Origin of the sequence: Bacillus sp. V33-4, assembly GCF_002860225.1 — a bacterium.
GTDB classification, from domain to species: domain Bacteria; phylum Bacillota; class Bacilli; order Bacillales; family Cytobacillaceae; genus Bacillus_BJ; species Bacillus_BJ canaveralius.
In genome coordinates this window covers 1-50922 of sequence record NZ_PGVC01000030.1, presented here as the reverse complement: position 1 = coordinate 50922, position 50922 = coordinate 1, and the positions used below count along the sequence as shown (strand labels likewise).

Below are 50922 nucleotides of genomic sequence, written 5' to 3'. Positions count from 1 at the left end.
GTGGAACACCCTGAAACCCGAGGACAAGAAGACAATATCTAATTCCTGTTTTCTACTCTACATCACCTAGTTTGTATCTAGTAGTCGATGTCTCATTTATAAATGCGATACAATAAACTCCGCATTTCCTTCTAATTTAAAAGATCCGAAGTCAAAAGGCAGCATGAAATGATCCCCTTTTTTAAATGAAACACGTGCGTTATTCGCTTCTAAAATCCCCTCGCCGGAAAGAACACTAACAAGTTGAAAAGACTTCGTTTGCTGTAGTGCAGTGTGCCCATTTAAATCCCACTTATGTACTGTAAAATATTCTCCTTCAATAAAGGTAGTGATTTTTAAATCGTCAACCATTGCTTTCTCAGGATTGATTTCAGGTTGATGCGAAGGAATCGTGGTGACTTCAATCGATTTTTCGATGTGAAGCTCTCTTAAGTTTCCATCGTTGTCTCTGCGATCATAGTCATAGACACGGTAGGTTGTATCCGAATTTTGCTGGGTTTCCAGTATAAGAGTTCCTTTGCCTATCGCGTGGATCGTTCCGCTTGGTACAAAATAAAATTCACCTGGTTTAATGGGAACTCTTCGTAATAACTTATCCCATTTTCCTTCCTCGATCTTTTCGATAAATTCTTGTTTGGTTTGTGCGTGGTGGCCAAAGATGATTTCAGCCCCTTCTTCACAATCAATGATGTACCAGCACTCTGTTTTACCGAGTTCTCCGTTTTCGTGTTTTTTGGCAAATTCATCATCAGGGTGGACTTGAACGGAAAGATCGTCATTTGCATCCAAAATCTTCGTTAATAATGGGAAGCGGTCGCCACCAACATTTCCGAACAGCTCTTGATGGTTGTCCCATAGCTCCCCTAATGTTAACCCCTTAAATGGACCATTCTTAACAATGCTTTGACCGTGCGGATGGGCAGCGAACGCCCAGCATTCGCCCGTCTGTTTGGATGGTATCTCATAACCAAATGAGGTAAGCTGTTCTCCACCCCAAATTCTTTCTTTAAAAACTGGCTTGAAAAATAATGGCTCTCTCAACGCAAGTCTCACTCCTTAATTTATCTTTTCCCTAGAACGTCCATCTCATAAATTATTATACTATGATAAATCGAAAAGGAGAGCTCCCGTTCTTTATTGTTATGAAATTATAAAAATCGACTTATGGATAACTGTACGATAAAGCGGTTCATATATTTATGCCGGAGAATTGGGATAAGTACAACGAAAAAGCGGGATCATTAAACCGATATTAAAGAAACCGTTGAGAAAGCGATTAGTGATGGGACGACTGATTTAGGTTATTCTCGATATCAATGTACAGTACAGGATAAGAAGGAGTTCCTAAGCCTGTTTTTGTTTGTTTTTTTTATAAGAGTCGTTTTTATCATAAGTGCGGGTAAGAACTACACGGACGACTGGTAACATAACCAACAGGAAATGATCTTTGATGTGCCGCATCGTCACATGTGTTTACATACCTAGGAAATTGCGAAAGGTCATTTTTGAAGCCGCAAAAAATTAAATGAATTAATCAAACAGGTCGTCGCTCAGGTTGGTTTCAGTACTCTATCAAAAGAGGAGCAAAAAGCGAAATCTAAACGTGGGAGTGATCACGGTGACCCCCACCTATGGTCGGAAGCTTAAATCCAATGCCCATATTCATGCCTTGGTAACGGAGGGAGCATTGGGCAGCCAGAATGAGTGGGTGAGACGCGAACTCATTCCTTAAAAGAAACGTTAAAAGTATTAGAATGTTTGTACAACTAAAGTGTGTACACTTCATTCAGGTATCGCTTTTTCAACGAGCACAAGAGTAAAATGAGGATAGAGTCTACTACAATTCACTATCTATTGAAAAAACGGGCTAGTTAAGTTGGAATACAAACAAGGTATAAGAGGAATTGCTATAATCGGTTATAATGAGTAAAAGATATTTTAATATTTATAGGAGATTCCAATGATTAGAAGAAAGCTTCCTATTGCTTTTTTACTGGCTTCAATATTTGTATTTACTTTGGGTGATTTAACTTCCTTTACAGAATTTTTGAGTGGATGGCTTTTCGTATTCCCGTTTTTATTTCTTTATGCTCTTCCTATTTCATTAGCGTCTGAAATCTTAACAAAGAGATTAAATACCAAAATGAAAAGAGCATTGTCTTCATTGTTCATCCATATGGGATTTGCCGGTATCTTTTATTTTGGAGATAGTGGATTTGCAACCATTGCTTGTTTCATTGCTTTTACCTTTTTTGTATTAGATGAAATAACAAGAATTTTTTGGGAAAATAGTTGGTTTCAACGAAGTTTGGTTATCGCTTCACCTTTTCTTTTATGTTTGTCACTTGTTTTGTGGATTACTGCTTTTATTCAAGCCATACAAATGAATTAATAACAGAATAAATAGATTGCACCCTGCACCATTAGTAATGAAGTGACGTGTCTTAATAAAGTAGAAAGATGATGGTTTCTTTAAATAATTGGTTCTTCATTAAAAAGCTTTGGCTGCGAAAAAGACCTTTTCTTTTTAGGGATAAATTAGTCAGTGTTATTTTAATTAAAAGTAGTGTTCTCTAGCTTGAGGAAACATCATCTATATTTTTTATGCGGTCTTCGACTTTTTTTGCTGCCGCATCAAGAATGAATCCTCTTTAATTAATTCTTAGATTAAGAGGATTTTTTTATTGATTTCTTCCAACAACCATCATAATCCTCATCAACAGATTTTCCATTAATTAGCGACGATCTGAACTGTTCGTTCATTAGCTTTCTAGCTATATATTTTGCAACATGTTTAAATGCTCATTGCCGGCACTTATCTACAGGAACAGTAATCATGAAAATGAGTTTAGTATCCTTGACGTCCATATTATTCCAGTTGAATACACCTGATGCCAAAAGTTACCTTTGGGGTTTTAAACGCAGGTAAGTAAAGTGAAACCTTGAGTAACTTAATAGACTATGCGACAGAGCAACTTAACATTTAAACTACCAGAGCATTTTTGTAAAAGGACGGTAGTATTTCAACTTTAACGAATATTTTGAGATAATAGGAGGAGAGAAACTAAGTCCAGAGGGGTATATATGAAAAAATACAATGTGTTGGATCAAATCCAGATTAATTACCCGCAATTTTCGGCGAAAGAAAAGGAAATTGCAGATTATATTTTGGAGAATAAAGGCTCGATCTTAAATATTAATATTAAGGATTTAGCCGTGAAGACAAATTCCTCTACTTCGACGGTTACCCGTTTTTGTAAAAAGATTGAATGCAGCAGCTTTATGGAATTTAAAGTGATGCTGAACAGGGAGATTGAAGGGGCTAAGGATCATAAGAACAGTTTTGGAAAGGTTGAGAGTTTTTATCAGCAGGTAGTCGATTCAACTGTATCTCTGATTGATAGAGACCAAGTCACGACTGTTGTACAAATGATCAAAGAAGCCGAAAAAATCCTCGTTTTTGGAATCGGAAGTTCGGGATTAACGGCGCTTGAACTGAAATACCGTCTCATGAGGATGGGTCTTATTGTAGACGCCGTCATTGATCCTCATATGATGTTGATGGGCAGTTCCCTTGCAGGTGAGAAAGATCTTGTTATTTGCATCTCCAACTCTGGAAATACAGAAGAAATTATTAAAGCTGCCGGAATCGCGAAACAGAATGGGGGCAAAATCATCAGCATCACAAATCATGATCACACCCCGTTAACGAATTTGTCAGAAGAAGTTCTTTTCACTTCAAGTACAAAAATCTTAAATGATGATCAATTTATTAATAGCCAGCTTTCGATTCTTTATGTGCTGGATGTCATTTCTTTGCTGCTTCTTGAGGATGAAGATCTGCGCGCAAAACGGGACAAAACGCTGAACGTTATTCATGCCATGCGAGAAGAAGGGCAATAAGAAAACTCCCGAAAAAATCCGGGAGTTTTCTTCGTCAACTCTTTTTCATATACTCGGTAAATCTCCGAGTGATTTGCTGTGGTCTTGTTATTGCCCCGCCTACAACAACTGAGTGCGCGCCAACTTCAAGGCAGCGTTTTGCCATTTCAGGAGTTAGAATGCTTCCTTCGGCGATAACCGGTATTTTCACTGATTTCACGATGTTTTTCAATATTTCAAAATCGTTCTCATAAACTTTCTGGCCTTCTGTTTCATTTGTATAGCCGATTAACGTGGTTGACACACAGTCGAACCCAAATTCTTCTGCTGTTACCGCCTCATCTACAGTTGAAATATCCGCCATTAATAGAAGGTGAGGATACTTTTCCCTAACCTCTTTTATTAAGTCAGAAAGCTTCACACCATTTGGCCGCCATCTATTAGTTGCATCAAGGGCAGCCATTTCGCTCCCGGAGGCAGCCACCTCATCAATTTCCGGCATTGTTGGTGTAATGAAAACCTCACTATCAGGATAGTTCCGTTTTACGATCCCGATAATCGGTAAGTTGATCGTTTTCTTAATTTCCTCGATGTCAGCTTTTGTATTGGCGCGGATTCCTGCTGCACCGCCTTGTTGTGCGGCTAAAGCCATTCTCCCCATAATCATCGAACTGTGCAGGGGTTCGTCTTGAAGTGCCTGGCATGACACAATTAAGTTGTTTTTCACTTGTTGTAATATAGTTGTCTGCATTGAGTTAGGCTCCTATCAATTCCTCTATTTCATTTTTAATAATGGTAACATGAGGGCCATAGATAACCTGAACCCCATTTCCTTTTACAATGACTCCCCTCGCACCGGTTTGCTTCAAAGTCTCCTCGGAAACAAGTGCAGGATCTAAGACGGTGACACGAAGCCTTGTAGCACAGCAATCAAGATCACTGATATTTTCTTTTCCACCAAGCGCACTCGTGATTATTGCTGCTCTTTCGCTTGAATCAATTAAACCCAGGTTTGAATCGTTTTCTTGCTCGCGGCCAGGGGTTTGCAGCTTAAACTTCAAGATCGCAAATCGGAAGGTGAAATAATAAAGTGCAAACCAGACAGCTCCAATCATAGGCACGTAAATCCAGTTTGTTTTTTCATTACCCTGTAAGATCCCGAATAAAATAAAATCGATAAAACCGCCTGAAAATGTTTGGCCGATTGTGATTTCGAATATATGGGCCATCATAAAAGCGAGACCATCAAAAAAGGCATGAATGACATACAGGATCGGCGCGATAAACAAGAACGAGAATTCGATCGGTTCAGTGATCCCGGTTAAGAAAGAAGTCAACGCAGCTGAAAGCATTAATCCAAAGACTTTTTTCTTATTTTCGGGTTTTGCAGTATGATAGATTGCTAGTGCTGCCCCAATGAGGCCAAACATCATCGTAATAAACCGGCCGGACATAAACCGTGAAGTTCCGATGAAAAATTGCTCTGTATTCGGATCACCGAGTTGGGCAAAGAAGATTTTTTGCGTGCCTTCTACCAGTGTTCCATCCACGACTAAGGAACCGCCAAGGCCTGTTGTCCAGAACGGCATATAAAAGATATGATGAAGACCGAATGGACCGAGCAGTCGTAAAATAAATCCGTAAATCAGCGTTCCGATATAGCCCGTTTGCTCAACCAATCCGCCGATGTTGAAAATTCCGGATTGAATAGGGGGCCAGATAATAAACATCAATACACCAAGAAAGATAGCTGCGAATGACGTAATAATCGGAATAAAGCGGGAACCAGCGAAAAACCCAAGGAATTGTGGAAGCTGTGCCTTGTTATAACGGGTATGAAGAAATGCAGTTAAAATCCCGACAACAGCTCCACCAAATACCCCGGTCTCAAGGGTTTGAATACCTAGAATAGTTCCCTGTCCGACAGCAGCTGGATTTTCAGTCACAAGCTTACCAGTTATAACAAGCATTGCGCCAGTGGAAGCATTCATAACCAGATACCCCAATACAGCCGCTAACCCTGCGGTACCTTTATCAGACTTTGCCAGTCCAACCGCAATACCGACTGCAAACAAAATGGCAAGATTGGCAAAAACAATCGAGCCGGCGGCACTCATAATTTGAAAGATAGCCTGAAGCCAGCCAACATCCAAAAATGGATACGCTTTCAAAGTGTTCGGATTTGATAACGCACCGCCAATTCCAAGTAAAAGACCGGCCGCAGGCAAAACAGCAATCGGCAGCATAAATGATTTACCAAACCGCTGCGCCTTCTCAAAGAAAACACTCATCAATTATCACCCTTTCCATGAAAACTATTTTCATAATCTATTTTAAAATTGATGAACAATTTCGTCAATAACTTTTTTGGGGCCTGACCCCACATGCGGTGAAGTGATAAAGTAAAACGTTAATAAAGTAAGTTTTTTTAAAAAAACTCGATAATTATTGACGTTTTGAATAGAGTATTTTATTATTTTATTTATAAGAACATTTGTTCTTAAAACTAAAAATCATGGAGGGATTGTATGCCGAGAAAACACCGTGTTTGGTATCCGGGTGCGATCTATCATATTATGGCCCGGGGAAATAAACGGTCAGCCATTTTTATCGACCACTTAGACTACTTAAAATATTTAGAGATTCTTGAAGAAGTCCGCAAGAAGTTTCCGTTTAAATTACACTCCTATTGTCTAATGACAAATCACCTCCATCTCCAACTTGAAACTACCCAGCATCACGTACAGCATGTTATGAAAGATTTGCATTCTCGCTATGCCATTTATTTCAATCAACGTTTAAAAATAGACGGTCATGTTTTTCAGGGCCGCTATGGTGCTAAATTGATTGAAAACGATGACTATTTTTTAGAAGTAAGCCGCTATATTCATCGCAATCCCCTACAAGCCAAGATGGTTGGAAATTTAGTTGATTATCAATGGAGCAGCTATCCCTCTTTTGTAAACCTCAATCAAAACCCTCATATCGATCAAACAAAAATTTATTCCTATTTTAGCGAACCAAAACCGTACTGTTACAGACTTTTTGTGGAGGAAAAGGAAATCAATGAAATGGAGGAGCAGCCATGTGTGCAAAAGTGACAAGTATTGGGTTAAAAGGAATGGAAGGTTATCGAGTTAATGTTGAAGTGAAAACTATTGTGGGGATTGATTCTATTGTAATTGTTGGGTTGCCGGATACATCCATAAAAGAATCGAAGAGCGGATTGTTGCTGCGCTCCACTCCTTGGGATACTCACTTTCCTGTCAAAAGGTAGTTATTAACCTTTCTCCTCCTGAACAAAAGAAAAACGGACCCATGTTTGATTTGCCAATGGCAATTAGTGTGTTATTGGGCTTAAAAGAGCTAGAGGTTCAAATTCCTGATCATACTGGTTTTCTTGGGGCCTTGTCGTTAGATGGGTCTATTCAGCCTGTTGAAGGGATGCTGCCAGCGGTTCTGGCTGCTAAAAGGGTGGGTTTAACAAAGCTATATATGCCATTTGATGAAAAGCTGCCGATACTGGAATTTGAAGGTTTGGAAATTATCTATGTTTCTTCACTGCAGGAAGTGATTAAGCATCTCTCAGGAGAAGAAATTATTCCGTTTTATCCCAGAACTAAAGAACAAGTTGCCGATATTGACTTTATAGACTTTCAACAAATATTAGGTCATAGTTATGCTAAAAGTGCATTAGAAGTGGCGGCTGCGGGCGAACATCACGTCTATATGACAGGACCGCCCGGCTGTGGAAAAAGTTTGCTGGCCGAAAGCTTTTCATCCATTTTACCTTCCTTAAGCAACGAAGCTCAACTCGAAATGATCAGTTTATACCAGCTAAGAGGTATCACCTATCCTCATACTCATGTTCCTCCTTATCGAAATCCGCATCATTCTGCGTCAGATGTTTCCATTATTGGAGGTGGACAAAATCCGAAGCCAGGTGAAATATCGTTAGCTCACCGTGGAGTTTTATTCCTGGATGAAATTGCAGAATTTCCGAAAAAAACATTGGATATGCTCCGTCAGCCTTTTGAGGATGGCTATATTACGATCAGCCGCACCCGCGCAACGATCACATATCCAACTTCATTTATATTAATTGGGGCTATGAATCCTTGTCCATGTGGCTATGCCGGTTCTAATACCCACTATTGTACCTGCACGTCCAGGCAAATTCTCTCTTATCAAAACAAGCTTTCAGGTCCTCTAAGAGATCGATTTGATATTAATCTTTCCCTGAAGCCTGTTGATTTTAAAGCAACTAAGGGAAGAGAAACAGAATCTTCAAAAACAGTGCAGAAAAGAGTTGAAGAAGCAAGGAACAGGCAATATGATCGTTATGGAAAAGAAATATGCAATAGCAGGGTTTCTTATGACCTACTTATAAAAACAAGTCCTCTGACAACAGAACAACAGCGTATTCTGCAACAGCTTTTCATAAAGAAAAATTGGAGCAACCGTAGACAAATTAAGATCATCCGACTTGCCCGGACTATCTCGGATCTTCAAGGAAGCATTCAAATTAATGATCAAAGTATTTGGGAAGCTATTAAATTGAACAGTCAACCTGCTCTTAAGGGGAAGAGCATTAGTGTTTAGGATTTATTTGATCAAGGTAACTTACAAAATCCCCAGATACGGAAAAAAAGTAATGGCTTCATAATTATAGAACCTCTTGATCACCTGGGAAACAAAAAATAATTTTAAATAAAGGAGCTGACCTAAAAATGAAATGCCCACTCTGCCACTCAGCTTTAGTAGATAATCAATTAGTGACTGTTAAAAGATTTATAAATGGTGAACCTGTTTATTTTCAAAATGTTCCGGCGCAGATTTGTTCAAATCCTTTATGCGGGGAGGAAATTTTACATGGAACAATAGTTAAAGAAATGAAGTCTATTATTAATAATGCGAAAGAAGCAAGTTTTCAATTTGAAAGAACCTTTGATTTTAAAACTGGTCAAAAATATAAATGAATCACCTGATTTAAAATTGTTGAAATAGTATAGCTTATCAATCGTTAAGTAAACGCTGTTGGTGTGAAACTGACAGCATTTTTTTTGCTAATCTCTTCTTTGCTTACAAGCCTATTTTTAATTGTTGTAGAAAAAACAATTCACACAGTTAAGGAGCACCTTCACATACGTCTCAAGCCCTAGAAAAGAATACAAACCTAGTCTGCTTAAATAGTCGACAGATTTCGGGTATAATTTAGACATACAAAGGTAAAGGTGTATTAAGTTTATCTTTTTTAGATTCGTTAACATTTGAAACCTTTGCATCATTGTCATCGTAATATATTTAAGGAAACTAGGTCAGGAGCGGTCCTTATGAATCCATTTTTGTCATTTATCCTTTATTGGATGTTGCTTTTTCCAATCACAGTTTTTGTATGGCTTATCAGCTTTTTTGCATTTGACCAGACGTTTGCACTTTCCGTTATGTATGCGCTCGCATGTGCTTTTCTGATTTTCATAGCAGTTAAAAGTTCTCTAAAGTCGCGATTTTTAAAAAAGCATCAGCTTGGAAGAAAAGAATATAAGTACATTAAGAAAAACTTGGATGAGGCGAAAACCAAAATCAAGCGATTGCGCAAGGCGTTTTTTCAAGTTAGAGATATCGCGTCCTTCAGGCAAACACTTGAAACAGTCCGTATCACGAAAAGGATTTATACGATCACAAAAAAAGAACCGAAGCGATTTTATCAGGCAGATCAATTTTATTATTCTCATTTGGATTCAATCGTCGAACTAGCTGAAAAGTACGCGTTCTTGTCAGCCCAGCCGAACAAAAATACAGAGCTTGCTATTACATTGCGTGATACACGGACAGCCTTAAAAGACTTATCCAGGACGATAGAAGAGGATTTGAACCACGTGCTGTCCAATGATATTGATTCTTTAAATTATGAATTGGATGTTGTGAAATATACAATAAAACCAAGACATGAAGATGGAAGGAGATTATGATGAACGAAAAATCCCCGCTTCATAAAGAACCAGGTACTGCCTTTAATGATTTGCTCTTAGATCCATTTGGTGATAATACATCCACAAGTCCTCAAGTCAAAATTGATGATACTAAACAGACGAGGCTCATTGATGTGATCCCGCAGGAAAGCAGGGAAAAGGCCTATCAGCTTGCCGATCAAATTGACCCAAAGAATCATCAGGCGATTATTTCGTACGGTACCCAAGCTCAGTCAAAGCTTTTAACGTTTTCCCATTCGATGCTTGAGCAGGTAAAAAAAGAGGATATTGGCGAGGTAGGCGAAATACTCGGCGATTTGATGAAAAGGTTAAGCGAAGTCAATCCGGACGAGCTATCCCCGGAAAAGCGATCGTTTTTTTCACGGATGTTCGGCAAGATTTCCAATTCAATTCAAGAGGTTCTTTCAAAATATCAAAAAACAGGTGCGCAAATCGATCGCGTTACCGTCAAGCTGGAGCGCAGTAAAAATACGTTATTTCAGGATATCCAATTCCTTGAAAAGCTTTATGAGCATAATAAAGAGTACTTTCATGCTTTAAATGTTTATATTGCTGCGGGGGAATTAAAGCTGGAGGAACTCTATGAAAAAACGATTCCCGAGCTGAAAAAAAAGGCGGAATCCACACAGGACCAGATGGCTTTTCAGGATGTCAACGATATGAGGCAGTTTGCCGATCGTTTGGACAAACGTTTGTATGATCTGAAGCTTAGCCGAGAAATTACCGTGCAAAGTGCTCCGCAAATTCGGCTTATTCAAAATACAAATCAATTATTAGTGGAAAAAATCCAATCTTCTATCTTAACGGCGATTCCTCTCTGGAAGAACCAGGTTGCGATTGCCTTGACGTTAATCAGGCAGCGTCATGCTGTCGAAGCGCAAAAGCAAGTATCGAAAACGACAAATGAACTGCTCTTAAAAAATGCTGAAATGCTGAAAACCAATACGATTGAAGCTGCCAAGGAAAATGAGCGCGGCCTGGTTGATATTGAAACTTTAAAGAAAACGCAGGAAAACCTCATTTCGACACTGGAAGAAACGATTCGCATCCAGGAAGACGGTCGAAACAAACGCCGCCAGGCAGAACAGGATCTTATCACCATGGAGAACGAGCTAAAGCAAAAGCTGCTTGAATGGGGAAAAACGGACAGTGCTTGACGTGAAAACTATATGTCTGAAGAGAGAGTCCTAGCTACCAGGGCTCTTTTCTAATTTTTATTATATTGTAACAAAAAAATTAACTTAACACTGTCGGAAAAATACTTTTTAAATATGCCCTTTCTTGTGCTAGTGCTTTACAAAATGATTAATTCATGCGGGATATGATCTACTCAGTTTTACTATATTACATAGTATTGTTGTATCTTGTAGTCTTAGCAGTCTCCTATTACAAAAATATTTTTTCATTTTATGGAAAATAGCAGGATTCGGAAATTTTCTGTCGAAAAAGTAAGAATAAAAAAAAAGAAGGAGGTTTGTTATGGATGGAAGGAAAGAGTGTTCTACAGATTGCTGACAATATACATGGAAGTATACAAATAAGTAAATTAGAAAAGCAGCTTATATCCACCCAAGCTTTTAATCGTTTACATAACATTCTGCAAAATTCCACTGTCTATCTTACGTATCCCTCGAACCAGACCAAGAGGTTTGCACACTCTCTTGGTGTGTTACATTTAGGTGGGGAAATGTTTAAACACAGTTTAATAAATGCAAATGACGACGTAAGATATGAGTTTCTAAACGCTATTAACGAAGAAATTCAACTTACAATTAATCATAAAGAATTTCAACGAATTCTGCGTGAAAGACTCAGTGCTTTTTTAGATCAAACTGACATCCACGATTTTAAGAAAATTGTTCCGAATGACCCTTTATTTGTTTCCAGTTTGCCGGCATCAATTGATAAGAACGAGCATTATTTTGCTTATTCTCTAATGTATCAATCTGTTCGTTGTGCGGCTCTGTTACACGATATCGGACATCCACCCTTTAGCCATATTGCTGAATACGCCTTAAAAGAAGTCATAGATCAAGTTAAAGAACAGCAAGAACTGACAATCAGGCAAAATAAATTTTTGGATATTACCGAAAAATATGCTTCTAACAAAGGGAAGATTGACCTTCACGAGAAAATAGGAAATCAGATTTCCGACAGATTATTGGAAAGTATTCTTCGAAACGATAGAGACAATATCAACAATAAGGAAGATGCAAAACAGCACTTGTTTTATTTGTTGGTGAATACTTTCACCACCTATATTCTTGAAGATAAAAGACAAGAAAATGGCGGTACTATATTTGAAAATGTACATAGAATAGTTGATGGCTCAATTGATTGTGATCGGCTTGATTATGTTACGAGAGATACCTGTAGTTCAAGCGCGAACAAGGGGAAAATTGAATATGATCGACTTATAAATTCTATGAAGTTAATGAAAGACGATCTGGGAAATTACATGTTTTGCTTCGACATGCGGACATTAAGTTCCATTGAAGATTTCTTTTCAAAGAGGTGGCATCTTTATAAATATATAATTTTTCATCATCGAGTAATAAAAACTGATGCTTTACTGGGAAAAGCGATTGTGAAACTAGCATGGGATTATTTAAATAAGGATGAGGCGGATACCCCACAACAAAATGAAAATACACTTCCTTTTGATATATCAGGGCTATGGAGGGCTGTTGAAGAGTTGTTTTCTGATTCAGATTATTTTAATGCTCTTATTCAATGGGATGATTCATGGTTGTTAACGGTACTTCGACAAAAGTACTTTTCTGAGTATCAATCAAGTGAAGAAGTCATAAAAGAACAGCTAGAGGAGTTGCTTTCTAATCGCAAAAATTATTACAGCCTTGTAAAAAGAATGGATGACTTTTGTGAAATTGACAATTCCATAATACAGACAATTAAAGACAACCGTGAACCAATTGAACAATTAAGAAACCAGATCAGGCTGCAAGGACTTCCCTCAATTAAACTTATTGATAAATTATGTGAACAAGTAGATAATTATAATAAAGAATCCGTAGCGAGCATTCTGAATGAGGGCTTCTTTTTATATAACCTAATGCTTTTAATGGAGGCTTTGACCGTCTCCAATATTCAAGATATTTTGAAGGAAACAATCGAGATTGCAGTGAAACAAGAAGGGATTAGAGATTTAATTGTTGCATTTAAACAACTTGGTACAGGTTTAGAAAAGAAAATTCCTTATCTGTATTATCATAATCGTATGGTTAATTTAAATAATTTTTCTAATATCCAGAATGAACTAAATCAAAATAAGTCACTCTTCCCAGTATTCTTTGCATATTTATGTGGTAAAGGAAAATTATCTAACAGCGAAATGCGAGAAATGATTGGGAAAGCTATTGGAGTTCGATTGTTGGAATTGTTTGAAGAACTTTATAATAACTTAAAACAAGAAAAATAATTTCTCAAGGAGGAAGAATTATGTCTATTGTAATGGAAAAATCAAATTTCGAGGTTGCAAATATTATTTTATCTCAGTCAAATATGTTCACTTTTGAGGAATTATTAATACAACTGCATGAAAAAGGTATCGAGATTGAAGAAGAACAAGTTAAAATGACAATTAAAAACTTAAAGAGTTCCGGTCTGGTATATGACTACGGTACAAAATATTCATTGTCTACTTTAATGATGCGTTAACAATTTTGATAATACACAAAACCCTGGAGAAAAGCTATTCCAGGGTTTTTGTTTTGTGAAGATAATTTTTCATATACTTCACGTAAATCCTATTGCCACCTATACGAAAAAGCTTCTATCATTTAAAATAATATTCAAACTATCTGAAAAGCCGGTGAAGTTACATGTTTACGGTTGTTGTCTTTCTTGGAGTATTGATGCCAATTGTCAGTCTTGTGATCTTATTTATGATGAGGCTGATTGATCAGGAGCTGGATGTTCTTGAGCTTGAAAATGTGAAGGTTAGATTGGAAAAAGAACTGCAGGAAAGTGAATATAAGCAGTTAAATGAACGTATTCAACCGCACTTTTTATTTAATACTTTGAATGCTTTTTTATCTTTGAGCAGGATTGGCCGGTATCGAGATATGACAGCGGGTATGGAGAAATTCGCACTTTTTTTGCGATATCGATACCACGACCATGAGGTGCTTGTTCCATTTAAAACGGAATTGGAACATACAAAAAACTACATATCCGTTCAACAGCTTCGATTTGGTCCCCGACTACATATTAAATATGATCTCGCTCCAGCGGCTATCGAATGTAAAATTCCTCCCTATACATTACAAACATTAGTAGAAAACTCTTTCAAACACGGATTAGAAAAAAGGCGTGGCGACAAAGTTTGTGTTATAAGACTTGCCCGTCAAGGGAACTGGGTAGTGCTGACTGTACTCGATAACGGTTTAGACGTAATTAAAAAGCAATCGTTTGTAAGCGGGACAGGTCTTGCCAATATACGGAGAAGATTTGAATTGATCTTTGATTTACCTACTTCAGTTACGCTTGGAAAAACAAAAGACGGCCATACCATTGCCGAGGCTAAATGGCCGTATATACCGGGGGATGAATCGGATGAATATCCTAATCGTGGATGATGAATATTTGGAAATTGAACAACTTCGTTTTTTGATTCAGCGCAAGTTTCCTTTTTGGAATCTATTTGAAGCAGAAGATGCCGTGATGGCCTGGAAAATAATCGAGAAGGAAAACATTCAACTGGCGTTTGTCGATATCCACCTGCCCGGAGAAGATGGTCTTCAATTATCCAAAAAGATTAAAGGGAAATTTGATCATTTAGAAGTAGTGATCGTGACGGCCCACCAGCATTTTCACTATGCGAAGGAAGCTATTAAAATAGAAGTGCTGGATTATCTTGTAAAACCCGTCATTGAAAATGAACTATATGGAGTCATTGATAAATATATAAGCGAACATCAATATGTGATCGCTAAATCGGCACATGTCCAATATGCTGTAAAACGGATCGAGAGGGATTATGCCAGGAAACTTAGCCTCCAAGAAATCGCCGAAGAAATACCTGTGCACCCTTCTTACTTAAGCCAGCGATTTTCTGAGGAAATAGGTTCTACCTTTCAAGAATATCTGTTAAGCTATCGAATTCATCAATCTAAGACATTATTATTGAAGCATCCAAACTGGAGCATGACAAGAATCGCTGAATCAGTCGGTTTTTCCAGTCAGCATCATTTTAGTAATGTTTTTAAAAAGAGAGAAGGAATCACACCTTCTAACTATAAGGAGCAAAGCAAATGATCGATTGGTATGTCATCTTGTTTTTGGCCATTACACTATTAATTTTTCATATGAAAGAATTCGGGGAACATACTAGTCCAGCTGATTATATGCAAACCCAGGGTAAGATTCCAGTGTCCAAGGGGACCATTTCTCTGCTTTTTCAACTAATCACCGGAACTTTTCTATTTATTCCTTTTTACTTTACGATGCACTATAGTTATCTGTCAGGATTAGCAATTGCCTTATCTGGAGGATTCATTCTGTTTCTGTTTAGCAGAAAGATTGAATCTTTAAATGTATTACTGTGTAAAGCAGGGGAAAGAAAAGATTATTTTAAAACTGTTTTTACGAAAAATGGCCGGTTTGCTTTTTATTTCATCTTGTTTATGGCAAGTTGTGAAGGGCTTATTGTTAGTATTTTGTTGGCTTGTTCCTTTATGGAATCAGTATTTTATATCTCCTCGTATTGGACAAGTGCTTTTCTATTATCTTTTGGTTTTGTGTTTGCGGGAATGGGAGGGGTACAGGGTATTCAAAAGGTAGGTGCCTGGTTAATGGCGTTTTTCTTTATTGGCGTCACCATGATCCCTCTCACTACTTACCTCATTCATGGTGTTCAATCTACCTATCTCAATTTTGTACGCAATAATAGCGTTGACTTCGGAGCAGGGTCATTCATTCTTGCCTGTTTCCTTTTCATGTTGTTTATGGCAGCACAATTGATGGTTTATTTTTTTATCAGTCCGGATCTTTCATCAATGAAAAAGAACAGACTGAAAATAACAGTGAGCTTAAGTGCGATCTGCTGGAGTGCGGTTCCCCTGTCGGTTACAGTCATCGTCGTGTATTTGCTGTCGGTTACAGAGCGGGCGGATCTACTAAGTGGCATTACGCAACAGCTTTCGCCTCCTTTGTTATATATATTGATTGTGAGCGTTTTATCAAGTTTTGCGCTTGGAATAGGTATCTCCCTTCATAAATTGACTAGCCTGATTTTCATGGTTTTTCCGGGGCGATTCACGGTGAGAAAAAGTTATTTCTTCAACCTTTTTTTGTGCTTATTGACGATGTTCACCATGCTGGTTTTTAAACCAACATTGTATGCGACTTTTATTTTTTACCTCAATTTTTTTGTATCCCTTGCTTTCGCTTTATGGCTGTTAGTAAAATCTAATGTTCAGTGGGGCATTGAATTTTCATTGATCCTTGTTTTGTTTGTTTTAATAGGGTGCTGGGTTTCTTTTGCATTCAAAGAAATGACTGGGCCTATTATAAGTTTTGCTTTATCCGGGATAACATTATTTGTTGTTTTTGTTAGAAAAGTCAGAAAAATATAAAAATAATACAAAAACAACTTATTATTTTGCAAAACAGGGGTTCTTCTCTTTTTTATAATTAGGAAAAAGGAAGGAGTCTGAAATATCGTGCAAACATTATCAAAAGAACAATTCTTTTATTTTTTCAGTAAACGTAATAAAACAGCTCTAACGGTTTCTTCGGGTACACAAGTTATCATTGACACATATGATTGCTTTCAAAACCAAATTCAATCTCAGGATACAGGCTTAAACGCCATTGACTGGAATCAGATTAATCCGGCAACAGGATCGGTTTATGTTGAAGGAGCGAAACCGGGTGATGTATTAAAGGTGAGGATTGACAACATTGAGCTGGGTGAACAAGGGGTAATGGCAGTCGGGCCTGGTTTGGGTGTTATGGGTCATCGCATTGATGAATTTCAGGTAAAGCTCATTCCGATTAAAGACAATAAAGCTATTTTTAATGAAAAAATATCAATAGCTTTAAATCCAATGATCGGTGTCATCGGGGTAGCTCCCGAGGGAGATGCTGTCTCCTGCGGAACACCCGGGGCACATGGCGGAAATATGGATACAACTCTTATCACCACGGGGGCAACCTTGTATTTTCCTGTTTTTCAGGAAGGTGCTCTATTCGGCCTGGGGGATTTGCATGCGGCGATGGGAGACGGGGAAATCGGTGTGTCGGGAATCGAAATCCCAGGGAAAGTAACGGTTACGTTAGAAGTCCTTATAGGGACATCTATTCCGTTTCCTTTTTTAGAAAATGAACAGGGCGTTGCTGTCATTGTTTCAAAGGAAACTTTAGACGAAGCAGCCAAAGCGTCAGTTGAGCTAATGATAGACACGTTACTTCCTCATACAGATTTAACCTTGGCTGAGTTGACTATGCTGATGAGTGCAGTCGGGCAAGTTCAAATTTCGCAAATTGTCGATCCGTTAATGACGGCAAGATTTGTTGTGCCAAGAAGTGTACTTGACGCTTATGGGGTAAAGCTGTTTGGATAAACTTCATCGTGAAAAAGTACGCGAGTATATAAAGGGGGGGAGATTGGATGGATCCGAATGTTCAACAAGCCAATCAGATAAATACAGAAATTGACGTTAACATTGAAGATTATGGCTATAAGCAAGAGTTAAAAAGGTCTTTATCGTTTTGGGATTTATTAATTTATGGTCTTATTTTTATGGTGCCAATTGCACCGTTCGGGATTTATGGATATGTCGCAGAAGGTTCGAATGGAATGGTCGCACTTGCATATTTAATTGGGATGATAGGAATGATTTTTACTGCATTAAGTTATGCAAGAATGTCTGAAGCCTTTCCTATCGCAGGTTCCGTTTATTCTTATGCACAGCGCGGGATTAACGAACATGTCGGTTTTTTTGCCGGTTGGGTGATCTTACTGGATTATATCTTAATCCCTTCGTTATTGTATTTAGTCAGCGCTGCGGCTTTAGGTGATATCGTGCCTGGGGTCCCAATGATTGTATGGCTTCTTATATTTATTGGAATTAATACTGTCATTAATGTATTTGGAATTGAAATAACGGCCAAAGCAAATAAGGTGATCGTTGTTCTTGAATTAATTGTGCTGGCGATATTTGTGATTGCCGCTATCATTGCCATCTCAAAGGGCGTAAATGGAGCAGAATTTAATTTTAAACCGCTCTATGACCGTGATAATTTTAGCATCGGAATGGTCATGGGTGCTGTGTCGATTGCTGTTTTAAGTTTCCTTGGTTTCGATGCCATATCGACGCTGTCCGAAGAAACAAGAGGAGGAAACAAAGTTGTTGGACGTGCAGTTATTTTCTCCTTATTGGTCGTCGGGGTATTATTCATTATTCAAACATGGGTTTCAGCCTTAATTTGGCCAGACTATACAACATTTGAGAATGCGGATGTAGCTTTTTACCAAATTGCTGAAATTGCAGGCGGTACCTGGTTGAAGTGGACAACTACCCTGGCTACAGCGCTTGCATGGGGAATTGCCAATGCATTAGTAGCACAGGCAGCTATCTCCAGGATTTTATATAGCATGGCACGTGACAAAAAGCTTCCTGGCGTTCTATCTAAAATTCATCCAAAGTTCCAAACTCCATACATCAGTACTCTTGCAGTAGCAGGAATCTCTTTAGTGGTGACAGTGTTCTTTGCTTCTAAAATCGATGGGTTGGCATCTCTTGTTAATTTCGGGGCATTAACCGCATTCCTGTTCTTGCATATCTCAGTCATCAATTATTTTATCCGCAAGAAAAAGAGCAAAGATTACTTAAATCACTTGCTATTCCCGGTAATCGGATTATTTATCATCGGTTTCGTATGGTATAGCCTTGATGCAACCAGCAAACAACTCGGTTTTATATGGATGGCAATCGGAATAGTTTATATGATTTATTTAAAGCTGGTGAAGAAGGATTCTTCTTTGAATGTGGAGTAAGAGACGGGGGAGGAATTATTCAAGAAGGGCTTACTCTCTATTACCTGGAATCTAAAGTGGAAAATGGGCAGAAGAATAAATTCATTTGGTTTTTGCTAGCTTGGCCCAAGTTGCTAAGCTAGCTTTTTATTTGACTAAAAATATGAATTGCACACTTAAAGCAAGTCGAGCCGAAGCCTTTGAAAGAATACATTTGATAAATTTGAGTTTTCTTTCATAGATCGGGGATTTCGAAAGCGGGACAAATAAAAAAGGCCTTGCCAATAATCATCAATGATCTCATAGCAAAGATCCTTATACTTTTCGTAGATATTGAAATATATTAACTAAAAATCCTTTTTCGAGGTTTATTCCAAATTTTTATATACTTATCGCCTTCTTTTGTTATGAAGAATTTAATTCCGATCAATTTTAAAGGAGTAAAGATTTCTTTCATATATAATAACGGCATTACCTTAACCTCCTGTTTGTCTAGTAATCCAATAATAACTTGATAAGTAATCTCTATAAACAAAAAGTTCTCGATAAAGAACGACAGGATTTTCGATAATGATCGTATGTTTGCATGAATAAAGGGTTTAATATTGTTTGTTAATAGGGTATTTTGAAGAATTTAACAGAAAAAGATCACAAAATAACACCTCTCTACTGGGCGTTTATTTAATGTCCACTATATCTTTTTCAGCTAAACTTGGTTTTTGTAGTTGACTTTAAGTTAGACTCTCCAGAAAAAGACAGTGCGCATAAACGAGACTGGGGGAAAAAGCTATCATGATCAAAATAAGAGTGGAAAATTTCAATCCACTCTTAAAACAAGCTCTTATCGTTTCCTGTTTGTCAAAACCTTTTTAAGAGATTGGTTGACTTGATCAATGTCAAACGCCTCCGGATCAATAGGTCCATACCATTCGCGCAGCTCCTCCATGTATTCCTTTTCCTCTTGATCAAGTTGCCGGTCCCCCTGATCTTGAAAAGCTTGTAACAGAGCTGAATAACCGTAAATACCTCCAACGTCTTCCGGTGGGCATGCGCGTTTTCCTTTTAGGCAGACAGGGTATTTAAGCTTTTCAGATACTTGCTCGATCTTTTCTACTGTCACCATATGCTCCCAGTCATCTCCGAAATCATAGGTGTAGAGGAATTCATCCTTTTCTGTTCGGATCCAGTCTCCCAGCTTTTCTTTCCGTGAATCAGTTGTTTCCCTCATTTTAGGAAGGAAAAACCCAGTCTCTAATTCATCTTCGGGAAGCTCAATCAAAACATCATTATATTCAAAACTGTATAAATGATAGTTTTCCCAGCCCATTAATACTTGAATCACTTCATGCAGCTGGTGGAAGGTTAACTCGCTATGCACTTCGATCCTTCTCCAAATAGGCGGCCGGATACCTTTTAGTGATACTTTCAATTGGTACGTCATTATAGGTTTTGCTTTTCGCACAGAACTTTTTGGTTTTTTTGTTCCTGTTCTTATATTTTTGATCTGATAATCCAACAATTCACCCACTTCTGCTTTAACGGTAGTTAATAAAAATTTTTTTATTTCGCCAATTTCCCCCTCAAATTTCGACATGGAATCGTATAGAATATTAGAAAAGTTGATAAAGGCAAAACCATTGAAAAATGGCGACGCAAAGCTAGAGGGACTAACGGGGTAAAACCTATGTCAGCCAGCTGCCAGACCAGTGCGGACGAAGATAATAGCTTTTTCATCTTTTCTTATTTTTTATAAGGAGAGAAGTTAAATGAACAGAAATATCAAGCGGCTCATTTCGGGCGGAGTTTTCATGGGAGGCCTATTGTTTAGTACTGCGGCTTATGCAGAGGGAGACACAGCGCCAGCTGATGATACAGTAAACGCACCATTTTCCCAAGTTGCAGCAGGTACCACACCGGACAATAGTTTTACTTATTTCTTTGATAAGCTGTCTGAAGATTTGCAGTTATTTTTTGCGTTTAATGATGTAAAGGAAACCGAATTATTGCTTCAATTTTCTCAGGAGCGGCTTTCGGAATTAGCTGAAATAGCCGAGACAGATCAAGATCAATATATTACGAACTTAATTGATGAATACTTAGTTTCCTTGCAGGAAGCGGGCGATAAGGTTGCGCAGATTGTATTGGATTCGGATCTGAACGGAGAGGTAAAGGATCAGTTAACAAGTGAGTTGGAGCAAACTGCTGCACTCGATATCCCTGGCGAAGACTTATTAGCAGACAATAAATTAGAGGAATTGAATTCTACTAAAAAAGAAGCTTTTATAGTAGCGAGCGTGGTTAAGGAATTAAATACAGAAAAGGTAAAAGCACTACGTGCAGAAGGCCTGGGATTTGGACAAATTGTAAAAGTTCTTGCTCTATCTGAGGAAAGCGAAAAAACAGAAGCAGAAATTGTTGATTTATTAAAGAATAAAAATATGGGCTTTGGGCAAATAGCAAAAGAGTTAAATATAGACCTGGGCAAACTGGTTGGTAAAGTGATTAATCAAAAAGAAGATCTAATCGAAGAGGCGATAGAACAAGCGAAAAAATCAAACGATACAGCCACGGTAGAAAGATTGGAAAAATCACTGAAAGATATTAAGAAACAGAAGGTTGAATTTGAAATAGTTAAGGAATATGCGGAAATAGAGCAGGAAGCATCAGAGAAGCTTGCCAAAATTCAAGAAAAGCTCGCAACGGGTGAAATCACCAAGGCGGAAGCTGATAAAAAAATTAAAAAAATTCAGGAAAAAGTTGCAAAGGAACTGAAAGAATTACAAGAAGACGCAGATGAAGAACTGGCAGAACAGAATGAAGAAGGAAATTCCAACGACAGGGAAGAAGAAGATAACGAAGGGCAATACGACGATGATGAAGAGCAAAATGATTCAAATAATATAGCTGAGAACACAGAAAATAATAAAAAACAAGCAGAGCAAACTGCTTCAAAACAAAAGGAATTAGAAAAGGGTAAAAAAGAACAGGAACAAGCGGCCAGGGAAGCAGCTGAACAGGAACGTGAAAGACAAGAAGAACTGGCAGAGCAGCAGCGGGAAAAAGAGGAACAAGCTCGCAAGCAACAAGCAGAGCAAGAAAAAAAGCAAAGAGAACAAGCAGAACAAACTCGCAAACAACAAGAAAAATTAGCAAAACAGCAAGTAGAACAAGCTCGTAAACAACAAGAACAATTAGCGAAAGAACAAGCTGAAAAGCAATATAAAGACCAACAAAACCAAAATAAAAACGAAAACGGGGAAGAAGGAGAACATTCAGAAGACGGAGAAAATTAAGGTCAAAGGAGCCACGCCGCTGGCTCCTTCTATTTGTATTTTCTTATGAATTCTTTTCGGGAAAATTAAAAGCACTTTTAAAAAGCTTCTTTACCCCTTTAAACTTTAAAAGTATGATTATCTAGTAGGCATTCGGGGGTGGTCAGTTGCAAGATTCAGAGCTTGGTATATTAATTTCAGCAGCGGTAAACGGGAACGAAATAGATAGAGAAACAATCATTCGCCATTACCGACCATATATCATTAATACGGCCGGCCATATTACCGGTCGTTATATTAACTGGAGCGAAGAAGAGGCGAGTGTCAGCTTACTGGCTTTTAATCGTGCAATTGATACATATAACAGCCAGCGAGGCAGAAGCTTCTTAAATTATGCCTATCTTCTTATCAAAAGAGATCTGATCGATTTTTTTCGAAAAGAACAAAAGGCAGATCGTCTCAATCAAGATGAAGAATGTGAGGAAAAGCAATCTCTTAAATCTTACCAGCAAACTTTACAGGAAAAAGAACTGATTGAGGAAATTTTGGAGTTTAAGAAGAGCTTAAACGAATTCGATATTCTTTTTGAAGAGCTGGAGCACTATGCTCCAAAACATAAAGATTCAAGGGATAAAATGATTTTAATGGCACACCAGTTTGTCGGCTTTCCTGAATTGGTGGAGGATTTTTTGAAGAAAAAACGCCTGCCTGCGACACTCTTTAGCAAAAAAACGGGCTATTCTATTAAAACGGTCGAAAGGCACCGAAAATATTTAATCACGTTAATCATACTAAGGCTGCATCCGGAATGGCGCCAGTTGACTCAATATATCAGCATTCCAGCGGGAGATGAACAATTATGCTGAACAATACAATCTATCAGGGAATTGTTATAGAGGTGAACCAGGAATATGTGGTGATAATGTGCGAGGGCGGTATTTTTAAAAATATTCCCTGGCCTGAAGATGGTGTGCCTCGGATTGGCCAGCTTTACACCTATTCTGAAAAAAGCACCAGTCGGTTCCGGCCAATTAAATATTTATCACTTGCTGCAATTTTGGTGCTCTCTGTAATCGGTTATTTTCTTTTCAATTCGCAGACTCAACAAGATTCGTATGTAGTCGCAATTGATATTAACCCTTCCGTTGAAGTTCATATCGATAAGCAGTTGAATATACTGAAAGTTATTCCTGTAAATGATGATGGACAGGAAGTAATTAAATCGATCTCAACAGAAGATGAAAATTTATATACATTTATTGATGAATTTATCCGCCATACTGTCAAAAAGAAATATTTGAAAACGGATAAAAAAGGGCTGGTAGCAGTTACGGTTGTGCCGCTTAGAGGAAATTTGGATGAACTGGATGATGATATCCAAAGTGCTTTGACGGTCTCACTTAATGATAATAAGGTCGATGCCGAGGTGTTTATCAAAAAAGAAAATAAAAACACTCTAGATAAAGCCCACAAAGCAAGTCTGTCAATAAATAAATATGTAAGCTATAAGGATCTAATAGACAAAGGCCACAACATCAGTAAAGAAACGATTCGCAGCCGATCAATTGCGGAATTAAAGGAGCTTGGGCAACAACCACGGCAATCCGTTCAGGGGAATAATCATTTAGAAAAGATTAAACCCAACGATAATAAAGCTAAGGTTGAGCACGATGATTTACCTAAAGAAGAATCTTCACCTACTGGAAGTCGTACTCCAGATGTTGGTTCAAACAATAAGTCGGTTCCGAAGGCTGTAAAAAAAGAAGAGATCAATAACAGCAACAATACTTCAAAGGTTGAAATAATTGATAAAGATCAAGAAAATAAACAACCAGCAGGAAACCAAAATCAAGATAATGAACAACAAAATGGGCGAAAACCAGTTCCTGATAACAGTAGTATAAAGGAAGAAGATCAGAATGAGATAGAAAGGGATGATCAAGCACCAGCAGAGAACGAAAATTTCAAGCCTCCTGCAAATGACGATCATCAAGAGCAGGAACAACAAGAAACAGTAGATGGGATGGAGGAAGATGATGCCGATCAAAATGACGAAGAACATGTTCGTGAGAGCAGATATTTAAATTCAGAGAATCCTGAAAAAGATTGGACACAATAAGCCAGAAAAGCACCCTCGCAGGTGCTTTTCTGATTTTAAAATAATAGTAGTGTAACTAACGCTTATTCCATAAAAACAAAATTCGTAAGTATATTCTGTCCGTATTCATTAGTATAATACTCTATTTCAGCATTAGTTCCTGCTGTAATAGTTTCGAAATTCACATTGGATTGGTAATCTTCAATTCTTAAAGCCAGTGGTGTGCCTTCAGGTGTTATTACTTCTATTGAAGCCTGATCAATTTGACCTGAAAACTCTACCTGGTGTTTGTTACTCTCAGTATTAACATTTTCCTCAGAGGTTTGATTATCCACAACTTTATTTTCTTCAGCTGTCTTTGTTTCTTCATTTGATTCTTCGACGACTTCATTTTCTTGATTAGGAGTTTCTGTTGATTCTGCTACACCATCATTATTACCTGATGTTGAATCGTTATTAACCGCTGTTCCACATGCTGCCATTAGGAGAACAACCATCAACAAAGTTAAGAAATTAAGTTTTTTCAATTTAATCACCACCCTATGAGTCGAAATATACATCATTATGTAGAAATTGTCGAGTCCCACAATAAAGGTAAAATTTAACATAATTAAATTAATTTTTTTGCATGTGAAAGTAGTTTTTTTATAATTTCATAATAATTTATTGTTCAAACAAAGTGATTCTAGTATTTATGGATTAAACTGCTTTAGTTAGTCCCCTTCAACCGTTCATATTTCTTCACAACAGAGCTGGGTGTCCGTTTCAGCTTCTCAGAAATGGTTTGCATACTCAGCCCAGCTTGGGCCCATTCTAAAAGCTGCTTTTCCTCTAAAATGGTCCATGGACAATAGTTCCGGGCCTTTTTGTATTTGCGTTCCTCCTTGACCCAATCGGGTTCAGGGGGAAGGGAATAAGGCTGCATCTTTGAAAAATCAATTTTTTCTTTATTATGGGCAGCCCATTTCCAAAATTCCTCGACGTCAATGAATGTGAATTTCTTTTTATATCGGGTAATCTTCTCTTTGTATGGCAGGCCATGCCGGGCAAGCCATCCTATAACTGTGTTTCTGTCTACCTGCAAAATTTTCGCCAGCTCACCGGCGGTAATGTTTCCGGTGCTCGTTTTTGTGTTGGATGTACCCATTTTCCGGATCAGCGTCATTTCCAATGACTTTGGTGACCGGCCCAATTGTTTCGCGATTTCTGATAATGGCCGTTTTCCCAGATTTTCTTTTATAAAAACCAATTCATCTTCTGTATAGATCATAAATTATTCAAAAAATCCTTTCTCCATAAAGTGGCAGGCACCGGAATCCGGCGCCTGCCATGTTGTCTGCTTGCAATTATATAACTGCTAAACTTTGAAACGGCTGATGAGCTCCTGTAAATTCACCGCCATATCTGACATTGAGCTTGCAGATGAAGAGATTTCCTCCATTGCCGCCAGCTGCTGCTCTGTTGCTGCTGCAACCGTTTGTGCATGCAGGGAAGAATCCCTTGAGACAGACGTTACACTCGTTACTGTAGCTGAAACTTCCTGTGCTCCGGCTGACATTTGCTCCGCGGATGCAGCCATTTCATCAATTTGCCCGCCCATGTCTTCCATCGAACCGATAATTTCTTTAAACGCATTTTCAGTTTTTTGGACTATACCCAGGCCTTCTTTTACTTCTGACTTGACTTGGGTGATCGATTCGTTTGAACGCGTCATATCTGTTTGGATTTCTTTAATCATTTCCGAAATTTGCGCTGAAGACTTCTGGGATTGTTCCGCAAGCTTACGAACTTCATCGGCAACAACTGCAAACCCTTTACCATGCTCTCCGGCGCGTGCTGCTTCAATCGCCGCATTCAATGCAAGCAAGTTAGTCTGATTGGCGATATCGGAAATGGTTTTTGTGATTTCACCGATTTCCTGTGATCGTTTATCCAGAAGTTGAATGACCTCGCCACTTTGATTAACGGAACGATCAATAGCATGGATTTGCTCGACGGTGTCGCCTACATATTCTCCGCCTTGTTTCGCCTGTTCTGAGGCCTTTAAGCCAGCTTCTGCGATCGATGAGGACGCTTCCGCAATCAACTGGATGGCGCCTGTAACCTCTTCCAAGGATTTTGACGTTTCTTCAAGGCTTGCCGTTGTATCTTCTGCACCGCTCGAAACCTGTTGAATTGCGGCTGTAATCTCTTTTGTCGCACGGCCTGTTTCCTCCGCTCCTGCTGTGAGCTCTTCGGAAGAAGCGGCAACCTGCTCGGATGTTTGCAGTACCTGGTTAATCATATGCCGTAAATTGTCTTTCATTTGATTGTAGCTGGCGGTCAGTTTGCTGATTTCGTCGCCTGCATCATCATCGACATTTGAAGTAAAATCTCCGCTGCCGGCTTGCTCCATCGCAATTGTGATTTTATCGAGCCTATTTCTTAGTCTTTTTGTAAATAAGACAACAATGAAAAATGCCAGAGGTAAAATAATTGCCAAAGCAATTGCGAATATTATGTAAAAACTGCGCAATGTTTCATCAATAACACTTTGCGAAGCTCCCACATAGAAGATACCGACAGCTTCTCCGCTGCCGTCTTTAATCGGCATATAAGCAGTTTGATAGAAGTTTCCGGCAACCTCAGCTTCACCGTAAAAATTCTTTCCATCTTTTATTACATTGTTGGCTACTTCAGATGATACAGCGGTTCCGACTGCCCGTTTTCCCTCATTCATGACATTTGTTGAAATTCTAGTGTCACCCTGGAAAATGGTGACCGTATCACCTGTGTACTCTCCAATTTCATCGACAATTTCAAAGTTGTCATTCAAGACGACTTTACCTTTTTGAAGCTTTCCGTTTTTAATTGTCCAGTCACCCGGGTATTTTTCATCTATATAGCTTGAGGCAAGGTTTAGGTCGCTTTTCGCTTTTTCAACAGCAACCTTTTTAATTCCTTCCGTTACCTCACGGGAAACAACTGTCCCGATCACGGCTGAAAACAGTACAACAATGCTTAGTACAATTAAATTAATCTTTGTTCCCAGCTTTAAATTCATTTTCATTAACTTCCCCTTGTTCATAAACTACCTCTCTCCCTAAGTCCACTTGTATTGTAATCGATTTCTAATCCATGCTCACTGAAATCTGTTCCTTAAAAGCATCCAATACCATAGGCTTTGCAATATAATACCCCTGCAGCAGTGGCACCCCCAGATTTCTGGCCACTAACAGGTCCTCTGCAGTCTCAACTCCTTCCAGAACCAACACGTTTTTTCTATTCATATATGTAAGCAAATATTGAATGCTTTGTTGTTTAACTAATGATTCTGATAGCTGAGTGGAATATGTATGATCCAACTTAACAAATTCCGGTTCATGGCGCTTAATCTTTTCCAGAGATAGATCAGTAATCGGCAAATCATCAAATGCAAGTTGAAATCCGCTTGATCTTAAAAACTCCAAACGATCTGAAAAAATCTCCTTGTTCCAGCAGTCTTCTTCAACAACAGCTTCATTGATCTCAAAAATGATCTCACCTTTAATATCGGGAAAATGATTAATTAAGCTCTTTATAAACTTCGGAAATTTAGGGTGGATTAATGTTGATGGGAAGACATTAACAAACAGGAAATACTTTTTGAAAAAAGGGTAATTCTTTATGGCGTTCCGGATTGATGCAGTATCAAGTTCATAAAGAAGGCCCGCTTTTCGTGCATCCCCGAAGATCACCAGAGGACTGGTGCCTGCGTCAATCCGAAAAAAAGCTTCATAAGCGAAAATCGAGTTTGTCTCTGTATTCCAAAGAGGCTGATATTCACTGAAGAAAGAACGTTTCTCTAATGTTGCTGAAATATAATTTAGATCACTCATTTAATTCTTCTCCTCTCCTCTGTAGATTCTTCTAGTTTTATAGATTTTGAAATACCAATTAAAGCTGGAATAATTTATAATGAGTAGATATGCCTATTACATTTTACTTAATATCTAGCTTTGTAAATTATATCAATATTCGTGAATTTTTCAACATATTTTTACAAAATAAAACAAAAAACTTCATTTTTCCCCATGAATCCAAATTTAGGGAGCTGTTCCGCATGTAACGGACACGGTTAACATTGCCAGGAATGATTATTTAAAAGGAATATTTAACAAGCAAATCCTGATGGATAACAATGCTTCCCTTGTCAGTTTCAAGAAAGCTCTTAAAATACTGGACAATGAATATAAAGGCTTATTAAAGGCAGATATTTTATATGAAATAAGTAAATATCGAAACTCGGTAAATGAGGAAATGAAAGCTCTTGAGGTGTACCATACTCATCTGAATCCAAACATTTTATTTAGCCACTTTCATGACTTGGTGCTGCCGGTGTTTAAATATTGAAATTAACCGACAAAAATCGCTACTATTAGTCTGAAAATAACTTGAGTTTTAAAAAAAAAGAGAAAATAGTCACATTTTGTTGGGGGTATTAAGGTTTCATTTATGTAAAAAGGCGGTATAAAGAAAGTAATAACTTTTAGAATAGTTTTACAAATCGATTTCATTGAGCGGACATTAAAAAATAGAAGGAGTGGCTGAAAATGAAAATCAAAGCAGGAAGCTGGAGAATGCTTACTTCCGAAGAGAAAATCTTTCTTTTAGAATCAATTAGCCAATGCTCCACTTTAAAGCTGGGCAAAAGGTGAAGATGATCATCTTCACCTTTTGCCATTTCTGTTTTATTAAAGATTACAAGCTGTTAAATGATCCTTAATTATCTCCTTTGCACCTTTTCGCCATGCCTTGACCGCTGACACAGATACAGATTCCTTTTCGGCAATTTCTTTAATTGTCAGACCGTCAAGGCAAGTGTAAAGAACCCATTTAGTTTGTTTCTCAGTCAGCGGCTCACAGTAGGAGAGTAATAGTTTCCTTTCTAACGGCCGATCGGAGCTGAGGTCCTCAATCAATTCCCAAAACTCTTCTTTCGGGTAAACGCTGCGCTCTTCATTCTTCACGTTTTTGGCCAGTTCTGATAAAAGCTTCCCTTTTATATACGTATACGCGTAGTTCAAGAATAACCCTTTCTCTGGATTAAACCTTTGTTTCGCCTCCCACAATCCGATTAATCCAATTTGGTAGAATTCCTCCTCATTCTTATAAATGTTCAGGGAGTGTATTACTTTATGGATCATCGGATTGTATTGCTCGACTAATTGCTCAAAGCTCTCCACTTGAAATTCCTTTCAGGAAAGCGCGCCTATCCTTTTTATTCCCGGGTAGCTAAAACATAAAGGGAACAAAAAAATATATCGAATCGAGAAAACGACGTTATTGGCCACCATAATGATGTTATTGTCGACCAAAATGACGTTATTGACGATGGAAAATGAAAAATAATAAAAATTTTTGAGGATACCGGGAAATTTGCATGGCTGAATCTCGGTTATACTTCCAACCTATTTATTTTGTGATCAAGCAAATTGTTTGTCCTATTAATAATCGTGAATGCCTGTACATATTGTTTTTAATAACAGATATTTTTTAAAGGAGCTTGGTTTATGTACAGAAAGAGAAACTTATGGTTAAAAAGAGGTTTTCTCATAGGGGCAGCAGCATTTGTTTTTTTGATTATTTTCATCGCTCGAATGATCCATCTTGGTCCAGACAATCAAGCTGAAGAAGCGATCGATCAATTTTATCAATATGAACAGGAAGGGGATTTCTCGGAATCATGGAGTCTGTTTCATTCTACAATGAAGGATCGTTTTGAAAGGGGCGATTATATCAAGGATCGAGCTCACGTCTTTATGAATCATTTTGGAGTAAAAACATTTTCTTACGAGATCGGCAAGGTGGAAGAAATAAAAGATTGGAAAATCACGGGGGAATCCGTTCCCATCGCACTTGCATACAAAGCAGAAGTTATCCAAACTTTCAAAGGCAAGTACGGGAATTTTGATATACATCAAGATGTATATGCGATTGAGGAGGAAGGGGAATGGAGAATTAGTTGGGATTATAATCAGTGACGCTTGTCTATGACATGGAAAAAGAGACAGTCCGCAAACGGTCTCTCTATTCTCCTAAATAGCCAAGTGACCTTTTAATTCGTTTTGAAGGCGTAATTTCTCATCATCTGAGACAAGTAAATACCAGACTTTACCGATGTATTGTCCGGTCCCTGTCACAGTCAACTGCTGAATATTTTGTCCTGCGTTCTTATAATGCTTTTGAATATCAACCATTTCGTTGAAAGTTAGATTGGTTTTAATATTATCACCGAGCGCCTCGAAGATACCGCCAAAGCGGGTTAAAGAAGAAAGGCTGGCTCCTTCACTGATTACACCTTGAATAATCTGGCGCTGCCTAAGCTGGCGTCCAAAATCTCCTCTTGGATCCTCATACCTAATTCTTGAATATGTTAAAGCTTTCGCTCCATTTAAAGTTATCTCACCTTTAGGAAAATGAGCACCTTCCACTTTTAAGTCCATATCATTATTTACCGTTATTCCACCAACTGCATCAACGATATCCTCAAAGCCTTCCATGTTGATTTGCATATAATAGTCAATCGGGATATCCAGGAAGTTTTCCACAGTATCCATTGACATTTCCGGTCCGCCAAAAGCATAAGCGTGGTTGATTTTATCATCAAACCCCTTGCCGATTATCTCAGTTCGCGTATCACGTGGAATACTGAGCATTTTAACAGAATTTTCGTTAGGATTAACGGTCAGGACAATCATCGTATCAGAACGCCCTTTGTCACCATCACGTTCATCTACACCGAGCATTAAAACAGAAAAAGGCTCCTGCTGTTCAAAAGTGACCTCTTCGATCCGTTTCTCCGATTTCTCCCGCTTAATCGGCTGATGCATCGTCGAAACAGCATCTGTCAAAGATTTATATACAGTAAAGCCGTATGCACCGGCACCAACAACTAATAGAAGCAATACAATTCCAGTAATGCGAAGCCATTTTCTTTTACTCTTTCCTTTGTTCTTTTCTGATATCATCTTATGAACCTCCAAAATTGGACCCCCGTGGTCTAAATATTAGAATAACAGAAAATTGAAGTATTATATACACAAATATTTACACCTCAACACCTTTTACATAGAACAAGTAGCTGCTATAGATTGTGGAGGGTGGGGGTAATAAAGTAAGAGTTCATTAAAATGTCTAGAGATCTAATATACCTTTAATTGCCGTGTAACGAAAAGCCGCAGGAAGAGAGGCGGGAGAAGCGTTAACTCACAAACAGATACATAGCGGTTACCAATGAAATTCCGGATAATATCAAAAGTACTATTAAACCTATGTTTTAATAATGCGGTTATAATACGAAATCATAGGTTTTATATCGTGAACTTAAGCAAAGAATGAGAATTTGAGAGTGGTAATGTTGCTTTTGAAACGCTTCAGGAAATAGTGTTTGAGTGATTATGATAGTTATACGAAAAATTTCTAGACAATTCGTTGTTAATGAGAAGAGATCACCTGTATAGATGTACATGCCCGAATGTGACAAAGAAAAAGTCTGTTTTTGTATTATTATTGTCCTTAGATACTTGTGGATTGCGCCAAACATCAAAAAGATATGCCATTAAACTATGGCTTACTGCACGATTCAGAAGTTTTTTTCTATTCCTTGTTGATATAATTAAACACTTAGCTCTGTAAATAAGTCAGATTTCCTCAACTAAAATTCATTAAAAAGCTGTGGAGAACAAACTGAACGAAGCATGTATCTAATTCATTTCTAGTCATGAAAGAAGATAGATAAGTTAGAATACCTTGTTTATGTAGAAAATTATGGTATTCAACAAAAAAACTGCAAAAAATGACAAATTAATTTATAATTTTAGGAAGCAGATAGCTAATATTCCAACGAATCTGTTAGGAGGGCTTCAATGACAAAATAGTATTTAGAAATTGTTTGGTATCTCTAACCCAATTCATATATGTTTCTGTGACTTTGTTTAGAGTATTTAAATATAATAAGATTTGCTATTTGCGGTTATGTAGTAAAGTGAACATTAGTCTATTAATTTAAGTTATATCAGAATAGGAGGAAAAAATGAGAAAGGATTCTACCATCTTCAAGTTATTAACATCTTTGTTGTTATGCATGAGTACAATAGGAGTCTCAAATATTACTGCTGAGGCAGGAACTGTAAAGATCTTCATTGATCCTGGCCATGGAGGAAATGATCCGGGAGCTGTGGGAAACGGTATTAGAGAAAGTGATATAAATTTACAGATTGCCTCAAGAATCCGAGATATTCTTTTGAGCGAATATACTAGAGTTTCTATTTTAATGAGCAGAGAAAACGATGTCACAGTAAGCTTATCTGATCGTTCAGGTGCTGCAAATGCATGGGGTGCGGATAGTTTGGTTTCAGTCCATATTAATGCAGGTGGTGGCACCGGGTATGAGGACTATATTCATCCGAGTGCGAATGCTGTTACCATTGCATACCGTGATGCGATGCATTCTGAAATAGCTAAACAAATCGAAATTATAAATCGTGGTAAAAAAACTGCAGATTTTCATATGGTGCGAGTTCCTAACATGCCTTCTATCTTGACTGAAAATGGGTACATCGATAACTCGGCAGACGCTGCCAAATTAAAACAAACTCGTTACATTGAAAAGATCGCCAGGGGACATGTCAATGGGCTGGAAAAAGCGTTAGGTCTTCAACCAAAACGCTTTGAAGTCAATTATATACCGAATAGCGAGTATGTCGGAAAGCGACTTTCAATAAAAACCAATGGTTTATGGTTTTACGATACTCCACGCTGGGATATCAAAGGTGGAGAAGGAGCTATAGGGCACTCCTTTATTATAACAGAAGAGTTACGTGTGAATGGTGCACGGATGTTTAGGTTACACAATAACAAATATATCGCTGGAGATAGTAGACATATTGATGTAAATCCGAAGCCCTCTGACTGGCCATATCAAGTATATGTAAATAATATTACATATTCAAATGCTGTAGAAATAGTTCGTTATTTAGGTACTCACTATCAAAATTCAGGGGTGTTTGGTGAATCTATTCGTATTCCTTTTCCTGTTTATAACACAGCAAAAACTGTTGAAGTCATAAGGAATAGTGAATATGTTGGCAAAAAGCTAATTATTAATACAAATGGTTTATGGTTTTACGACACTCCTCGTTGGGATTTAAAAAGTGGAGAAGGTGGAGCAGGACATACCTTTATAATAACTGAAGAGTTGAGAGTGAACGGTAGCCGAATGTTTAAACTGCATAATTCTAAATATGTTGCTGGTGATCCTCGACATGTAAGTGTTAGTCCAGTACCATTAGATTGGCCATATCAAGTAGTCATCCCTAATGTAACACATGCGCAAGCCAAGCAAATTGTAATTTTCATGGAACAACATTACCCTGATTCTAATGTATGGGGTGAAGCAAAGTAAGTTCACTAGAAAACCCTTCTCAGTTGAGAGGGGTTTTTGTTTAGTTATAAGAAGTATAACATGTTTTAATTATAGTTGGACGATGTCCTAGCAACAGCACGCAGCCTCGAGTAGCTCCGATGCCAAGGAAGTTTTTACAGCCAAAACTCTCCGTACAATAAAAATGTAAATTTTGTTTATCTTTATTTCGCTACGCTTTTTTTGTTGGCATTTTAGTAATTTTCGAATAACCAACTATCTTGTTTAATCCACGAAACATATCATCACATTTCGGTATTGATGATGAGTTGCTTACACTTCTTGCATTACTTGTTAAATGATTGTTGCTGTCTGAGTAGAATCCAATATAACAGTGTGGATATTCTGCATCCTTGAATAACTGCTGCTTTTTCTCCATCAACTGCAATTTGGCCCTTTGGAAACCTTTAATCCACCAATTCTAAAGTCCAAATCATTATTCACAGACCCGTCGACCGCATTAACAAAATTCTTGAATCCTTCCGTACCGAACTTTACATAATAACAATTGGGATATGTAAGAATTATCCACTAGTATTCATAGACTTTTCCACGCCGGCACGCATGTGCATGGTTGATGTTTATCGTATTTTCCCTTTGACAATTTATCGTCCGCTATCATGAGGAATACTTAACATCTTAAGAAGCATTTTGTAGGCTTACTTTAGGACTATGGTTACATCGAAAAGTCCTTTGATCCCCGGATCTTTCATCTATCCCTGAAATGAAAGAATTAGAAAGGATCTTGTTCTTAGAAGTGATTTCTTGTATCCTCTTTTGTAGATTACTCTGGAGTCAATAAGGAGTAAGCACCGGACCAGTTAATGATTTGTTAACGATAAACTACGTTAATTATTGTCGATCAATAGTAATGAATAGCCTATAACCATAATTCGCAGCTAGGTGCTCTTTTTCTTTTTAGCATTTTTTAAAAATATCTTCGTTCACTAGCATTGCACTAATTAAATCAGATGATTTGAAATACTGACAATCTTCAAAAATTACTTGTTCAGGCAATAAAAAAATCCTTTACAATGGAAGTACAGGTGGTTCCTGTCCAAATCCAATAGTAAAGGATAACCGCATGGACAAGAATACACTAATTTCATCATTTGGTAAATGGGTTTCACCTCTAAATATTCAAAAACTTACTGAACAAGTTGAAGAATATAAACAGGACTACTATACGAAAAAGCTGACGACGGAAGCTTACATCAAACTTTTGCTGGTGGCCCAGCTCCATGAATTCGAGAGCCTGGAAGAAATGAGTGATGCCCTCCTGAACGAAGACCTTCAGGAATCGCTCGGATTGGAATCGATCAGTGCTTCCCAGCTCTCCCGAAAGAATAACAGGATAAATCCCTATATCCTTTCCAATCTGTTCCTGGACCTGGTGTGTAAGATTCAGCGATACCACCTCAAGGGTGCGAATATAATGCCATTGAAAATCATTGATTCAAGCATGCTTCCATTGAATCTGACCAACTACAAATGGCGAAATTCCGTAAGACAAAAGCTGGTGTAAAACTTCATTTACGGCTTGTTTTTATGGATATGAACACCGTTTATCCCGAAAAAGCCGTGATTACACGGCGAAAGAACACGACAGAAACCAGCTGGAAGTTCTTGTGGATGACAAAGACGCCATGTATGTCTTCGACCGTGGATATGTGGATGATGAACGCTTTGACCGAATGACGGACGACGGATATTTCTTTTTGTCCAGGCTGAAGAAAAACGCCGTGATTCGCGAGATTGAATCCTTTTCGCTGTCGGAAGACAGCCCGGTTCTTTCCGATAAAGCGGTCTACATTGGCTCCACGCAAAAACGCGCTGAAAATGTCTTTCGCATTTTGGAAGTAAGTGATAGTAAAGGGAATTTGCTTCTTTTAATCACCAACCGGTTTGATATAAGTGCTGAAGAAATCAGCGAAATGTACCGATCCCGCTGGGCCATAGAGTTATTTTTCAAATGGCTCAAGCAGCACGTAGAGATTAAGCATTTTTATGGAATGAGTGAAACAGCTATCCAAAACCAAATCTTCCTGGCACTCATCGCCTATTGCTTACATGTTCTCGTCCAGCTGGAGATGGAAAGCAAGAAGCCTCTCCTTCGGATCACACGCTGGCTAAAGGCATTGCTCTGGAAACCATCTTATGTTTGGTTACGAAAGTTTGACGAACGCTCCAGTCCGTAAGAGTCCTATTGTCTTTGTCGCTCTAGTCTAAATGTATATTTTTACCAAATGGGCAGTGCCACCTTTCTTCAGGCTTTGTCTTTTTGGCTCAAAATCATGGAAATGTATTAACTGAATATTCTAACTACATTTATGCAACGCTAGTGATCTTCGTTATAAAATAAAGAAATGCATATTGACTCGAAAACATAATATATAAAGATTAAATGTAACCTGAATCCGTGACCTGAGACACTATAAGTTCCAAGTTTATCCAAGATGGAATCTTTAAATTAAAAACGTGTAAATGTTTATTAATTCCCCAAATATTCTTGATTTTCAGGCTTGCTTAATAGACCTGCAACTCCCTATTTTTTCCAAGATATTCTGTTCCATTGATTTAGGTTGAAAAAGAACTGTACACTCGCTTAAATGAGTCAAACCAGGGACTATGCTGCCCAAATTTCAAAAATACCTGCCTTGCGTGTTTCACCATTTTGGATGCCAACGTGATCAGGTTCTGAATGACCGTTTTGATCCTTCTGCGAAACACTTTATTCTTTAGTGGGGCATCATCGACCTTGAGTGTTTCTTGGCCAATTAAGCGGAGTAGATTGTACGTCAAACACCCTAAATGCAAGATGAACTCATTGGTTTTAAATTTTCCGGATGGAAAACGCTCCAAATCTAAATCTGTTTTAAGTTCACTATGAAATTGTTCACTTGTTCCATGGTCATGATACAGTTCAATGATTTCTTCTGGACTGTCGGGAAGGGAAGTCCAATAGCTTTCAAATTCGATTTCGGGAATGAGTAAAATTTGGCCATCCTTTCGGATGGTTCGCTCCACTACTTTATAAACTTGGCGAACTTTTATCTCCAATCCCTTTGGTTTGACCATAACGGACCCATAAAAAACGCGTTTTCCGTCTCGTTCATGGATGCAATCTCCCTGCTGTTCGGCAATGGCTAACCAAGCTTCGGGTTTTTCACGCCGGGGATTTCGCTTTATGATAAATCCGGCACTTTCGTCTAAACAAGTACCTAAATTATCTGCGGAGTCATTCCCGCCATCCATTCGAACCAAAAGGGGAAGATGCGTAATTTGTTTGGCGTAACGAATGCTTTCCTTAAGAAACGTGACCGTTCCATTTTGAACATGAGCGCTGCCTTCACGCAGATCTGTATTTACGACATACCCTTCTTGCCCAAGATAGGCAAAAATGGGCGCAAAGCCATCGCATCCCTTGTAGGTGCGGCTAACACCTTCCTTCTTGGTGTTCGAGTTATCGAAAGGCGAGACATCAATATCCAACGGAACGATTTGTACGTCTTCTTGCCCTTCATTGGATAAAGTGAGAGGGGTCACGGGAGATTCAAATTGTTGAAGCAGCCTCACAGATTCTTCAAGAATGATGGGCTTCCAGACATCCACTTTTCCGATTTGATCGAGTCTCTGTCGTAACGTTGCACTGGAAGGAACCTCTTGGATTCCCAGTGCCAGAGGGAAAAATGGGTCTTTCCGAAATGACTCAATGTATTCAAAATCATTTTTACTTTGGGCGAGCAATCCTATATATGAATGGATCACATCTCCATTCTGAATCCCAGGAGTAGAACGAATTCCTGGTACTTTTAAGGAAGTAAACCGTTGATGCAGCTTCGTTTTAGCCAGTAATAATCCAACTAATCCAAGACCGGAATGAGTCGTTAACGTTTCATCTGAATTGTCTAGTATAAATTTAATCATTGTAAGCACCTACTGGGTGAAGAAAAAATTTCAATCAAAATAGACTGATAACCTTATTATATCAAGGTTTCTGGTGTTTTTCAGAATGACTTTTTATTGTTTGGTCACGGATTCAGGTGTAAGTTAAAAAACCAAGTCTTGGATATTATTAATGCCAAAAAGGATACTGGCTACAAACATGATAACGGTAAATGCAGTTTGATATTTTTTATTTGTTACGTTTGTTATTAATGCGAAAGTCAGTAGTACAAAAGGGATATAATTCATATACAAATACCTTCCGTGCAATGAAAAAATTGGCGTAGTTAATGTTGCATATATTAGTGCGGATATATTTCCTGCAATTGAAAGTGTATAGAGAAAAAACACCCATTTCTTAAAAGAAAGCAATGGAGAAAAGAAAACCGTAACAATTAAGATTAGTGAAAAGAAAAGGAGAAACAACTGCGTTACTCGTCCAACTCGCACACCTTCATTGTCATGATCCCAAAACCAAAACTCCACAAAAAATTGCGGCAAAGCTTTAACTATGTCTATAACCGTATATTGGTAGTTTGTTGGATTTACAACCGGTTTTACGATTTCAATATGATTCAAAATACCAGTAAGGGACTGATACTGACTAAAGTTAAAATAAAGCCACGGAGATACCATCAGTATTATTATTCCTAAATATAGGGGGATAAACGCATATTTTTTTTTATAAGTTAGAAAGGCTGCACCAATTATTACTAAATAGGCAGCTGTTAATTTAGTTAATATAATTGCTCCCATTAATAAAGAAAGGGCTATGAGGTTATTAAAACCAAATTCTGTTCTATAGAAATACTTAGTAAGATTATAAAATAAAGTTGACACTAACAATAATAATAAATGTTCATTATTTAACGGTATCATGATAGAGATAAAATAAGGTGAAACAATGAAAATTAGAGAAGTTACAAAGAACAGTTGATCATTCGATACTAACGTCTTTTCCTTAACCAATATTTTATATGTTAAGTAATTTAAATAAAAACTTCCCAATAGTAATAGAACCCCAAACGACCTTAATACCATTAATCTACTAAAAATATCTGAGAAGAAACCCCCTATAATTGAAGCAATAACATAATACAATGGGGGTTGAACAGCTTCATGCTGATTATGGGTCGGGATACTCTCTGGATTTGCTTGTGGAATACTTAATTGTTGAAAATTTATTTTGGAAGATAAAACAGGTAGCTGATGAGATTCGATAATATGATTAATATAATCAAAATGAGCTGCTTCGTCCGCTCCTGAATATAGTTGATTGAAACGTACACCAATAAATCCAATAAACAACAATATAAGTATACAAATGATTATCCATTTTTTGTTTTTCATATCATTTCTCCAATCTCGTGAAAATGAACTCTAAGGAATATTGTCTTACAATAAAAATGCCACACACCTATACTATATTCTATGGCAGAAAGCCTTACGAGAGAATCAGCTCTAGTTTACTACACAATTTAAAATTATATCAGGAAAAGAGATGTGAAAAAACCAGAGTCTGTGTAAATTAAGAAGGAATAAGGTCAAAAATTAAAAAGAAAGGATTGAGGTTAGTGCAGCCAATTTATCTTGGCTGTTAGTAGAGTTTAAACATGGATATGTCCTTTTTACAGTTGGCTTGTATAATTATTTTTATTATGAAATAATGGCATTAAAACAGGCTTATTTAGATCAAAAGAAGTTAGGAAAGGGCGAACTTATTTTGAAGAAGGTAAAAAAGGCTATCATTCCCGCAGCTGGACTTGGAACGCGGTTCTTGCCCGCTACAAAAGCTATGCCAAAAGAAATGCTGCCTATAGTGGATAAACCAACGATCCAATACATAGTTGAAGAGGCTATTGAGTCAGGAATAGAAGATATTATAATAGTTACAGGAAAAGGGAAACGTGCGATTGAAGATCATTTTGACCACGCTTTTGAACTAGAACAGAACTTGCTGGAGAAAGAGAAATTTGAGTTGCTAGAAAAGGTACAGGCAACCTCTAATATGGTAGACATTCACTATATAAGACAAAAAGAGCCCAAAGGATTAGGACATGCAGTTTGGTGTGCCAGGAATTTCATTGGCAGTGAACCCTTTGCGGTTCTTTTGGGAGATGATATAGTTAGGGCAGAAACTCCCTGCCTGCGACAATTAATTAATGAGTACAATAGAACTCACTCTTCCATCATCGGTGTAAAGAGGGTTCCCGAACATGAGACGAATCGTTATGGAATAGTTGATCCAATCGACCAGATGGGTCGTTCTTTTCAAGTTAGAAACTTTGTGGAAAAACCCAAATTAGGTACAGCTCCTTCAAACCTTGCTATTATCGGCAGATATGTATTCACACCTGAAATTTTTTTATTTTTGGAGAAGCAGGAGACTGGAGCTGGTGGAGAAATCCAATTAACAGACGCTATTGAGAAATTGAATCAAATCCAACGTGTATTTGCATACGAATTTGAAGGGGAAAGATACGACGTTGGGGAAAAACTTGGCTTTATCGAGACAACTATTGAGTTTGCGCTTGAAAAAGAAGAGCTAAGGGAAGACTTATTAAGGTTTATGGCCATTAAATTAGGCTTAGACCAATAGAATAAGATAAAAATCTCACTCAAATGGGGGTGGGATTTTTTTATACAAGTATTACAAAATCCGCAACAAACAATCTGCTGGAAAAGACCCGATATTAATAAAGCTCTTATGCAGTAAACAATAGATTTGAATGGCATGTATTCTACCAGATCAAGTTAAATTAGGAGAGAGTTTACAGATGGTTTCAATAGAATTATTTCTTAAAATTTTTCGTCACAAAGAATACTCATTAAACAGCCTGGTAAGCCCCCAAAACAAGGTTTTTATAGTAGAATATAATTCGGTCGGGTTTCCCCTTGAAAATCAATTTTGTGACATAGTGTTAAAGAGGAGGGAATTTTTACAAATTCTTGATATTTATTTTAATTAGAGTAATTATACTATATAATGTTAGATGGAAATTTCGATGTAAAAATTTGTTATAAAGAGAGAATTATGTATGTGTTCATAATAGATTTTTCAATCTCACTTTTAAGTAAATCGTTTTTTATAAAAAGTATGGAAAGGTTTTATAAACTCATATACGAGGAGGATAAAAATGAAGAAAGACGGTTTTATTGTTTCGGTTGCTACCATTTTAAATAATGATGAAAAAATTCTTGATTCCTTTATAGAAGAAACTTCATCAATTTTGTCAGACCATTTTTCAAATTATGAAATAGTGTTAGTTGAAAATGGATCCAGAGATAATTCTCTAACAAAAATTAAAGAACTTCAAAATAAATTTCGGAATATACGGTTAACTGGGCTTTCTAAGCAATATGATGATGAAATTGCTCGTACAGCAGCCCTTGATAATTCAATTGGCGACTATGTTATTTTAATGGACATAAATTATGATCCCCCATCACTTATTCCGGACATGATAGATAAAGCATTATCCGGATATGATCTTGTAATTGGTGAAAGAAACAATAGAAAAGATGATAACCTTTTTGAGCGAATATCTGCGAAAATGTTTTATAGCCTTAGTAAAAGTCTAACAGGGTATAATATTAATCCTAATTACTCTGATTATGTATGTATTAGCAGAAAAATGGTTAATTCATTAGTACAAATTCGTGATAGAAGCCGATACTTGAAATATTTAAATTTGGAAGTTGGATTTAAACAAACCGCCATTAAGTACGATAGAATAAAAAGGTCTAACAATGGGAATAAAAAGAACTTCTTCAACAAACTGGGTTTTGCTCTAGAAGTCATAGTTACAAATTCAGATAAACTATTACGATGGTCAGCACTATTTGGCTTCTTTATCAGCTTTATTAATCTCTTTTATTTACTGTATATTGTTCTTGTGGCAGTATTTAAAAAAGATGTAGCTGCAGGATGGATTTCATCTTCACTAGTAAATACAACCATGTTTTTTTTCCTGTTCTTACTATTATCCATTATTAGCGTTTTTATTTCTTCAGTATTAAAAGAAACGAAAAAAGGGTCTCTATATTATGTATCTGAGGAGACGAATAGTTCGGTTATTTATAAAGATATTGACAAGAAAAATATTGTTTAAAGGGGATAAAAACCATGAGGGGATTAATTGGATATACAGGATTTGTTGGAAGCACCCTTTTAAGGCAAACAACCTTCGACAGATTATATAATTCAAAGAATATTAATGATATAAAAGGGGAGAAATTCAAATTTTTAATATGTGCGGGAGCATCAGCAGTTAAATGGAAAGCAAATAAGTTTCCTGAAGAAGATTTGGCATCCATTGAGCTTCTTATCTCTAATCTAAAAGAAGTGGAATGTGACGAGTTTGTATTGATCTCAACTGTGGATGTTTATAATGCTCCGAACGGGGTGAATGAAAGTACTGAAATCGATATCAACAGCCTTTCCCCATACGGAAAACATAGGTATATGTTGGAAAAATTCGCTAATCAACATTTCCCGAAAGTTACTATTCTGCGATTACCGGGTTTATTCGGTACAGGACTTAAGAAGAATGTGATTTATGATTTTATCCATGATAATTGTATCGATTTAATACACAGTGAAAACGTTTTTCAGTTCTATAACTTAGAAAGATTATACAAGGATTTGCAAATAGTGTTAAAGAGCAATATCTCATTGGTGAATCTAGCAACAGAACCGGTAAGCGTTAACGAAGTGTCAAAATACGCGTTCGATAAAGAATTCAACCAAATCACAGATAACAACCCGGTTTTTTACGATATGAGAACCTTGTATTCGGATTACTTTAATAGCAATAATAAGAATTATATTTCCTCGAAGAAAGAAGTTTTAGAAGACATTCGAAAATTTGTAGAAAATGAATTAAAGTTAAAAGGGGAATAAATATACTATGAAATTATCCATTTCAAATTTAACTTGGGAAAATGAAGAGGATAATGCAGTTAAAGACATTTTGACTGACCTATTTGTTAATCAAATAGAAATTGCCCCAACAAAGATATGGGGAAATCCCTTAGAAGCAACTGACGAGGCTGTACAGAACTATCGAAAATATTGGAATTCTGACGGAATAAGTATTGTCGCGCTTCAATCTCTCTTATTTGGTAGAACTGATTTGGACATTTTTTCGGAAGAAATCATCAGGCAAGCCACTCTTGAATATTTATATAAAATCATTGAAATCGGGGCAGGTCTGGGCGCAAAAGCTTTTGTGTTCGGCTCCCCGAAAAATCGTCAAATAGGAGACATGAAATACTCAAAAGCGTTGGATATTGCCTTTGAATTTTTCTATAAATTAGGTGAAAAAGCCGATCAATACTCTTCTGTATTTTGTATTGAACCAAACCCAAAGATATATGGGTGTGATTTTATTAATACAACAGCGGAAGGCATTATCTTGGTAAAAGAAGTGAACCATCCAGGCTTCGGTCTTCACTTGGATGCAGGTGGAATGACTCTTAGTAATGAAAACATTCAGGAATCGATCGATAGTGCTGCCCCATACCTAAAGCATTTTCATATAAGTGAACCGCAATTAAACATGGTGCAAAACGGACAGGTTGATCATCGAAGTTTTGCCAGGGCATTGAGAAATATTAATTATGAACATAATATATCAATTGAAATGAAACCGGGGCTAAACAATTCTAATCCTGAAACGGTGAAAAAGAGCGTGGAATTTGTTCGAGAAGCTTATTTTTGATGGATGGAATTAAATGGAGGTATTGTTTTGAGACAACATTGGCAAGTACCGAAAGCAGAGTATCATGAGTTGAAGTCAAAGAAAACAAATTATTGTGTTATCATACCTGTTATTAATGAAGGGGCACGGATAAAAGAACAACTGTTAAAAATGAAACCTTTTTCAGGTGATATTGATATAATCCTTGCAGATGGAGGAAGTACGGACGGCTCTACCAATCTAGACTTCCTGAAATCAGTGGGAGTAAGGACTCTTATCGTCAAAAAAGATAAGGGTAAATTAAGTGCCCAGCTCCGGATTGGTTTTGCTTATGCTTTAGACCAGGGATACCAAGGAATAATTACCGTAGATGGAAACAACAAAGATGGTGTAGAAGCTATACCAAACTTTATTGTAGAACTGGACGCCGGTTATGATTTTGTTCAGGGTTCAAGATATGTAAAAGGCGGTAAATCAATTAATACTCCTATGGTACGTGATTTTGCTATTAAACTTATTCATGCACCGATTATTAGTCTAGTAGCTAAACACCGATATACAGATACCACGAACGGGTTCAGGGCCTACAGCAGCCATTATTTATTGGATCCTCGTGTTCAACCATTTCGAAATGTATTTGATACTTATGAACTGCTGGCCTATCTGTCTGTACGTGCCTCTCAAATTGGCTTTAAAACAAAAGAAATTCCTGTTACGAGAAAGTACCCTGACGATGGTAAGGTCCCAACCAAGATAAGTGGCGTTAAAGGTAATTTTGCTCTTATTAAAATATTGGTTATGCTTATGTTTAAATTTTATGACCCTGAATATAACAGGGGAAAAAGGGAGTCATACTAATGTATAAACCCGAAGAGTTTGACGTTGTCATAGTGGGCGGTGGTTTTTATGGTTGCTCCTTAGCTTTACAAATGAAAAACTACTTTTCAAAAGTAGCTGTAATTGAAAAAGATAAAGACTTAATGTTAAGAGCATCCTTGATTAATCAGGCACGGGTGCACAATGGATATCACTATCCACGAAATATTATCACAGCTTACCGTTCTTATGTAAATTTTCCCCGGTTTACAGAAGAATTTAAGAGCTGCATAGTTGATGACTTTACCAAATTGTATGCTATAGCTCGTAATGGCTCAAAAGTGAATGCATTTCAATTTAAAGAAATGTTTCAGGGAATAGGAGCCCCAATAGAGAAAGCATCCCCGAAGCACCAAAAAATTTTTAATAAAGAATTAGTAGAAGAAGTATTTTTAGTGAAAGAGTTTGCTTTTGATGCCGTTATTCTAAAAAATACTATGAAGCAGAAGTTGGAAGATGCCAAGGTGGATGTCTTCTATAACACAGAAGTAAGCAGGGTAAACAAACTGGCTAATCCGGATGTAATTGAACTGGATTTGAAGAATACTGACTCTGTTTATTCAAAATATGTATTTAATTGTACTTATTCTCAAATAAACAAACTAATGAAAGATTCTAACCTTCCATTGCTGCCAATGAAACAAGAATTGACAGAAATGGCCTTAATACAGATGCCTGATGATCTAAGAGATATTGGAATCACCATGATGGATGGTCCATTTTTTTCAACTATGCCATACCCTTCGAAAAACTTACACTCTCTTAGTCATGTCCGTTATACACCACATTTCAGCTGGGTGGATAGGGAGAATTTTATGGATGGTCATGCATATATGGAAAACACTGAAATTCAGTCGAATTATTTGTATATGTTAAAAGATGCTCAGCGCTATATTCCTGGACTAAAAGAGGCAAAATTTATGGAATCAATTTATGAGATTAAAACAGTTTTATTACAAAATGAAGATGATGATGGGCGCCCGATTTTGTACCGGGAGAATTATGGGATGAGTAACTTATATAATATTATGGGTGGGAAAATCGATAATATTTATGATGTTTTGGAAAGAATCCAGGAGGATAAAGCATTCGTGACAAAGAAGGAACTTGCAGGGTGGAGTTAAGAGTGATTCAAAAAACAATTCAATATTTTTTTAGAAAATCATTCCTCATATATGGGCTAATTGGTGTTTTTATAACCATTATCCAAATTATTTGTTTGTATTTATTTCGGGATTATTTCAAAATTGATGATTTTGTAAGTTTAACTTTAGCATATATCATTGCACTCGTTTTACATTACTTTTTAAATAAACACTTAACTTTCTTAATTAAAGAAAAAAAAGTTTTTAATATGATGTCCCTCCGCTATATAATCGTTGTCATTCTTTCCTATTGCATCTATGTTTTGAACATGTTCATTTTTAATCAATTGCTGGGAATTAAGTTTGCGATTTCTCTAATTTTGACGCTTGGTGTTAATTATATCGTGAATTATTTTCTTTATGAAAATATTGTATTTAAACATGAACATAGTTAGTATAAATTTTATTGGATAATTTAGAAGCTCCGGCCACTGAATGCGGAGTAAGGACATTATTTTTTAGTTAGATTTTGGGGGATATTTATGTTCAAGGAAATCAAAATAAGACCTTTTATTAGTACGGGTAACTTCGTAACAGCTCTTTTCTATTCCTCTATACTGGTTGCTGTCATTTTAAAGCAAAACGGAGGGTTTTTACTTCAAACCTTTGACCGCAGAATCATTTCTGAAGCAACAATAGCCGGAATTGAGGTAGGTTCTAGAATTACACTGTTTTATCAAGCAGCGTTTGCGAGTGTAATAAGTTTTTTGTTTTTTTTCTTAATTCTTGCTTTTGTAAAAGATTTTTTTGAGAAAAAAGTATTGAAACAAGCGAAAGAATTTATATTCACCTTTGAATCGACTTTTTTTAATATCATGTCATTGTTTGGGATAATTACAGTTGTATTGGGTATGTCTTCACATACTACATCAACTTTATCCCTTTTAATTTGCCTCCATATAGTAATCGCCGGATTTTGTGTGCTGAAAGGTTTAGCTATCAGATACTCTTGGACAAGAATTATACTTTATCTATCTAATAAATATTTTGTAATTTGGCTTTTTATTAACTCTTTTGTCTGTATGTTCTATTTGGGGTATTTGGGTAAAAGTATTGCTGATCTTCAGAACATTCCTATTCCGCTATATTATATTATCGGATTTGCACTGAATTTTGTTGTTTTTTTTACTGTTTTTTCTTTTCTAATTAAAAACAATAAGTTTAATGAAGGCTACGCAATAAAATTAATCGTAATTAGTACCATTCCTGTTTTTATTAGTCCGATATATTTACCCTTATCAAACGAAATGTATTTAATCCTGAACCAAAGAGGGATATATTCGATTTCCCCTCGAAAAATACTATTGCTTTTATTATCCTTTTCTGCGATAGGATCAGGAATTATCTTCGTACTAAACAAACGAAAACTTCCAACTTTGCTAAGTAGTTCAACCTTAGCGAATTATTATTACCCAATCTTGCTTATTACATTGACTACTATTTTGTATCAACCACCCATCAAGATAGGGCCGCCAACTGAAATGTTTGAGTCGGGCAATCCCGGTATCGCTGTAGATCAATTCTTTCGGTATGGGAAAATTCCTCTCTTAGAAACATTTAATGCCCATGCTCTTTCAGAGATAATTGCTCCTGTTATCTATTCGGTTTTAAATGGTTATCAAGAGTGGGGAAGTTCTCTGTATAATACTTGGTTTGATAAGCTCGCTTATGTTGTGATAGGCTATTTCTTCTTGAGAAAGCTAATCTCCAATGAGCTCGCATTACTTACACTCATGTTTTTTCCATTAGGTGTTTTATCAGTTCAGCTATTACCCGAGTACTTTAGTGTGGGCTTAGTTGCTGTCTTTGCCCTGCACAGAGTAATGAAAGTACCAAGTTTAAGCAACTATTTGTTATTCTTTTTTGTGTTATTTTTTACTTTTTTATGGAGATTTGATCTTGGAGCATCTGTTATCCCTGCTGCGTTGATAACCCAGTTTTTCTACTGGATCATTTATAAAGGGAAATTGGAGATTAAAAATTTGGTATTTGCGGGCCTTGCTACAGGGGTTTTTTGGTTCCTGACATACATTGTGCTGGCCATTGTCAAAGATATACCGATTTTGTTTCGTTTGAAAGAATTAATGGCAGTTGTATCTTCTAATCAAATCTGGGGGTTCAGTACATTAGGCGATGTCAAAAAACTTAATTTTTATTTATTCTACATCATTGTGCCAGCCATAAATATTTTGCTAATAGGATATATCCTAGTTAAGTCTCGATTTTTTGAAAAATGGAAGGCCGAAATATTCACTTCTATTAGTTTTTTGCTGTTGTTTACACTTTTCAACTTCCCGAGGGGATTAGTAAGACATTCTTTAATGGAAAATACAGCATCATTTATAGTAGGATTTATGGCCTTACCCATTATGTATCTCCCTTTTCTGATCTCAAGTAACCGAACTGGAATAAATAACTATGTGAAGTTTTCTTTGATTGGAATAGTTTATTCTTTCATTGTTATTCTTGGAGTGTCAGGTATAAGAATTAATGATAACTCTTTAATAGGAGAAACGGTGGAAAGGTTTACTGCATTTAGCGATTATATAGCTACGGATGAAACAATAATGAGATATGATGAGCCCACAGAATATTCCAATCAGGTTTACACCGGTTTAAAAGACTTGTTTGATCAAACAATGGCTCCTAATGAGACATTTATAGACTTTAGTAACGCTCCGTATTTGTACGTCCATACTCAGAGAGAAACACCAATGTATATTAATCAAACGCCAGCTTTTTTATCTGATGAAGCATCGCAAATTGCATTTTTGGAGGAAATACAATCCTATTCCGTTCCATATGTGGTTTTTGCGGATAAAAGCGGTTTTTTGGGAATTGATGGGGTTCCAAACCATATTAGATCTTATCGGATTTCGGAGTATATTTATAAAAGCTACGTTCCTTTTGTTAAAGTTAATGGTTTTGATGTATGGGTAAGTAAACAAAAAAAACCGATAATCGAAAGTAAGTTAAACAGCTTATCCCGATCCTCTAAAGAAATAATAGTTTATAGTCCTGGCCAAAACGATCTCTCAAAGATTGAAAGGAATGATATTAAAGGTCTTCAAGAAACGAAAGACGGACTCGTTTTAGAAACTGGCACGGTTGATCCATATATTCACAACTTATTCAGCTCTCAAGAATTAAACGAGATAATGTTAGCAGACAATAGTGAGTATAACTTGGAAATAGAATATAGCACAAGAAAAGGAGGGGGAGCACAGACTTATTTCCTTTTAAATGGTCATACTTTTAAGGATGAAGAAAGTCTTACCACTGAGCTAGCAGAATCCAGTTCAGTTGGTATCCAAAAGGTGAATATTCCGTTTACGGGAACTTTACATGATATTCGGATAGATCCTCCATCCGCCGATATTTTTGTTGTGCATTCGATAAAATTACAGGAAAAACCAAATGTTTATAAACAACTGTTTGTTTCTTCAAATGAGGATGTTGAAATTGGGTGGGTGCCTTTTTATTGGGGTGAGCAAGATACCCTCAATGCGAAAGAAACGACAGCAGTACAGACGAAATTAGCTCAAAAGCAAAAACTTTATCCTGAAAATACAAAAAGATACATTATTAATGATTCGATTAATAAGGAAAATGGGAACTATGTTCACTTAAAGATTAGATCAAGCCAACGTGGTAAACCATATAAGGCCAGAATAGAATACGGAGATGTTAATAGTAATATTTCAGGAAGCTATACTTTTTATATAAAACCTGACGGGGAGTACCATGACTATATGATCCGTGTTAGTAGCCAGTATAATTGGTATAGAACCATCGTAAAATCCTTGAAGATTACTGCAGAAAAAGAGACAGAGGTTCAAGAGATAAATATTCGAAAAGGGGATTAGATTCCAATTTTACTCAAAAACAGTATATCCGTAAAATTTAGTGAAACCATTCATTAACATCTGTAAAAATCATAGCTTAATGCTCAGAGTATTAGGAACAGACTGAGTTAAAAGGGGACACTGCAATATACCAAAAAAATAAAGATTTAATAAAAAACTCCTAATTATTTTTAGAATAACTTAGGAGTTTTTTTGCTGCATTTCAAACGTTGATCAATCTAATTATAATTCTAGTTTCGGTCAGTTTGTTTTTGGGCAATATCTAAATATATGAACGGTTTGTAGAATGCTCTCCTGAATTTATTAAGGAAAATTGGAAGCTCCTGATATAAAATAGAGGGTATATAATACTAAAATGATAGATCCGGATGGAGGAGACTTCCATGAAAAGATTGTTAATGTGCTTTGTGTCTGGATTAATGATGATAGGATTAGAATTGAATATTATCAGTTTACATGCTTTTGCTGATAGGACCGATTCTAGTACACTACAGGATACAGATAAGGTTATCGTTAAATTTAAAGAAACCCCTGCAAAAGCAAGCATGAAAAAGTATACTGTCAGCGACCAGGCGGTAGGTACTGATAACAAAGTAAAAGTATTAGAAGTTCCGGAAGATAAGGAAATTGATCAGTTTGTTAAGGAAATGGAAAAAAGGGAGGATGTACTATATGCGGAGCCGGATTTTCCGGTAAAACTCAATTATATTCCTACAGACCCTGATTATACATCACAATGGCATCTAAAAAAAATAGAAGCCGAGAATGCTTGGAATTTCACAAAAGGATCATCGGAGATAGTGGTTGCCATTATAGATAATGGCATGGATGTGGATCATATGGACCTCAAACAATCTGTTTTTAAACCTTATGATATGGTCTACAAAACCAGTAATCTTACTACAAAGGGCAGTCATGGAACCCATGTAGCGGGGATTATTGCTGCATCAATGGATAATGGTTCTGGAGGAACAGGAATAGCACCAGGCGTGAAGGTAATGCCCATTAATGTTTTCTCAGGGGATATTGCCTATACATCCGATATTATTGATGCTATTTATTATGCCGTACAAAACGGCGCACATATTATTAATATGAGTCTTGGGGGCCCGGACTATTCCAAAAGTCTGGAGGATGCTGTTCGCTATGCATATGAAAGTGATTTGCTTATAGTAGCAGCAGCCGGAAATAGTTCGTCAGATCAAAAAAATTATCCTGCTGCTTTGCCTTATGTTATTTCGGTAAGTTCAACCGATTTAAATGATCGGCGTTCATCCCTTTCAAACTTTGGCGACGAAATAGATTTTGCAGCCCCTGGGCAAAGCATTTTTTCTTCTCTGCCCAATAATAATTATGGTTTGAATAGCGGAACATCTATGGCATCACCGCTAGTTGCTGGAGTCGCTGCATTGATATGGTCTGATAACCCTTCACTAACGAATGATCAGATTTATGAAAGGTTGAAATCGGGGGCGATTGATATAGGTGCTCCAGGAAAAGATAAATATTTTGGATATGGACGGATAAATGCGGAGAAACCATTAGGATATAACGTGAAGGTCCCTCCAAATACTGGAGTTCATTATGATTGGGGCTGGGGAAGCCCTGGCAACGGCATTCCTGCAGATTACTTTAGAGCCCTCTTTGACCAGTCAGGCAACTATTCAGGAGACTATTTTGTTCAAACGTTTGCCGATGAT

Annotated in this window: 42 protein-coding genes, 1 pseudogene and 1 riboswitch; of the genes and pseudogenes, 31 read left to right on the top strand and 12 right to left on the bottom strand. The window is 37.1% G+C overall.

The features are described from left to right. Nucleotides 1–96: 96 nt before the first annotated feature. Nucleotides 97–1041, bottom strand: a complete 945-nt coding sequence (gene manA / locus CVD23_RS12090; protein ID WP_101666162.1) for a mannose-6-phosphate isomerase, class I — start codon at nucleotides 1039–1041, stop codon at nucleotides 97–99. 562 nt (nucleotides 1042–1603) lie between these two features. Here manA and CVD23_RS22885 point away from each other — a divergent pair. The 3 genes from CVD23_RS22885 to CVD23_RS12075 all read left to right on the top strand — a co-directional run bounded on the left by CVD23_RS22885 (nucleotide 1604) and on the right by CVD23_RS12075 (nucleotide 3903). Further along, nucleotides 1604–1732: a transposase gene (locus CVD23_RS22885; protein WP_374702637.1), complete on the top strand. Its 129-nt coding sequence runs from the start codon at nucleotides 1604–1606 to the stop codon at nucleotides 1730–1732. Between the two features lie 228 nt (nucleotides 1733–1960). Beyond that, a complete protein-coding gene (locus CVD23_RS12080) occupies nucleotides 1961–2392 on the top strand; it encodes a hypothetical protein (protein WP_101666160.1) in 432 nt (143 codons plus the stop codon). 692 nt (nucleotides 2393–3084) lie between these two features. Next, the gene (locus CVD23_RS12075; protein WP_101666159.1) at nucleotides 3085–3903 is read left to right on the top strand and encodes a MurR/RpiR family transcriptional regulator; all 819 of its coding nucleotides are present in this window, start codon (nucleotides 3085–3087) and stop codon (nucleotides 3901–3903) included. A gap of 34 nt (nucleotides 3904–3937) precedes the next feature. Here CVD23_RS12075 and CVD23_RS12070 read toward each other — a convergent pair whose 3' ends face one another. After that, complete coding sequence (locus tag CVD23_RS12070; RefSeq protein WP_101666168.1) at nucleotides 3938–4621, bottom strand: N-acetylmannosamine-6-phosphate 2-epimerase; 684 nt, start codon at nucleotides 4619–4621, stop codon at nucleotides 3938–3940. Nucleotides 4622–4637: 16 nt separating this feature from the next. Further along, nucleotides 4638–6173: a maltose/glucose-specific PTS transporter subunit IIC gene (locus CVD23_RS12065; protein WP_101666158.1), complete on the bottom strand. Its 1536-nt coding sequence runs from the start codon at nucleotides 6171–6173 to the stop codon at nucleotides 4638–4640. Nucleotides 6174–6410: 237 nt separating this feature from the next. On the opposite strand from CVD23_RS12065, the gene CVD23_RS12060 reads away from it, so the two are divergent. From CVD23_RS12060 to CVD23_RS12005, 13 genes are all read left to right on the top strand, one after another. Next, nucleotides 6411–6983: a transposase gene (locus CVD23_RS12060; protein WP_101666157.1), complete on the top strand. Its 573-nt coding sequence runs from the start codon at nucleotides 6411–6413 to the stop codon at nucleotides 6981–6983. Then, the gene (locus CVD23_RS22710) at nucleotides 6968–7159 is read left to right on the top strand and encodes a hypothetical protein (RefSeq protein ID WP_308314937.1); all 192 of its coding nucleotides are present in this window, start codon (nucleotides 6968–6970) and stop codon (nucleotides 7157–7159) included. The genes CVD23_RS12060 and CVD23_RS22710 overlap by 16 nt, the downstream gene beginning before the upstream one ends. Next, on the top strand, nucleotides 7129–8484 hold the full coding sequence (locus CVD23_RS12055; RefSeq protein ID WP_308314936.1) for a YifB family Mg chelatase-like AAA ATPase: 1356 nt from the start codon (nucleotides 7129–7131) through the stop codon (nucleotides 8482–8484). The genes CVD23_RS22710 and CVD23_RS12055 overlap by 31 nt, the downstream gene beginning before the upstream one ends. Before the next feature lie 128 nt (nucleotides 8485–8612). Further along, nucleotides 8613–8861: a YgiT-type zinc finger protein gene (locus CVD23_RS12050; protein WP_101666156.1), complete on the top strand. Its 249-nt coding sequence runs from the start codon at nucleotides 8613–8615 to the stop codon at nucleotides 8859–8861. A gap of 354 nt (nucleotides 8862–9215) precedes the next feature. Continuing rightward, nucleotides 9216–9854 (top strand): 5-bromo-4-chloroindolyl phosphate hydrolysis family protein, encoded by a 639-nt coding sequence (locus CVD23_RS12045; RefSeq protein WP_101666155.1) that lies wholly within the window; start codon nucleotides 9216–9218, stop codon nucleotides 9852–9854. Continuing rightward, entirely contained in the window at nucleotides 9851–11032 is a 1182-nt protein-coding gene (locus CVD23_RS12040) for a toxic anion resistance protein (RefSeq protein WP_374702636.1), read from the top strand. The genes CVD23_RS12045 and CVD23_RS12040 overlap by 4 nt, the downstream gene beginning before the upstream one ends. A gap of 326 nt (nucleotides 11033–11358) precedes the next feature. Further along, nucleotides 11359–13314 carry an HD domain-containing protein gene (locus tag CVD23_RS12035; RefSeq protein WP_101666153.1) on the top strand — a complete coding sequence of 652 codons (1956 nt, stop codon included), beginning with the start codon at nucleotides 11359–11361 and terminating at the stop codon, nucleotides 13312–13314. Nucleotides 13315–13334: 20 nt separating this feature from the next. Continuing rightward, nucleotides 13335–13553: a hypothetical protein gene (locus tag CVD23_RS12030; RefSeq protein WP_101578708.1), complete on the top strand. Its 219-nt coding sequence runs from the start codon at nucleotides 13335–13337 to the stop codon at nucleotides 13551–13553. A gap of 164 nt (nucleotides 13554–13717) precedes the next feature. After that, nucleotides 13718–14473, top strand: coding sequence for a sensor histidine kinase (locus tag CVD23_RS12025; RefSeq protein WP_101666152.1), 756 nt, complete (start codon nucleotides 13718–13720; stop codon nucleotides 14471–14473). Then, on the top strand, nucleotides 14451–15152 hold the full coding sequence (locus CVD23_RS12020; protein WP_101666151.1) for a response regulator transcription factor: 702 nt from the start codon (nucleotides 14451–14453) through the stop codon (nucleotides 15150–15152). Before CVD23_RS12025 ends, CVD23_RS12020 begins: the two co-directional genes overlap by 23 nt. Before the next feature lie 419 nt (nucleotides 15153–15571). Further along, the gene (locus CVD23_RS12015) at nucleotides 15572–16471 is read left to right on the top strand and encodes a hypothetical protein (RefSeq protein WP_142382896.1); all 900 of its coding nucleotides are present in this window, start codon (nucleotides 15572–15574) and stop codon (nucleotides 16469–16471) included. Between the two features lie 87 nt (nucleotides 16472–16558). Then, entirely contained in the window at nucleotides 16559–17461 is a 903-nt protein-coding gene (locus tag CVD23_RS12010) for an acetamidase/formamidase family protein (RefSeq protein ID WP_374702635.1), read from the top strand. Between the two features lie 47 nt (nucleotides 17462–17508). Continuing rightward, nucleotides 17509–18897 (top strand): APC family permease, encoded by a 1389-nt coding sequence (locus CVD23_RS12005; protein ID WP_101666148.1) that lies wholly within the window; start codon nucleotides 17509–17511, stop codon nucleotides 18895–18897. Between the two features lie 820 nt (nucleotides 18898–19717). Here CVD23_RS12005 and CVD23_RS12000 read toward each other — a convergent pair. Then, nucleotides 19718–20317, bottom strand: a complete 600-nt coding sequence (locus CVD23_RS12000; RefSeq protein WP_101666167.1) for a plasmid pRiA4b ORF-3 family protein — start codon at nucleotides 20315–20317, stop codon at nucleotides 19718–19720. A 176-nt stretch (nucleotides 20318–20493) separates the two neighbouring features. Next, nucleotides 20494–20579: riboswitch (cyclic di-GMP riboswitch) on the top strand. 63 nt (nucleotides 20580–20642) lie between these two features. Here CVD23_RS12000 and CVD23_RS11995 point away from each other — a divergent pair. The 3 genes from CVD23_RS11995 (at nucleotide 20643) to CVD23_RS11985 (ending at nucleotide 24267) form a co-directional block, all read left to right on the top strand. Then, nucleotides 20643–22169, top strand: a complete 1527-nt coding sequence (locus CVD23_RS11995) for a DUF5667 domain-containing protein (RefSeq protein WP_101666147.1) — start codon at nucleotides 20643–20645, stop codon at nucleotides 22167–22169. A gap of 146 nt (nucleotides 22170–22315) precedes the next feature. Next, complete coding sequence (locus CVD23_RS11990; RefSeq protein WP_101578704.1) at nucleotides 22316–23014, top strand: sigma-70 family RNA polymerase sigma factor; 699 nt, start codon at nucleotides 22316–22318, stop codon at nucleotides 23012–23014. Further along, entirely contained in the window at nucleotides 23008–24267 is a 1260-nt protein-coding gene (locus tag CVD23_RS11985) for an anti-sigma-I factor RsgI family protein (RefSeq protein ID WP_101666146.1), read from the top strand. The genes CVD23_RS11990 and CVD23_RS11985 overlap by 7 nt, the downstream gene beginning before the upstream one ends. A gap of 62 nt (nucleotides 24268–24329) precedes the next feature. On the opposite strand, the gene CVD23_RS11980 is transcribed toward CVD23_RS11985, so the two are convergent. The 5 genes from CVD23_RS11980 to CVD23_RS11955 form a co-directional block, all read right to left on the bottom strand. After that, nucleotides 24330–24773, bottom strand: coding sequence for a hypothetical protein (locus tag CVD23_RS11980; RefSeq protein WP_101666145.1), 444 nt, complete (start codon nucleotides 24771–24773; stop codon nucleotides 24330–24332). A 182-nt stretch (nucleotides 24774–24955) separates the two neighbouring features. Next, nucleotides 24956–25516 carry a helix-turn-helix domain-containing protein gene (locus CVD23_RS11975; RefSeq protein WP_257988372.1) on the bottom strand — a complete coding sequence of 187 codons (561 nt, stop codon included), beginning with the start codon at nucleotides 25514–25516 and terminating at the stop codon, nucleotides 24956–24958. 87 nt (nucleotides 25517–25603) lie between these two features. Continuing rightward, nucleotides 25604–27313: a methyl-accepting chemotaxis protein gene (locus tag CVD23_RS22990; protein ID WP_257988371.1), complete on the bottom strand. Its 1710-nt coding sequence runs from the start codon at nucleotides 27311–27313 to the stop codon at nucleotides 25604–25606. 43 nt (nucleotides 27314–27356) lie between these two features. Beyond that, a complete protein-coding gene (locus tag CVD23_RS11965; RefSeq protein ID WP_101666144.1) occupies nucleotides 27357–28103 on the bottom strand; it encodes an EAL domain-containing protein in 747 nt (248 codons plus the stop codon). Between the two features lie 855 nt (nucleotides 28104–28958). Beyond that, on the bottom strand, nucleotides 28959–29450 hold the full coding sequence (locus tag CVD23_RS11955) for a sigma-70 family RNA polymerase sigma factor (RefSeq protein WP_101666142.1): 492 nt from the start codon (nucleotides 29448–29450) through the stop codon (nucleotides 28959–28961). A gap of 327 nt (nucleotides 29451–29777) precedes the next feature. Between CVD23_RS11955 and CVD23_RS11950 the strand changes: the two genes are divergently transcribed. After that, a complete protein-coding gene (locus tag CVD23_RS11950) occupies nucleotides 29778–30248 on the top strand; it encodes a hypothetical protein (protein ID WP_101666141.1) in 471 nt (156 codons plus the stop codon). Nucleotides 30249–30302: 54 nt separating this feature from the next. On the opposite strand, the gene tagU is transcribed toward CVD23_RS11950, so the two are convergent. Further along, entirely contained in the window at nucleotides 30303–31235 is a 933-nt protein-coding gene (tagU, locus tag CVD23_RS11945; protein ID WP_101666140.1) for a polyisoprenyl-teichoic acid--peptidoglycan teichoic acid transferase TagU, read from the bottom strand. Nucleotides 31236–32299: 1064 nt separating this feature from the next. Here tagU and CVD23_RS11940 point away from each other — a divergent pair. Beyond that, nucleotides 32300–33670, top strand: coding sequence for an N-acetylmuramoyl-L-alanine amidase (locus CVD23_RS11940; RefSeq protein WP_257988369.1), 1371 nt, complete (start codon nucleotides 32300–32302; stop codon nucleotides 33668–33670). Nucleotides 33671–34772: 1102 nt separating this feature from the next. Next, a pseudogene (locus CVD23_RS11930) lies at nucleotides 34773–35886 on the top strand (IS4 family transposase). Nucleotides 35887–36265: 379 nt separating this feature from the next. Here CVD23_RS11930 and CVD23_RS11925 read toward each other — a convergent pair. Both CVD23_RS11925 and CVD23_RS11920 read right to left on the bottom strand, forming a co-directional pair. Continuing rightward, nucleotides 36266–37615: an IS1380 family transposase gene (locus CVD23_RS11925; RefSeq protein ID WP_101666138.1), complete on the bottom strand. Its 1350-nt coding sequence runs from the start codon at nucleotides 37613–37615 to the stop codon at nucleotides 36266–36268. 123 nt (nucleotides 37616–37738) lie between these two features. Then, nucleotides 37739–38983, bottom strand: coding sequence for a hypothetical protein (locus tag CVD23_RS11920; RefSeq protein ID WP_101666137.1), 1245 nt, complete (start codon nucleotides 38981–38983; stop codon nucleotides 37739–37741). A gap of 373 nt (nucleotides 38984–39356) precedes the next feature. On the opposite strand from CVD23_RS11920, the gene galU reads away from it, so the two are divergent. From galU to CVD23_RS11870, 9 genes are all read left to right on the top strand, one after another. Then, on the top strand, nucleotides 39357–40232 hold the full coding sequence (gene galU / locus CVD23_RS11915; protein WP_101666163.1) for a UTP--glucose-1-phosphate uridylyltransferase GalU: 876 nt from the start codon (nucleotides 39357–39359) through the stop codon (nucleotides 40230–40232). A gap of 538 nt (nucleotides 40233–40770) precedes the next feature. After that, nucleotides 40771–41745 (top strand): glycosyltransferase family 2 protein, encoded by a 975-nt coding sequence (locus CVD23_RS11905; protein ID WP_101666135.1) that lies wholly within the window; start codon nucleotides 40771–40773, stop codon nucleotides 41743–41745. A gap of 14 nt (nucleotides 41746–41759) precedes the next feature. Continuing rightward, nucleotides 41760–42536 carry an NAD-dependent epimerase/dehydratase family protein gene (locus CVD23_RS11900; RefSeq protein WP_101666134.1) on the top strand — a complete coding sequence of 259 codons (777 nt, stop codon included), beginning with the start codon at nucleotides 41760–41762 and terminating at the stop codon, nucleotides 42534–42536. A gap of 7 nt (nucleotides 42537–42543) precedes the next feature. After that, nucleotides 42544–43356, top strand: a complete 813-nt coding sequence (locus CVD23_RS11895; RefSeq protein ID WP_101666133.1) for a sugar phosphate isomerase/epimerase family protein — start codon at nucleotides 42544–42546, stop codon at nucleotides 43354–43356. A gap of 27 nt (nucleotides 43357–43383) precedes the next feature. After that, nucleotides 43384–44193, top strand: a complete 810-nt coding sequence (locus CVD23_RS11890) for a glycosyltransferase family 2 protein (protein WP_257988365.1) — start codon at nucleotides 43384–43386, stop codon at nucleotides 44191–44193. Further along, complete coding sequence (locus CVD23_RS11885) at nucleotides 44193–45335, top strand: FAD-dependent oxidoreductase (protein ID WP_101666131.1); 1143 nt, start codon at nucleotides 44193–44195, stop codon at nucleotides 45333–45335. The genes CVD23_RS11890 and CVD23_RS11885 overlap by 1 nt, the downstream gene beginning before the upstream one ends. Next, nucleotides 45326–45751, top strand: coding sequence for a GtrA family protein (locus tag CVD23_RS22870; RefSeq protein WP_374702634.1), 426 nt, complete (start codon nucleotides 45326–45328; stop codon nucleotides 45749–45751). Before CVD23_RS11885 ends, CVD23_RS22870 begins: the two co-directional genes overlap by 10 nt. An 87-nt stretch (nucleotides 45752–45838) precedes the next feature. Next, complete coding sequence (locus CVD23_RS11875; RefSeq protein WP_101666129.1) at nucleotides 45839–49222, top strand: hypothetical protein; 3384 nt, start codon at nucleotides 45839–45841, stop codon at nucleotides 49220–49222. Nucleotides 49223–49605: 383 nt separating this feature from the next. Further along, the coding region (locus CVD23_RS11870) for a S8 family peptidase (RefSeq protein WP_180955643.1) at nucleotides 49606–50922 on the top strand (1317 nt) is incomplete at its 3' end.

What these genes read in the sequence shown, in the direction of transcription:
- CVD23_RS12080 (WP_101666160.1), top strand. Translation starts at nt 1,961, where the DNA reads ATGATTAGAAGAAAGCTTCCTATTGCTTTTTTACTGGCTTCAATATTT.
- CVD23_RS12075 (WP_101666159.1), top strand. Translation starts at nt 3,085, where the DNA reads ATGAAAAAATACAATGTGTTGGATCAAATCCAGATTAATTACCCGCAA.
- CVD23_RS12065 (WP_101666158.1), bottom strand. Translation starts at nt 6,173, where the DNA reads ATGAGTGTTTTCTTTGAGAAGGCGCAGCGGTTTGGTAAATCATTTATG.
- CVD23_RS12060 (WP_101666157.1), top strand. Translation starts at nt 6,411, where the DNA reads ATGCCGAGAAAACACCGTGTTTGGTATCCGGGTGCGATCTATCATATT.
- CVD23_RS22710 (WP_308314937.1), top strand. Translation starts at nt 6,968, where the DNA reads ATGTGTGCAAAAGTGACAAGTATTGGGTTAAAAGGAATGGAAGGTTAT.
- CVD23_RS12050 (WP_101666156.1), top strand. Translation starts at nt 8,613, where the DNA reads ATGAAATGCCCACTCTGCCACTCAGCTTTAGTAGATAATCAATTAGTG.
- CVD23_RS12045 (WP_101666155.1), top strand. Translation starts at nt 9,216, where the DNA reads ATGAATCCATTTTTGTCATTTATCCTTTATTGGATGTTGCTTTTTCCA.
- CVD23_RS12040 (WP_374702636.1), top strand. Translation starts at nt 9,851, where the DNA reads ATGATGAACGAAAAATCCCCGCTTCATAAAGAACCAGGTACTGCCTTT.
- CVD23_RS12035 (WP_101666153.1), top strand. Translation starts at nt 11,359, where the DNA reads ATGGAAGGAAAGAGTGTTCTACAGATTGCTGACAATATACATGGAAGT.
- CVD23_RS12030 (WP_101578708.1), top strand. Translation starts at nt 13,335, where the DNA reads ATGTCTATTGTAATGGAAAAATCAAATTTCGAGGTTGCAAATATTATT.
- CVD23_RS12025 (WP_101666152.1), top strand. Translation starts at nt 13,718, where the DNA reads ATGTTTACGGTTGTTGTCTTTCTTGGAGTATTGATGCCAATTGTCAGT.
- CVD23_RS12020 (WP_101666151.1), top strand. Translation starts at nt 14,451, where the DNA reads ATGAATATCCTAATCGTGGATGATGAATATTTGGAAATTGAACAACTT.
- CVD23_RS12015 (WP_142382896.1), top strand. Translation starts at nt 15,572, where the DNA reads ATGGAATCAGTATTTTATATCTCCTCGTATTGGACAAGTGCTTTTCTA.
- CVD23_RS12005 (WP_101666148.1), top strand. Translation starts at nt 17,509, where the DNA reads ATGGATCCGAATGTTCAACAAGCCAATCAGATAAATACAGAAATTGAC.
- CVD23_RS12000 (WP_101666167.1), bottom strand. Translation starts at nt 20,317, where the DNA reads ATGACGTACCAATTGAAAGTATCACTAAAAGGTATCCGGCCGCCTATT.
- CVD23_RS11995 (WP_101666147.1), top strand. Translation starts at nt 20,643, where the DNA reads ATGAACAGAAATATCAAGCGGCTCATTTCGGGCGGAGTTTTCATGGGA.
- CVD23_RS11985 (WP_101666146.1), top strand. Translation starts at nt 23,008, where the DNA reads ATGCTGAACAATACAATCTATCAGGGAATTGTTATAGAGGTGAACCAG.
- CVD23_RS11975 (WP_257988372.1), bottom strand. Translation starts at nt 25,516, where the DNA reads ATGATCTATACAGAAGATGAATTGGTTTTTATAAAAGAAAATCTGGGA.
- CVD23_RS22990 (WP_257988371.1), bottom strand. Translation starts at nt 27,313, where the DNA reads ATGAACAAGGGGAAGTTAATGAAAATGAATTTAAAGCTGGGAACAAAG.
- CVD23_RS11965 (WP_101666144.1), bottom strand. Translation starts at nt 28,103, where the DNA reads ATGAGTGATCTAAATTATATTTCAGCAACATTAGAGAAACGTTCTTTC.
- CVD23_RS11950 (WP_101666141.1), top strand. Translation starts at nt 29,778, where the DNA reads ATGTACAGAAAGAGAAACTTATGGTTAAAAAGAGGTTTTCTCATAGGG.
- tagU (WP_101666140.1), bottom strand. Translation starts at nt 31,235, where the DNA reads ATGATATCAGAAAAGAACAAAGGAAAGAGTAAAAGAAAATGGCTTCGC.
- CVD23_RS11940 (WP_257988369.1), top strand. Translation starts at nt 32,300, where the DNA reads ATGAGAAAGGATTCTACCATCTTCAAGTTATTAACATCTTTGTTGTTA.
- CVD23_RS11925 (WP_101666138.1), bottom strand. Translation starts at nt 37,615, where the DNA reads ATGATTAAATTTATACTAGACAATTCAGATGAAACGTTAACGACTCAT.
- CVD23_RS11920 (WP_101666137.1), bottom strand. Translation starts at nt 38,983, where the DNA reads ATGAAAAACAAAAAATGGATAATCATTTGTATACTTATATTGTTGTTT.
- CVD23_RS11905 (WP_101666135.1), top strand. Translation starts at nt 40,771, where the DNA reads ATGAAGAAAGACGGTTTTATTGTTTCGGTTGCTACCATTTTAAATAAT.
- CVD23_RS11900 (WP_101666134.1), top strand. Translation starts at nt 41,760, where the DNA reads ATGAGGGGATTAATTGGATATACAGGATTTGTTGGAAGCACCCTTTTA.
- CVD23_RS11895 (WP_101666133.1), top strand. Translation starts at nt 42,544, where the DNA reads ATGAAATTATCCATTTCAAATTTAACTTGGGAAAATGAAGAGGATAAT.
- CVD23_RS11885 (WP_101666131.1), top strand. Translation starts at nt 44,193, where the DNA reads ATGTATAAACCCGAAGAGTTTGACGTTGTCATAGTGGGCGGTGGTTTT.
- CVD23_RS11875 (WP_101666129.1), top strand. Translation starts at nt 45,839, where the DNA reads ATGTTCAAGGAAATCAAAATAAGACCTTTTATTAGTACGGGTAACTTC.